Origin of the sequence: Streptomyces sp. NPDC003300 (assembly GCF_040610915.1) — a bacterium.
GTDB lineage: Bacteria > Actinomycetota > Actinomycetes > Streptomycetales > Streptomycetaceae > Actinacidiphila.
Map to the genome: position 1 here is coordinate 214754 of NZ_JBEXNE010000001.1, position 56587 is coordinate 271340.

The following is a 56587-nucleotide window of genomic DNA, read 5'->3' on the forward strand; positions in this document are numbered from 1 at the left end:
GGACGGCGGTACGGCGGACGGCGGTACGGCGGACGGCGGTACGGCGGACGGCGGTACGGCGGACGGCGGTACGGCGGACGGCGGTACGGCGGACGGCGGTACGGCGGACGGCCGCGCGCGGGCGCTGGCGGTCGTCCTGGACGCGGCCGTCGGCGAACAGGCGGTGGACCCCTACCGGCTGGACGGCGCGCTCGCGGACCTCGGCGTGACCGGCGGCGCCGCGGCGGGCGCCGCGGAGCGGCTGTACCGGCTGCGGCGCGACCAACTGCGGCTGCGCCGCCGTGAGCACGAGCTGACCGCCCTGTTCTCCAGCGCCCGGGAGCTGGCCGAGGAGCGGGACGCCGACGCGCTGCTGGCCCGGCTGGTGGAGCGCGCGCACGACATGATGGACTCCGACGTCACGTATCTGTCGGAGTTCGACGCCGCCAGCCTGACGCTGCGGGTCCGCAAGACGGCGGGCTCGGTCAGCCCGCGCTTCCAGCGCCTGGTGGTGCCGCCCGGCCGCGGACTGGCCAGCCTCGTGGTCGAGACCCGCGCCGCGCAGTGGGTGACGCGCTACGAGGACGACTCCGCCGGGTGGCACGAGGACTCGCTGTCCGAGGCGGTCGCCGCCGAGGGCCTGGTCTCGCTCCTCGGCGTGCCGCTGCTCTCCGACGAGGACGTCCTGGGGGTGCTGTTCGTCGGGACCCGCGACGAGCACGCCTTCACCCCCGAGCAGGTCGCGCTGCTCTCGGCGCTCGCCAACCACGCCTCGGTGGTGCTCCAGACCGCGCAGCGGCTCCAGCGCCTCCAGCGCTCGCAGGAGGAGGCGCGCGACGCCCTGGAGCGGTTGAGGGAGCACCTGGTCGAGCGGGACCGCGCCAACGCGGTGCATCAGCAGCTCATCCGGTCCGTGCTGGAGGACAGCGACTTCTCGCCGATCGCCGAGAAGCTCGCCGAGGCCCTGGACCGCGCGGTGGCCGTCGTGGACGAGTACGGCGAGGTGATCGTGACGGCCGGGCGCGCCCTGTCCGCCGACGAACTGCGCCGCGCACCCGTCGCCGAGGCCGTCCGGGCCAGCCATGACTCGGGCCGCTGCGTCCTGGTCGAGGACGGCGGGGACATCGGGGCGGTCGCCGCCCTGACGACCGGCTCGTACTACTTCGGCGCCGTGCTGCTCGGTACGGGCGGTTTCCCGCTCAGCTCCGTCGACCTGCGGACCATCGAGCGGGGGGCGCAGGTCGGCACGCTCCTGGCCATGCAGCGGCAGGCCGTGTCCGACGCGGAGCACCGCAGGCAGGGCGAGTTGCTGGCCGATCTGCTGGACGGCTCGCCCGACCGCCGTCGCGACGCGGTGCGCCGGGCCAAGCGGTTGCGCGTCCCGGTCCAGGACCTCGACACCCTCGTGCTCTTCGCCGTGCCGGGCGAGCACCGGCCGCAGGCGACCCGTACGCTGCTCGGTCCGCTGCACAGCCGGGCGCTGGTGGGCGAGTACGGCGGCCATGTCGCCGTCGCCCTGTCGTCCCGGCAGCCCGGCGTCACGGTCCAGCGGCTCCACGACCAGCTGCGCGCGGCGCTGTCGGTCCCGGTCCTGTCGGTGAGCGCCGCCGCGTCCGGCGACCTGCCCACGGCGGTGGTGACAGCGCAGCGCACCGTCCGGCTGCTCCAGGCGCTGGGGGCGGGCGACCTCGCGGCGCGGGCCGAGGACTACCACCCCTACGCGGCCGTCTTCGAGCCCGACCCCGCCGCCCTGACCGCGTATCTCGACACGATGGTGGGGCCGGTACGGCGCTACGACGCCGAGCACGGTACGGATCTGCTCGCCACCCTGCGCGCCTTCGTGCGCAATCAGTCGAGCCCGACCAGGACCGGCCGGGAGCTGGGCTTCCACACCAACACGATCCTCCAGCGGATCGAACGGCTGACCCGGCTCCTGGGCGAGGGCTGGCGCGACGACGAGCTGTTCTTCCGACTGTCGCTCGCCGTCCGGCTCGACGAGATCGCCGAGCGGCTGCGCCGCCTCTAGGGCGTGTCCGTACGCACCCGGCCCCGGGCGAGTACGCGATGGTCGGCGTCCAGGGCGCGGACCCGTACGCCGTCGGCGTCCTCGCGTCCGACCAGGATCACCGGCCGGTCGACGAACGCGGGCGAGACCGAGCGCACCGAGAACTCGCGGACCGTGCGGCCGGGCAGTGAAAGCGTCGCGAAGTCGAGCAGGAGCATGCGCATCAGGGGGCCGTGCACCAGCAGGTCGGGCAGGCCCTCGACGTCCTGCGCCCAGGTCCGGTCGTAGTGCACCCGGTGGGTGTTGAAGGTCAGCGCCGAGTACCGGAAGAGCTGCCGGCTGTCCAGGGTCGCCCGCCGCGACCAGTCCCACTGCTCGGCCTCGCCCGCGGGTACGTCGGCGGGCGCGGCGGCGGGGTCGCTCGCGGGCAGGAACACGTCGTGCCAGGTGCTCGTGACCGCGACGACGCCGTCCACCAGGTAGCTCCGCTCGATGTCGGCGAAGACCAGCTCCCCCGCCCGGCCGCGCTTGCGGGTCACGGCGCCGAGCGCGGTGCGCTGCTCGACCGTGTCGCCGTAGCACAGGGGCCGCAGGAAGCGGGTGTCCTCACCGGCGTACATGCGCCGGGGCAGGCCGGGGTCGGGCACCGTGCCGTCGGCGCCGGGCGAGCCGTCGGGGCGCAGGTCGGCGAAGGCCGCGTCGAAGGGGAAGTAGATCCCCTCCCAGCCCGGGGGCAGCGGCTCGCCGGGGACCGGCTCAGGGGCGCAGGGCGCGAAGGTGGAGCGATACGCGGCGGCGGGCCCGGTCAGCAACGGCTCGCGGCGGACGGTCTCCTGACCCATCGTCAGATCACCTTCGCCGCGCGCAGCTCTTCGATCCGCGCCCGGTCGTAGCCCGCGAAGCGGCGCAGCACCTCGTCGGTGTGCTCCCCCACCTTGTTGGCCGGTCGCCCCGGCACGGCGGGGGTGGCGCTGAGCTTGATGGGCGAGCCGAACATCCGCAGCGCGCCCAGCGGGCCGTAGTCGGCCTCGACGATCATGTCCCGCTCGGCGGTGCCCGGGTCCTCGACGACCTCCCCGATGTCGCGGACGGCCGTCAGCGGGATGACGTCGCCCGCGAGGTCTTCGAGTTCCTGCCGGGTCCGCCCGGCGAACCAGCCGGTGACCAGCGGCTTCACCCGGCGGTCGTACGTCTCCTTGTCGAAGCGTTTGCGCATCGTGTCGATCTCGGGGTCCGTGGCCGCCTCCGGTGCGCCGAACAGCGCGCAACTGGCCGCCCAGAGCCTGTCGGTGTAGCCGCCGAAGAACACCTGCCCGTCGGCGCACGGGAACAGCTCGTACGGCCTGACCCAGGCGTGCTCGTTCCCGGCCGGTGCCGCGACCTTCCGGTCGACGGTGTAGTCGACGACGGCCGTCTCGGTCATGGCGACGACGCTGTCGACCTGGGCGACGTCGACCAGTTGGCCGACGCCGGTGCTCTCGGCGTGCCGCAGGGCGGCCAGGGTGCCGATGACGGCGAACATCGTGGCCGACAGGTCCCCGATGGTGACGCCCACCCGCACCGGCGGGGTGTCGGGGTAGCCGTTCATCGACCACAGGCCGCCCGCGGCCTGCGCGGTGCTGTCGAAGGCCGGACGGCGGCGACGGCTGCCCGTCTGGCCGTAGCCGGAGATGGCCGTGTACACCAGGCGGGGGTTGATCCCGGCCAGCACCTCGTAGCCCAGGCCGAGCTTGTCCATGGTGCCGGGCCGGAAGTTCTCGACGAGGACGTCGGCGTGGGCGACCAGGTCCTTGAGGGCCTGCTTGCCTTCGTCACGGGCCAGGTCGAGGCAGACACCGAGCTTGCCGCGGTTGTACTGGCCGTAGTACCCGCTGAACTCCTCGTCGCCCGAGCGCAGGTACGGCGGGAAGCCGCGCGAGACATCGGGATTCGCGGGGTTCTCGACCTTGATGACGGTCGCGCCGAGGTCGGCCAGCGTCTGCGCGGCGTACGGTCCCGCCAGGACGTGGGACAGGTCGACGACGACCACTCCGGTCAGTGCGGCCCTGCCGTCGGCGCCGGTCTCCGGCTGGTCCCTGTCCATCGCGCACCCCTGCCTCTTCGTTCTCGTCGGCTCCGCCGCGTGGACACGGCCCGCGTGCCGTATGTCTGTTTCCGCCTCTGCGCCGCACGATAGCCGTGGCGCCGACCGGCGGCGATGGGCCCACCGTCCATCACCACCGCCGGATCCTGGGCCCTCGTCACTGCCGTCCCGCGGACGGCGGAACCCGCTTACGCCAGCGCCCGCAGGACGTCGGCGAGCTGGGCGACGCCCCAGGACAGCTCGCTCGGCTCGATCACCAGGGGAGGCGAGAGCCGCACGGTGGAGCCGTGGGTGTCCTTCGCGAGGACACCGCGCCGGGCCAGCTCCTCGCAGACGGTACGGCCGGTGGCGAGCGCGGGGTCGACGTCGATCCCCGCCCACAGCCCGATGGTCCGGACCGAGACCAGCCCCTGGCCGACCAACGGCGTCAGCTCGTCGCGCAGTCGCGCCCCCAGGGTCCGGGCGCGCTCCTGGTACTCCCCGGTCCTCAGCAGGCCGACGACGGCGGTCCCGATCCGGCAGGCCAGCGGGTTGCCGCCGAAGGTCGAGCCGTGCTGCCCCGGGCGCAGGACACCGAGGATGCCGCTGTCGGCGACCACCGCGGACGCGGGGACGATGCCGCCGCCGAGCGCCTTGCCCAGGATGTAGACGTCGGGCGTCACTCCGACGTGGTCGCAGGCGAAGGTCTCCCCCGTGCGCCCCAGGCCCGACTGGATCTCGTCGGCGAGGAACAGGACGCCCCGCTCGTCACAGATCCGGCGCACCGCGGGCAGATAGCCCGCGTCGGGGATGATCACACCGGCCTCGCCCTGCACCGGCTCCAGCAGCACGGCGGCGGTGTCGGGGGTGATCGCCGCCTCCAGGGCCGCGGCGTCGTTGTAGGGCACCGTCACGAAGCCCGGGGTGAACGGTCCGAATCCGTTCCTGGCGTCGGGGTCGTCGGAGAAGCCGACGACGGTGGTCGTCCGGCCGTGGAAGTTGCCGGAGGCCACGATGATCTCGGCCCGGTTCTCGCGGACGCCCTTGACCTCGTAGGCCCACTTCCTGGCGACCTTGATGGCGGTCTCGACGGCCTCCCCGCCGGTGTTCATCGGCACCATCATGTCCTTGCCGGCCAGGTCGCAGAGGGCCGCGGCGTACCGCTCCATCTCGGTGTGGTCGTAGGCGCGGCTGATCAGGGTCATGGCCGCGAGCTGGTCGTGGGCCGCCGCGAGCAGGGTGGGGTTGCCGTGGCCGAAGTTCATCGCGGAGTAGGCGCTGAGCATGTCGAGGAAGCGGCTGCCCGAGGCGTCCGTGACCCAGACGCCCCGCGCGGACTCGGCCCGCACCGGAAGGGGCGCGTAGTTGTTGGCGAGACGGCTCACCCGGCGCTGCGGAACGGTGGTTTCTGCGTGCACAATGTCCTCCTTGAACGTTTGTTTCGAACGTGTCGGGGTGTGGAACGTGTCGGGGGACGCGGACGCCCTGGTCCGTGTCCTGGCGGGCTCCATCGCGGAGTCGGAGGACACCATCGAGCAGATCCGCCGCACCGACCGGCTCTACCGGACCCGGAGCGCGATCGTCCTCTCGCGCCTGTTCGAGCGCGCGCTCGGCTGAGCGGTCACCGCGGGCGCGGCGCCCCTCGGCCCGCGAGGCGGCGCCATGCCAGTTCCGCCAGGAGCGCCGCGTGTTCGTCGAGGCGGGAGTCGTCGAAGTCCGCCCGATCGGAGTGCATCGGACCGCTCGTACCGTCCTCGGGCCGTACGCCGAGGAAGACCAGCGTGCCGGGCACCTTTTCGAGCACGTAGGCGAAGTCCTCCGAGGCCATGCCGGGGAACGGCAGGCGCACCACCCGGTCGCCGTAGCGCTCGTCGAGCACCGCGAGCACCCGCTCGGTCTCTGCCGGGTCGTTGACCGTCACCGGGTACGACTCGACGTACTCGGTGTCGACCGCACAGCCGTGCGCCTCGCCGAGCGCGACGGCCAGCGCCGGGAGTTCGTCACGTACCAGCGCGAGCGTCGCGGGTGACAGGGCGCGGATGTTCGCCTCCAGGCTGACGGAGGCGGCGAGGACGTTGCCCGCGGCGGAGTCGGAGGAGACACGGGTCACCGAGACCACGGCCGGGTCGGCGACCGGTATCCGGCGCGCCACGAAGGACTGCGTCGCGAGGATGATCTCGGCCGCCACCGGGACCGGGTCGAACCCGTGGTGGGGGTAGGCGGCGTGGCCCCCGGTCCCGGTCACCCGGATGTGCAGCGCGCTGACGCTCGACATCATCGGACCCGGCCGGGTGACCGCCCGGCCCTTCGGCGTCACGCAGTCGACATGGACGGCGTACGCGGCGACCGGGCGCTCGCCCGCCGCGTCCAGGACGCCTTCCTCGATCATCAGCCGACCGCCCGCGTATCCCTCCTCGCCGGGCTGGAACATGAACACGACGGTGCCGGGCAGCTGCGCGCGGCGGGCCGCGAGGAGCCGGGCGGCGCCGACCAGGCCCGCCATGTGCAGGTCGTGGCCGCAGGCGTGCATGGCGCCGTTGGCCGCCGCGAACGGCAGGCCGGTGGCCTCCAGGACCGGCAGGGCGTCCATGTCGGAGCGCAGCAGGACGACGGGGCCCGGCCGGCCGCCGCGCAGCACGGCCGTCACCGACGTCAGACCGTCCCCGGTGGTGATCTCCAGGCCGAGGCCGTCCAGCGCGGTGAGGACCGCCGCCTGCGTCCGGGGCAGGTCGAGGCCGACCTCGGGGTGGGCGTGCAGTGCGCGGCGCAGCGCCACAAGGTCGGCGAGCGCCGCGTCACCCGTGGTGAACCCCGTCACCGCGCCGCGGCCCGTTCGCCGAGCCGCGCCAGCGGTCCCGCGGCCTTGACCGACACTTCCACGGTCGGCCGGTCGCTGTAGGGGACGGGGGTCTCCAGCACGTCGACGACCGCCACTTCCAGCGGGTCGGCGCCCGCCTGGATCGCCTTGGCGATCGCCGCCTCCGACGCCTGGGCGATGGCCGCCTCCCGGTCCTCCAGCGGGCTGATCTGGTCGGCGCGGCCTCCGGCGAGCGAGATCGCGGCGCCCACCGCGTTCGCCACGTCGCCGTGGTCGGGCCGCACGATGGGACCGGCGCCCGGCAGGTCGTCGGGTACGAGGAAGCCGCCGCCGCCGACCACCACGAGCGGCAGGTCGGCGCGGCCGAGGGAGAGCCGTTCCACGGCTTCCTCGATCAGCACGTGCGCGCGCTCCAGGGCGGCGCGCAGCGCCTGCTCGTTGGCTGCCGTCTGGGCGGGGAGGGTCCGTCCGGCGATCGAGGCCCCCGCGAGGGCCGCCGCGTCGGTCAGGGTCGGCGTCCGGCCGCCGAAGAGCAGGCCCTCCGTCGCGATCCGGTAGCCCACCGAGCCCGGTCCGACGGCGCCGGTCACCGGGTCGATGGTCGTACCGCCGCCCACGCCGAGGCTGAGGATGTCGGGCATCCGGAAGTTGGTCCGTACGCCGCCGATCTCGCGGGGCAGCGTGGACTCGCGGGGGAATCCGTTCACCACGACGCCCAGGTCCGAGGTGGTGCCGCCGACGTCGATGACGATCGCGTTGGTGGCGCCGGAGAGGTAGGCCGCGCCGCGGATGGAGTTCGCGGGGCCGGAGCCGATGGTGAGCACCGGGTACTGGGCCGCGTAGTCCAGCGACATCAGCGTGCCGTCGTTCTGCGCGAAGAAGGTGACGGCGTCGAGCCCTTCCTCGTCGACGACCGTCACCAGGGCCTCGGTGACCGAGCGGGCCACGCTGTGCAGCGCCGCGTTGAGGACGGTGGCGTTCTCCCGCTCCAGCAGACCGGTGGGACCGATGTCGTGACTGAGGAAGACGCGCGCGTCGGGGCCGAGGTGGGCGCGGAGCAGTTCGGCGACCTCGAGTTCCTGGTCCGGCATCGAGGGGCTGAAGATGCCGGTCACGGCGACGGCGTCGAAGTGGTCGAGGCCGTCGAGGAAGCACAGGATGGCGTCCCGGTCCAGCGGCGCGATCGGCGTGCCGTCGACCATGTGGCCGCCGCCGACCATCGCGGACCCGGCCAGGATGAGCCCGGCGAGATCGCCCGGCCAGCCGAGCAGCGGCGGGTACTCGGTCGCCGCCGGGGCGCCGAGCCGGATGGTCGCCACCCGGTCGAGCTGCCGCCGGGCGACGATCGCGTTGGTGGCGTGCGTGGTGCCGAGCATGACCCGTGAGACCCGTGACCGGTCCTCGCCGAGCGCTGTGAGCACATGGGCGATTCCGGCCCTGATGCCGCCGGTGACGTCGTCGGTCGTCGCCTGCTTGGTGTGGGCGAGCACGGTGCCGGTGCTGTCGATGGCGACGGCGTCGGTGTTGGTGCCGCCGACGTCGACGCCGATGGAGAGATCGCGCGTGGCCGTCATCGGGTGCTTCCTTCGAAGGGGGTGTAGGTCAGCTCGTATCCGAACGCCCGCGGTCCGGCCAGTTCCAGGCCGCGCGGTGTCCGCCAGATCGGGTCGCAGGCCCAGGCGAGTACGGAGACGCGCTGGCCGTACCGCAGCATCTCGGTGGTGATCGCGTGACCGGTCTCGGCGTCGATGATGGTGACGTTGTCGGGGACGCTCACGAGCACTTCGCCGTCCTCCAGGACGACCAGGTTCTCGTTCTGGATCTCCAGGCGCTGGAGCCTGCCGCGGTCGGTGCCCGTACCGGCGATCGTCACGGAGCCGCGGGAGAAACCGCCGACGGTGCGGCGGTCGAGGTCGGTGATCTTGCCGGTGAGCAGGATCGAGCCGCCGAGCTCCGCGGCCACGGCGGCGACCGGCTCGGGTGAGGAGAGCAGGGCGTGGCCGACGCGGATGGCGGCGCTGACCGTGCCCTCGACGACGGCGCCCTTGGCCGTCTCGGCCGTGAGGGGGTAGTGCACGCCGAGGCAGATGGAGCCGCTGGCGACGGTGAGGGCGCGCGCGTGCCGCTCCAGCCAGTGCAGGTCGACGGTCTTGAGCACCGAGACGTTGCCGACCACGTCGCTCAGGACGGAGAAGTCGCATGGGACACCGGCGACGTTCATGGCGACCATCGCCGCGTCGGGGAAGGCCCGGCCCATGCCGTCGGCGTCGAGCAGCTTCAGCCCGAGGCGGGAGGCCCAGCCCACCGGCCCGACGCCGTTGCTGCCGCCGATCTCCGCGGCCATGAGGGCGGTGATGGGGCGGCCGGCGACGGCCTCTGCCTCGCGGACGAGGAGGTCGACCTGGCGGTTGGAGGAGAGCATCTCGATGCCCACGGTGGGGGCGCCGATGCCCGACATGAGGATCACCAGGTCGTCGGAGCCGAGATCGTCGACGGTGACCAGCGGCACCGGGCCGTTCGCGCGGAGCGCTTCCTCGGCGACGATCTGCGAGGTGTAGACCGCCCCGCCGCCCCCGGTGCCGAAGATCGCTGTGCCCGCGGCCAGCGCCGCGACGTCTGAGGCCGCGACGGCGGAGGCCCTGTGAGGGGCGGGCGCGTCGAGGGGTGTGTGAACCATGGGCCTCACGATATGGCGACGCCCTGACCGCACCTATGGCCCGAGAGTCCAGAGAATCGCGTCATACTGTGCTGATGGCACAACTGACCGTCTCCGACCTCGCCGCCCAGGGCGACCGCCTCGGCATCCGGCACCGCGCCGGGCCCGCGGACGGGCGCGCCGTCGTACGGGTGGACGTCTCGCCGCTCGACCTGCTGGGCACCGTGCCCGCCGGAACCCTCGTCATCGTTCCCGGCACCGAGCACCCGCCGCCGTACCGGCTGGACGTGGCGCTGCGTCAGGCGAGCGCGCGCGAGGTCGCGGGGCTCGTGTTCACGACCGAGCTGACCCTGCCCGACACCGCCAGGGTGCTCGCCGACCGCGGCGGTGTGCCGGTCTTCGCCGCTCCCGGCGCGCGGTCGGCCGATCTGGCCCTCGTGGTCGACCGGCTGCTGTCGGGCGGCGCGTCCGAGGCGATCATGCGGGCGACGCACGCCATCGAGAAGGCCACCGAGGCCGCGGCGGGACCGGACGGGACGCCCGAGCACATCCTCGCCGAGGCCAACCGCATGCTCGGCTCGGAGCTCGCCGTGGTGGAGGACGCCACCGTGACCTGGTCGGCGGCCGACGCGGTCTGCGTCGGCGAGGTGCCGATCGGGCGGCTCGTCGGGAACCGGTCGGACCCGGCGATGGCCATCGCCCTGCCCGTCGTCGCCTCGCTGCTGTCGCGGGCCGCCCAGCGCCAGATCAGCGACCGTTTCGCGCCCACCCAGTCGCGGTCGGACCTCATCGTCGAGCTGGTGCTCGCCGAGTCCCACCGGGTCGAGGGCTTCGTCGGCCAGGCCGCGATGCTCGGGCTCCCCCTCCAGCTCTCGCACGTCGCGGCCTGGCTGATCCCGACCGGCCTCGACAACCCCGAGGCGCGGGCTCCGCGCAGCGTGCAGCCCGCGCTTGAGCTGTTCGCGCTCCAACTGGTCGACGGCCGGGACGAGATGTGGCACGTCGCGTTCGTCCAGGACGACCTGCTCCTGGTCAGCACCGAGGAGCACGGCGCGGGCGACCACCAGCGGCGGCTGCGGGAGGTGGCCGTCCGGCTCCAGGAGTACGCGCGCGGCCTGACCGGGCACGGGTGGGAGTACACGCTCGGCCTCGGCACCCCGCAGACGGGCGCGGCGGGGCTGCGTTCGTCCGCCGCGGAGGCGCGGATCGCCGCCGGTTCCGCGATCGCGGCCGGGCGCCTCGGCAGCGTCGAGCTGACGGACGTGACGGGCCTGCGCCGGGTGCTGCTCGACGTGTACGCCTCCCCGACCAGCCGCAGCCTGCTGGCGGACATCCTGCTGCCGCTGGACGCGCTCGGACCCGAGCGGGCGCACATCTCGGTGCAGACGCTGCTCGCCTACCTGTCGCACCGCAACTCCCTGGCCCACGCGGGCCGCGAGCTGAATCTGCACCCCAACGCCGTCGGCTACCGGCTCAAACGGGTCCGCGACACGCTCCAGCTCGACCTCGACGACCCGGACACGCGCTTCGCGGTCGAACTCGCCTGCCGGGTGCGGCTGCTCGGCGCCAGCCGCCGCTGAGCGACGGCGCCGGGCACGGCGCGGTCAGTCGCGCACGGCGCGCATCCGCGCGGCAAGGCCGGGGTTCGCGTACGGGCCGTCCCCGTCGAGGGCCGCGAGGATGCGCGCGACGACCGGTTCTGGCTTGTCCTGGCTCATCTTCTCCTTGGTGACCGCGCGGGTGACCCGCATGCGGAAGCCGACCGTGCCGTGCACGATGCGCTGCGCGTAGGCGGCGTTCTCCGCCGTGCCGCGCATCAGGAACGGGTTGGGCACGGGCGCCTCGAAGTGGGCCACGAGCCGGTCGAGGACGGCCAGATTCTCCTCGTCCGGGAGGATGTCGGGCACGCCGTACAGGTGGGCGGTGGCGAAGTTCCAGGTGGGTACGGCGGTGGGCAGGTCGTACCAGCTCGGCGAGATGTAGCCGCTGGGGCCGTAGACGACCACGCACAGCTCCTGGGTGCCGAGCCGGTGCAGCGCCTCGTCGGGGCGGCCGACATGGCTGACCAGCACCAGTTCGCCGGGGGCCGTGGAGTCTTCTGGGGCCCCGGACTCCTCGGGCTCCTCGATCAGGAACGGGTAGTGCGAGACGACGGGCCCCGCGCCGTCGGCGCCGTTGGACACCATGGTCGCCCAGGGGTGTCCGCGCAGCAGGTCCGCGGCCCAGGCGAGGCCGCCGCCGGTGTACTCGGGGGTCTCACGCATGGTCGCTCCGCTCCGCTCGCGCCGCCGTGCGCGCGAACGCGCGGACGAAGTCGGGCCACAGCTCGCGCGGGATGTCGTGGCCCATCTCCTCGTAGAGGTGCACCTCGGCCCGCGGCATGATCTCCGCGAAGGCCAGCGCGGCCCGCCAGTGCAGGGACTGGTCGCCGCGCCCGTGGATGACCAGCGTCGGCACCGTGACCTCGCGCAGGTCGTCGCGGCGCTCCAACGGGCCGCGCAGCATGGCGTTCCACTGCCGCACCAGGCCGTCGGGCCGGTAGACCCGGTCGTAGTAGCGGGCGCCGAGGGCGGCCGACTCCTCGGCGTCGAAGGGGAAGCCCGGCGACTGGTAGTTCCGCTGGCCGCCGACGAACATCTCGATGTAGGCCGCGCGGTCCAGCCGTTCGGGCGCCCGCGACACCGGCTGACCGTCCCCGTGCGTCCCGACCAGGAACTCCGGCTCGCTCGACGGCGAGGTCGACATCAGGCCCAGGCTCGCGACCCGTCCGGGGTGCTCGATCGCGACCAACTGCGCGATGTAGCCGCCCATCGACATACCGGCCAGGTGCGCGCGGCCGATGCCGAGGTGGTCGAGGAGCGCGACGACGTCGTCGGCCATGTCGGAGAGGTCGTACGTGGCGGCGAACTCGTCGGGTCCGCCGGTCTGCTGGGAGAGCCCGACGTCACGGTTGTCCGGGCGTACGACGTAGAAGCCCGCGTCGGCCAACATCGCCACGAATGCGTCGTGCCAGCCGATGAGTTGGGCGCCGCCGCCGTGCACGAGCACCAGCGGACGCCCGGCCGGGTCGCCGTCGGTCTCGTAATGGACCTCGATGCCGGCGGGGGTGATGAGGGTGGGCATCGGATCTCCTACAGGTTCGTCCAGGTGGGCCGGCCGCCCAGCACGGTGGCGGCGACCGGCAGGGTGCGCAGCGCTTCGGCGTCCAGCTCCAGCGGGTCCTCGTCGAGGACGACGAGGTCGGCCGGGTCACCGGCCGTCACGTCCATCCGGCCGCGGGCGCTCGCGGACAGGGCCGCCTCGCGGGTGATCCGCTCGTCCGGGTGCCAGGGCTCGCGGCCGTCGCGGCTGCGCGAGACGGCGGCGCTGATCGCCACCCACGGGTCGAGCGGCGAGACGGGCGCGTCGGAGCCGAGCGCGAGGGTCGCCCCCGCGTCCAGCAGCGAGCGGAACGCGAACGCCCGGTCGCTGCGGCCCGCCCAGTGCGTGTCGGCGACGTCGCGGTCGTCCATGGCGTGCTCGGGCTGCACGCTCGCGACCAGGCCGAGCCGGCCGAAGCGGGCGAAGTCGGCGGCGGACACGAGCTGGGCGTGCTCGACGGTGCCCGGTATGCCCAGGCGCTCGAAGGCGTCGATCACCTGGGTGTTGGCGCGGTCGCCGATGGCGTGGACGGCCGCCGCGATGCCCGCCGCGTCCGCGCGGGCGAGCAGTTCCCCGACGCGCTCGGGTGCGACGGACTGCACTCCGCACGGGTGCGGGTGGTCGGCGGGCAGCCCCGGATAGGGGTCCCAGCACAGCGCCGTACGGGTGTTGAGGGAGCCGTCGACCACGATCTTGAGCCGCCCCATGGTGATGAGCCCGCTCGGTTCGAGGAGGTCGCCGGTCCGCAGGCCGCGGCCGATCGCGTCGTCGAGCCGGTCGGGCCACACCGACGCCTCCACGCGCAGGGCGGTCACTCCGGCGGCGACCCGCTCGGGCCAGAAGCGGGTGATGTCGGCGTTCTCGAAGTCCACGATCCCGACGACGCCCCTGGCCGCGGCGGCCTGGGCCGCGGCCCGGTGGTCGGCGGCCTCGGGCCGGTGGTCGCGGTCGAGGACGTCGAGCGTTCCGATCCACTCGGTCTCGCGCAGCACGCCGTCCTCGGGCGGGCGCACGCCGAGGCGGCGCGCGGCGGCGGAGTTGAGCCAGCCGCAGTGCAGGTCGCCGGAGACGAGCACCAGGCCGCGGTCGGCCGATATCGCGTCGAGGGCGGCCAGGCTCGGGGCGTCGGGCCACAGCGCGTCCCGGAAGCCGTAGCCGACCAGGAGGTCGGACGCGGTGGCGGCCAGCGCGTCGCGCATGATCGTGGCAGCGTGCGCGGCGGACGTGGCGGGGGCGAGGTCGACCCGGCGGCTGCGGATGACCCACTGGTCGAAGTGGGTGTGGGCGTCCCACAGGCCGGGGCGCACGAAGCGCCCGTCGAGGTCGAGGGCCGCCGCCGGGAGGTCGCCGCCGGTCGGCGCGACGCTCTCGATCAGGCCGTCGCGCAGCACGAGGTCCCACTGCCCCGGGGTGCGCGGGATGCGCGCGCGGCGCAGGACGAGGTCGGGCACGGGGCTCATGGGCGACCGCATCTCAGGTGTTCCTCCGGATCTCAGGGGTCTTCAGGGTCGAGGGGTGCCGTCGAGGTCGAGGCTGGTGTCGAGGTCGGGAGCAGCGTCGAGGTCGGCAGCGTCGTCGAGGTCGGCGGTGTCGTCGAGGGAAGCGTCGTCGAGGTCGTCGAGGTCGAGCGGCCTTCCCATCACGGGGATCGACCGCAGCAGTTCACGGGTGTAGGGATCGGCGGGGTCGGCGAGCACGGCGTCGGTGGGCCCGTGCTCGACGACGCGGCCGGCCCGCATGACGGTGACCTCGTCGCTCACGTAGCGCACCACGGCGAGGTTGTGCGAGATGAACAGCATGGTCAGGTGGAGTTCGCTCTGGAGCTCGCGCAGCAGATTGAGGACCACGCCCTGGACGCTGACGTCGAGCGCCGAGGTGATCTCGTCGGCGACGAGTACGGCGGGTTCGGCCGCCAGCGCCCGCGCGATGGTGATCCGTTGCCGCTGGCCGCCGGAGAAGCGGGCCGGTCGGTCGCCCGCCCGGGACGGGTCGATGTGGACGAGGTCGAGCAGTTCGCGGACCCGTGTCTCCCGGTCGGTCCGGTTGAGCCGCCGCCCGGTGGCGAGCAGGCCCTCCGCGACGGAGACGCCCACGGGCATTCGCGGGTCGAGCGCCGCGAGCGGGTCCTGGAAGACCATCTGCACCCGGCGGCGGGCCAGTCTGGCCTCACGCGAGCGGGCGGTGAGGTCGACGCCGTCGAGGCGTACGGTGCCCGCGTCGGCGCGCGCCAGTCCCACCGCGACCCGCGCCATGGTCGACTTGCCCGACCCCGACTCGCCGACGAGCCCGAGCGTCCGGCCGGAGCGGACGACGAGCGAGGCGTCGTCGACGGCCGTCTGGGCGGCCCGGCCGTGGCCGAAGCGCACCGTGACGTGGTCGAATTCGAGCGTGCTCACGCGGTCGCCTCCTCCTGTGTGGCGAAGCCGACCACCGGCAGCGCGCGGGTCCTGTCGGTCGTCATGTCGGGCACGCAGGCGATCAGACCGCGCGTGTACGGGTGCCGCGCCTCGTCCAGCCGTCGCGCGTCCAGCCATTCGACCACCACGCCGTCCCGCATGACGGCGATGCGGTCGCAGAAGCCGCTCACCAGGGCGATGTCGTGGGAGATCAGCAGGATCGCGGCGCCGGTCCGCTCACGGGCGTCGCGCAGCGCGCGCATCACCTGCCGCTGCACCGTCACGTCCAGGGCGGTCGTGGGCTCGTCGGCGATGATCAGCCGGGGCGTCCCCATCAGGCCCATCGCGATCATGGCGCGCTGCCGCATGCCGCCGGAGAACTCGTGGGGCAGCTGCCGGATCCGCCGTTCCGGGTCGGGGATGCGCACCAGGGCGAGGGCGTCCAGGGCCCGCTTCGTCGCGGCGCCGCGCGCCACACCCGCGTGGATCTCGCTGGCCTCGGTGAGCTGCCGGCCGACGGTGAGGGCCGGGTTCAGCGAGGACAGCGGGTCCTGGAAGATCATCGCCTGTTCCAGGCCGAGCCTGCGGCGCTCGGCGGCCCTGGGCCGCCGTTCCATGTCGATGCCGCGGAAGACCAGGCGTTCGCTCTCCACCAGCGCCTCGGGGCCGAGCAGTCCGGCCAGGGCCATGGCGGTGACCGACTTGCCGGAGCCCGACTCGCCGACGATGCCGACGACCTCCCCCGGTCCGATCGTCAGGTCCACGCCGTGCACCCGCTGGACCAGGGAGCCGTCGTCGGCGCGGAAGGAGACCCGCAGGTTCTTCACCTCGGCGACGGCCTCGCCCTCGGCCGGGGTGACGCCCGCGCCGTCCGACCGGGGGCGTACGGCGTGCACGGTCCGGGCGCGGGACTGGCTGAGCACCTCGCCCAGCAGCGAGAACAGCACACCGGTGAGCACGATCGCGATGCCCGGCCCGATCGCCGCCATGGGCGCCGAGTAGATGCGTTTGGAGCCCTCGTTGAGCAGCCGTCCCCAGTCGTACTGCGTGGGTTGCACGCCCAGGCCGAGGAAGGACAGCGCGGCGAAGGAGAGCAGCGTGGCCGACGCGTGCGCGGCGATGTTGACGACCAGCGGCGGCAGGATGTTCGGCAGGACGTGCCGCCGCGCGGTGCGCAGCGGCGGGCTGCCGACCAGCCGCGCGGCGTGCACGTAGTCGGTGTTGGCGACCGACGAGGCGAGGGTGGAGACCAGGCGCGCGAAGACCGGGACGCCCGCGAAGCCGATCGCGAACATCGCGCCGCGCGCCGTCGCGCCCCAGATGACGGAGAAGAACAGCGCGAGCAGCAGCCACGGGAACGACAGCAGGATGTCGATGAAGGCGGTGACCAGGCGGCGCGGCGCGCGCGGCAGCACCGCGGCGACGATGCCGAGCACGACGCCGCCCGCGACGGAGATGCCCGCGGCGCCCAGGGTCAGCAGCACCGACAGGCGGGTGGCGACGACGGTGCGGGCGAACAGGTCGCGGCCGAGTTCGTCGGTGCCGAAGGGGTGGGAGAGGCTGACCGGTGCCTGGCGGCCCGCGATGTTCCGGGTGGTGGCCGCGTGGTCGAACACGAAGGGGCCGACGACCGCGGCGAGCACGACGAGCGTGAGACCGGCGAGTACGGCGATGCCCTGCGGGGTGAGGAGGGTACGGCGCAGCATGGTCATGCCTCCGCGATCGTCGAGCGCGGGTCCAGGACCGCGATGGCGAGGTCCACGACGAGGTTCGCCCCGAGGACGAGCAGCGCGTACACGAGCACGATCCCCTGGATCAGCGGGTAGTCCTTGGCCGTGATCGAGGAGACGATCGTGGACCCGATGCCGGGCACGGTGAACACCGTCTCCACGAGCACGGTGCCCGCGACGAGTCCGACCAGCACCACGCCGCCCGCGGTGAGGGTGGCGGTGACGATGTTGGGCAGCGCGTGCCGCAGGTACAGCAGCCGGCCGGGCAGCCGCTTGCTGCGCGCGGTGGTCAGGTACGGGGCGTCCAGCACGCGCAGCATCTCGATGTGCACGATCCGGGCCAGGTAGGCCAGCGGCCCGATGGCCAGCGCGAGCACGGGCAGCACCGCCTGGCCGGGCGTGCCCCATCCCGCGGGCGGGAAGAGCGGCAGGCCGACGCCGAGGGTCGCGATGAGCAGCACCGCGAGCAGGAAGTTCGGGATCGCGATGAGGATGCCGAGCAGTCCCGACACCCCGAGGTCGAGGAAGCGGCGGCGACCGCTCCGGGCCGAGACCGCCGTGGCGACGCCGATCGGGAACGCGCCGACGACGGCGACGAGGAAGGAGATCACGGCCAGCAGCAGCGTGGTGGGCAGCCGCTCGCCGAGGATCTGGGAGACCGGTCGCTGCGAGGTGATCGACGTACCGAGGTCGCCGTGCAGCAGCGCGGTGACGTAGTGGGTGAACTGGGCCCACAGCGACTGGTCGAGGCCGAGCTGCTGGCGCAGCGCGTTCACCGTCGACAGCGGGGCGGTGGGCCCCAGGGCCGCTCGTACCGGGTCGCCCGGCACGAGCTGGACCATGAAGAACGACGCCACCAGCACGACGGCGAACGAGATCGCCGCGCGACGCAGTCGTTGCAGGACGAATTCGAGCCTCGGCGATCCGGCCAGGAGCCGGGGGCGCCCGGCCCGAGCGGCGGCCGGTTCGGCCTGCTCGGGGGGCGCGGCGGTGGTGACCGCGTTCGAAGGGATCGTCATGCCGTCAGCCCAGCATGCGGATGGTCGTCGGCGCGATGCCCCAGGGCACGTCGGCGGTGGCCTTGTTGAAGAAGGTCGGCGCCGCGGTCTGCGCGAGGGGGTAGGCGTCGGCCCGGTCGATCAGTTCCTTCTCCGCGCTCTGCCACAGGTCGCACGCCGCCGTGGTGTCCTTGGCGGTCATCGCCTGCTTGGCCAGGTCGTCGTACGCGGGGTTGCGCACGTCCATGAAGTTGTAGCCGCCCTTCTCGCTGGTGGCGCCGAGGAAGAACAGGCTGAGCGTGGAGGGCTTGTTGGGGGCGAGCTGGATGAAGCCGGTGTCCCAGTCGTAGGACTGGTAGAGGTCGGTGGACCAGCCGGTCGGGTCCTCGGCGACGAGCTTGGTGTCGACGCCGATCTCCTTCCACTCGGCCTGGATCTCCTCGGCGGCGGCGGAGTGGCTGGGCGTGCCCGCGTCGTACAGGAAGCGGATGGTCAGCGGCTTGCCGTCCTTGGAGCGCTTGCCGCCGGAGCCTGCCGGGTACCCGGCCTCGTCCAGCAGCGCGCCGGCCTTCGCCTTGTCGGTGGCGGGCAGCTTCCACTTCGGGCCGCCCTTGACGCACAGGAACGGCGCCTGGACGACCAGCGACTTCATCTCCTCGGAGTGGCCGTTGGTGACGAGGTCGCCGACCGAGGAGCGGTCGAGGGCGAGTGTGAGCGCCTTGCGCACGCGCTCGTCGGAGGTCGGCCGGCTGGAGCGCTCGTTGAAGAGCATCTCGCCGATCGGGTTCGGCACGCCCTTGGACGCCAGCTTGGCGGCCTGGAGGCGGTCGCGGTCGGTGCCCGCCACGCCTGCCGCGTTGAGTCCGCCGGACAGCAGCAGGTTCGCCGCCGTGGACTCGTCGGTCACGACCTTTCCGACGACCTTGTCGGGCAGCCCCTTGGTGCTGCTGGTGACGCCCTGGGGTCCCCAGGTGTAGTCGGTGCGCTTGGTGTAGACGTACTCGTTGCCCGCCTTGGCGGTGGTCAGGTGGAACAGTGCCGTGCCGTTGGTCGCGTTCTTCAGCGAGTCGGGCTTGTCGAGGCCGCCCTGGCAGACCATCTCGACCTCGCCCGTCATGCTGAGCAGGAACGGGTTGCTGGTCTTCGAGGTGATCGTGAGCTTGTTGCCCTCGGCCGTGGCCTTCATGTCGGCGGTGACGTCGGAGCCGTGCCAGAAGGTGCCGTGCTTGGCGTCCGCCTGGTAGGTGATGTTGTTCGCGGCCGTCGCGGCCGTGAACGTGCTGCCGTCGGAACAGGTGACGCCGTCCTTGAGGGTGTACGTCACGGAGGTGGGGGTCTGCGTCCAGCTCTGCGCGAGCCACGGCAGGGACTGGCCGTCCCCCGAGGTGTAGACGAGCGATTCGTAGGCGTACGGCACGAGCTGGCGCTGCACGAGCGAGACCCCGGTGAGCGGCGAGAGGCTGCCCGGGTCGTCGTTGAGCCCGACGTTGAACGTGCCGCCGGAGACGTACGAGGTCGGGCCTGCGCTCGCCTTGGCGCCGGAGCCTGAGCCGGAACCGCAGGCGGCGAGCGTTACGGCCGCGACCGCACATGCCGCGACCGCGACGGACGGCTTGAGGTGCTTCCTGGTCATTGCTGTCGTCCTTTGGTTCGACGCGGTGCGGGACGGGAGCCTGGTCGATGGGGCCGGGCGGCCCCGGGTACTCCGAGGCCCTGGGTCCGAGGCTAGAAAGCCCGGATACACCCGACAATGTGCCGACGACGCAGAGAATCGTGGCGCACTGTGCTGTGAACACAGTGGCCGGCACCACATCGGCTCGTGACCGCGAGCCGTCCGGGTACCGGTGTCCCCGCACCCGCGCCGGGTACGGGCCGCTCGAAAGCCGCCCCGGCGCGGTGATCTCCCTGGAGACGATGCAGGAGCGGGCTCCGTACTTCAAGCCCCGACGGCATCGACATGTGCCGCGACCAGCGGTTCAGCCGCCGCCGCTGTGCTCCTCGTAGGCGGCGACGACCTCTTCGGTCGGGCCGTCCATCACCAGCTCGCCCTTCTCCAGCCAGATCACGCGGTCGCAGGTGTCGCGGATGGAGCTGTTGTTGTGACTGACGAGGAAGACGGTGCCCGCCTCCTTGCGCAGCTCCCTGATCCGGTCCTCCGAGCGCTTCTGGAAGGCGCGGTCACCGGTGGCCAGCGCCTCGTCGATCATCAGCACGTCGTGGTTCTTGGCCGCCGCGATCGAGAACCGCAGCCGGGCGGCCATGCCGGAGGAGTACGTCCGCATCGGCAGCGAGATGAAGTCGTCCTTCTCGTTGATCCCGGAGAACTCGACGATGCCGTCGTACCGCTCGCGCACCTCCTCCTGGGACATGCCCATGGCCAGGCCGCCGAGGATGACGTTGCGCTCGCCGGTCAGGTCGTTGAGCAGGGCGGCGTTGACGCCGAGCAGGGACGGCTGGCCGTCGGTGTAGACCCGGCCGCGGTCGGCGGGGAGCAGGCCCGCGATGGCCTTGAGCAGGGTGGACTTGCCCGAGCCGTTGGAGCCGATGATGCCGATCGCCTCACCGCGGTAGGCCGTGAAGGTGACGCCCCTGACCGCGTGCACGGTGTGGACGTTCGGCGAGGCCCTGCGGGAGACCAGCCGGTGCAGGGCGGAGGTCGCGTTGCCCCGGCCGGTGCCCGCGCCGTAGATCCGGTAGACGACGTGCAGCCCGTCGACGATGACGGTGGGCACCAGGGGCCGGACCAGGCGCGGGGCGACCTCCGGGGCGATCTTCGGGTCCAGGGCGGCAGCCAGCTCGGGGGCCAGGCCCCTGGCGCTGTTCGGGACGGCGTTCAGCGCGGTCTCCTGCGTTGCCTCGTCCGTTGGTTCAGCCACGGCCGTACTCCTCCTCCGACGACCAGAAGAACGCGTACCCTGCGCAGGCGGCCACGGCCGCCCAGCCGACCGCGAGCGGCCAGATGTGCGGCGGGAGCTGTTCGCGGGTGACGCTGTCGATCAGCGCGAAACGCATCAGACCGACATATACCAGGGCGGGGTTGACGTTGAGCATCACCGCGACGGCGTGCGGCGCGCCGACGGTGAACCGGGAGAGGTCGTAGAAGACCCCGGAGACGTACATCCAGGTCCGCAGCACGAAGGGCAGCACCTGGGCGAAGTCGGTGGTCCTGGCGCCGACGCGGGCCAGGCCCAGTGCCAGCCCCGCGTTGAAGAGCGACTGGAGGGCCAGCGCGGGGACGGCGAGCAGCCAGCGGGTGGTGACCGGGATGCCCTCGGCGACCACGATGACCGAGAGCACGCCGAGCGAGAGCAGGAGCTGCCGGAGCTGGAGCAGGGTGGCGGCGATCGGCAGGCAGGCGCGCGGGAAGTGCAGGGCGCGGACGAGTCCGATGTTGTCGGTCAGCGAGCGGGCGCCGCCGAGGACGGCCGACTGGGTGAAGGTGAAGACGAAGACCCCGGTGCACAGGAACGGGATGTAGTCCGTGACGCCGCGGCCCGCGCCGAGCAGCAGTCCGAAGATCAGGAAGTAGACGGCCGCGTTGAGCAGCGGGGTGAGCACCTGCCAGAGCTGGCCGAGGCGCGCGTCGCTGTAGAGGGCGGCCTGCCGGGCACCGGCGAAGGTGGTGACGAAGTGGCGGCGGGCCCAGAGCCGCCGGGTGTACTCCACGATTCCGGGGCGGGCGCCGCTGACGGTCAGGCCGTGGGCGGCGGCGAGCGCGGCGGGAGCGAGGTCCGCGGGGCCCGGCCGAGCGGGTGCGCGCGGGGCGGTGATCACGGCGGGAGAGGCGACGGGCATGGGCGGCTGCCTTCGGGTGACGGGCATGGGGAGACACCTGCGCAACGACGGAACGGGCCCGTATCGTCGTCACGGTCGACGGTAGAGCAGTCGCGGGATGGAACGCAACCGTTCCGTCGTCACGTCGGGTTAGGATCGCTCGCATGACCGACTCCGCCGAGGCCGCTTCTCCGTCCACGACGACCGGCGGTCCGCGCCGCGCCCCGGCGGGCGCCGCCGTGCTGCGCGAGGACGTCACCGAGGCGATCCGGGCGGCCGTCTTCGCCGAGCTGGCCGCCGTCGGCTACGGGCGCATGTCGATGGAGGGCATCGCCCGGCGCGCGGGGGTCGGCAAGGCCGCCGTGTACCGCCGGTGGCGCTCGAAGCTGCCGCTGGTCCTCGACATGGTGTCCGACTTCGCCGCGCAGGGCCTTCCCGTGCCCGACACCGGCACGCTGTACGGGGACGTCCGCGCCCTGCTCGACGTCAGCGCGCGGGCCCTGCGGCATCCGGTCGCGGCGCAGATCATCCCCGATCTGCTGGCCGAGGCCGCTCGCAGTCCCGAGCTGGCCGACACGCTGCGCACCGCGCTGCGCGAGGCCCAGGGCGGGATCACCGTCGCCGTCATACGCCAGGCCGCCGCGCGCGGCGAGCTGTCCCCCAGCGCCGATCCCGAACTCGCCCTCGACCTCATCGCCGGCCCGCTCTACTGGCGTCTGGCCGTCATGCGCGCCGCCTACTCCCGAGCGCAGCTCGACGCCCTCACCTCAGCCGTCGTCGCTGCGCTCCAGGCTTCCACGTAGCGCGTACGTCCGCCCCCACCCCGCCGCCGCGCTCCCGGCTCCCGCGTAACCACCGGGCCTCCGGCCCGGACCCCCACAGGACCTGCCCCGCTGAGACCGGTCCGCACAGCGCACCACCGCCGCGGCCGGCCGCGCAGTTCCCCGCGCCCCTAAAAACCCGCCGCACCCAGCCGAACACCCACGCCCCCGAAGGGCCGCGACCACCGGGCCTCCGGCCCGGACCCCCACAGGACCTGCCCCGCTGAGGCCGGTCCGCACAGCGCACCACCGCCGCGGCCGGCCGCGCAGTTCCCCGCGCCCCTAAAAACCCGCCGCACCCCGCCGAGCACCCTCGCCCCCGAAGGGGCGCGGGGAACTGCGCGAGCAACCACAACGCACCGGAAGTCGGCGAACACCCGGCCAGACCCACAGCGCGCGCCCGAAGGGGCGCGGGGAACTGCGCGGGGAAGCCATCACCGGCGGGTGGTCGGAGGGATGCGGCAACCGCCCCACCGGGTCCGGTGGTGACCGGCAGGTCAAAGGGCGTCCACGTGCCGGTGCTGACCGGCAGGTCAAACGGCTTCCCCGTGCGGGAGCACCACGGTGCGGTGGGCGTGGTCGCCCGCCGCGTCCGCCGTGGGGGCGGCGGCGATCACGAGGATGCCCGCGGCGGCGACCCCGCGGAGGCGGGCCCAGATCCGGCCCTCGGCCGGAACGGCGAGGTCGGCGGGGTCGACCAGGAGGACGTCCGGGGCCGGGATGAGGGCCAGGGCGACGGCCAGGAGAAGCTGGTCGCAGACCCCCAGGTGTTCGAAGCGGGCGCGGCGGGGGATGACGCCCGGCCGCACCGGGTCCGGGTGGTCGGCCAGGGTGAGCCCGGCGGCGGCCAGGGCTTCGTGGATGCGCCGGGCACCGACACGCAGGCCCGCGTGGACGGCCGCCAGGTCGAGGAGTTCACCGACGCGGTCGTACGGGTCGGGGGACCCGGGGCCGTACACCCGCGCCACGCCGGTCCTGCGCCCGCCGGGCCGCAGCCCGCGCCCGAGCGCGACCAGCATCGCGGTGCGTTCGGGACCCGCGGGGCCGATGACGGCCAGGAGTTCCGCGGCCGATACGGCGGCGGGCGCGACGCCGTGTGCGGGGGCGCTGTGCCCGGTCACTGTCACCACGCCGTCCCCTTCCTTCGTAGAGGCGAGCAATCCGCCCATATCTACCAAGGAAGGGGGCGTTCAGCGGCGCGGCACTCCGGAGAGCGCCGCCGTACGCGGCCGGGCCGCCGGACGTACACCGTCCCGGACGAGTACCAGCAGGGCCACGTCGTCGGCGGGGCGGTCGGCGGCGTGCCGCAGGACGGCGGCGCGCAGGTCCGCGGCGACGGCGCGGCCGGACAGCGGGGTGCCGGGGCGTACGTCGGCCGCGTCGGCCAGGGCGTCGGCCAGCGGGAAGAAGACGCCCTCGGCGTCCCGCGCGTCCTGCATGCCGTCGGTGCAGAGCAACAGCCCGTCGCCGGGCGGCACATGGCCGGTGGCGGCCGGTGCGGCCGTCCGCGCCGGGTCGAACAGGCCCAGCGGCGGCAGGGGTTCGCCGATCGGCAGCGGACCGGGCGCGGCGTCGAGCAGATACGGCTGCGGGTGGCCGCAGTTGACGATCCGGTAGGCGCCGTCGTCGGCGAGCTCGACGAGTTGGAGGGTGGCGAATTCCTCGGCGACCGGATCCTGTGGCGGGACACCGGCCGCCGCCGGGTGCTCACCGCGGGTCCGCTCCCGCAGATGGCGTCGCAGGGCCCCGTCCAACCGCCGCAGCACGCCCGCCAGTTCGGGTTCCTGATGGGCGGCCTCGCGGAAGCTGCCGAGCAGCGCGGCGACCATGCCGATCGCGGGCAGGCCGTGGCCGCGCGCGTCCCCGATGAGCGCCCGCACCCCGAACGGCGTGGCCAGCACCTCGTAGAAGTCGCCGCCGACGTGAGCGCCCCGGCTGGCCGACACGTACTCCCCCGCCACCGTCCAGCCGCCCGCTCTGCGCGGCAGCGGCCGCAGCAGCACCTGCTGGGCGGCGACGGCGATCTCCCGCGTACGGTCCAGCTCGTCGCAGAGCAGCGACCGGCGGCGGGCGGTCCACATCGCCGCGGCTATCACCGCGACCGCGGTGGCCGCGGCGCCGAGCACCGGGCCGAAGCCGTCGAAGGAGTCGTCGGCCAGTTCCGCGCCCAGCACGCCGAGCGCCAGCAGCCCGCTGCCGAACACCCAGAGCCGCCGGGCGCCCGCCGCGCAGGCCACCGCGGGAGTCACGGCGAGGGCGGGCAGCACGTCCGCGCCTTCGGACAACTGCCAGGTGAGCACGCCCATCACCGCCACCCACACGGCGGGTACCAGCGCCCACGGCACCCTTCGCAGCGCACGGACTGCCCGGTTTCGGATCATCCGCCCGGCTCCCCCCAGAAGCCGCGGTCGCGGCAGCGTCGGAGCCGCGGCCCGCATGCCCGGCTCCCGCATCCCGACCGATTCTGGCCATTCCCCGCGCACAAGTGGCCCGCCGAACGGGGTAATCACTCGAATGAGCGACGAAACCCTTGAGCGCTCCCCGAAAGACGAAGGGGGCCGCCCCGGTGCGTCCGGGACGGCCCCCCTTCTCGGGTCCTGCGCGCCGTCAGGCGCCGCGCAGCACCGCCCCGGTGAGGGCGTGGGCGCTGGCGACCGCCGCGTCACGCGCCGCCGTGGTCTCCTCGGCCGTCAGCGTGCGGTCGGGGGCCCGGAAGCGCAGCGCGTAGGCGAGGGACTTGCGGCCCTCACCGATCTGCTCGCCGGTGAAGATGTCGAACAGCCGGAGCGATTCGAGGAGTTCACCGGCGCCGTCGCGCAGCGCGCGCTCGACGTCGGCGGCCGGGACCGAGGAGTCGACGACGAGCGCCACGTCCTGGGTCGCCACCGGGAAGGTGGACACCCGCGGCCCGGTGGGCCGGTCGCCGCCCGCGCGCTCGACCTGGTCCATGTCCAGTTCCATCGCGCAGGTCCGCTCGGGCAGGCCGAGCGCCTTGGTGACCCTCGGGTGCAGCTCCCCCGCGTTGCCCACCAGCGTCTCCTGGCCGTCGACCACCGCGTACAGCGCGGCGCAGCGGCCCGGGTGGTAGGGGGCGTGCTGGTCCTGGCGGACGCTCAGCTCGACCCCGGCCTCGCGGGCCACGGTACGGGCCGCCTCGACCGCGTCGGCCCAGGTCGCCGGGTGTCCGGCGCCCCACCAGCCATTACGGTCGCGGGCGCCGCAGAGCACGACGGCGACCCGGCGGGGCTGGTCCGGCAGCGCCTCCTGGAGCCGCGCGATCTCCGCGTCCGTCGGACGGCGGTCGACCGCGAGACGCGGCGGCGTCTTCTCCGCGCCGGTCGGCAGGAAGACCAGACCGGTCTCGAAGAGCGCCAGGTCGTGCGTGCCGCGGCCCAGATTGCGGCGCAGCGTGGCCAGCAGACCGGGCAGCAGCGTCGTGCGCAGACCGGGCTCGGTGTCCGAGAGCGGGTTGGCGACGGTCACCGTGCGGCGGCGCGGGTCGTCCGCGTCCAGCCCGAGCTGGTCGAAGACCTCGGCGCTGACGAAGGGGTAGCTCGGCGCCTCCACGTATCCGGCGCCGGCCAGGGCCCGGCCGACCCGGCGGCGCAGGAGCTGCGACTCGGTCAGCCCGCGTCCGGCGGGCGGCTTGGGCAGCGTCGACGGCAGATTCTCGTAGCCTTCGAGCCGGATGACCTCTTCGGCGAGGTCGTTGGGGAAGGCCAGGTCGGGGCGCCAGCTCGGCACGGTGACGATCAGCTCGTCGCTGCCGTAGACGTCGCAGCCGATCTCCTGGAGGCGGCGGACGACGGTCTCACGGCCGTACTCGGTGCCCGCGACGCGGTCCGGGTGGTCGGCGGCCATCGCGACGGTGCGCGGGGCCGACGGTGAGACGACCTCAGTGACGCCGGGGTCCGCGGTGCCGCCCGCCAGGCCCGTCAGCAGGTCGACCGCGCGCTGGGCCGCGGCCGAGGTGGCCTGCGGGTCGCTGCCGCGCTCGAACCGCTTGGACGCCTCGGAGCCGAGCTTGTGGCGGCGCGCGGTGCGGGCGATGGTGACCGGCGCGAAGTGCGCGGCCTCGATGACGATCTCGGTGGTGCCGGTGACGACGCCGGTCTCCGGGTCGGTGGCGGGCGCGGCGATCTCGGTGTTCGCGCCGCCCATCACGCCCGCGAGGCCGATCGCCCCGGAGTCGTCCGTGATGACCAGGTCCTCGGGGTCCAGCGTGCGCTCGACGTCGTCCAGCGTCGTCAGCTTCTCGCCGGGCAGCGCGCGGCGCACCCCGATCGGCCCTTCGATCCGCGAGCGGTCGTAGGCGTGCAGCGGCTGGCCCAGCTCGAACATCACGTAGTTGGTGATGTCCACGGCCAGCGAGATCGGCCGCATGCCGACCTTCTGGAGCCTGCGCTGGAGCCAGATCGGCGACCGCGCCTCGGGGTCGAGACCGGTGACCGTACGGGCGGTGAAGCGGTCGCAGCCGACCGGGTCGGCGACCTTGACCGGGTAGCCGAACGCGTTGGGCGCGGGCACGTCGATCAGCGCCGGGTCGCGCAGCGAGACGCCGTACGCGATGGCCGCCTCGCGGGCGACGCCGCGCATCGACAGCGCGTAGCCGCGGTCCGGCGTGACGGCGATGTCCAGGACCTCGTCGACCAGTTCGAGCAGCTCGACGGCATCGGTGCCCACCTCGTGCTCGGGCGGCAGCACGATGATGCCCTCGTGGTCGTCGCCCATGCCCAGCTCCTGCGCGGAGCAGATCATGCCGTGCGAGACATGGCCGTACGTCTTGCGCGCGGCGATCGCGAAGTCGCCGGGCAGCACGGCGCCTGGCAGCACCACGACGACCTTGTCGCCGACCGCGAAGTTGCGGGCGCCGCACACGATCTCCTGCGGCTCGCCGGTTCCGTTGGCGTCGCCGACGTCGACCGTGCAGAAGCGGATCGGCTTCTTGAAGCCCTCCAGCTCCTCGATGGTCAGCACCTTGCCGACGACCAGCGGGCCCTTGAGCCCGGCGCCGAGCTGTTCGACGGTCTCGACTTCGAGACCGGCGGAAATGAGCTTGGCCTGGACGTCGCGGCCGGTCTCACCGGCGGGCAGTTCGACGTACTCCCGCAGCCAAGAAAGCGGGACCCGCATCAGATCTCCATCCCGAACGGAAGGGTGAAGCGCACATCACCCTCGACGATGTCTCGCATGTCCTCGACGCTGTGGCGGAACATCAGCATCCGCTCGATGCCGAAGCCGAACGCGAAACCGCTGTACTTCTCCGAGTCGACGCCGCAGGCGGTGAGCACCCTGGGGTTGACGACGCCGCAGCCGCCCAGCTCGATCCAGCCCTCGGAGGAGCAGGTGCGGCAGGGGCGGTCGGGGTTCCCGACCGAGTCGCCGCGGCAGACGTAGCAGAGCATGTCCATCTCGGCGGACGGCTCGGTGAACGGGAAGTGGTTGGGCCGCAGCCGCGTCGTCATGCCCTCGCCGAACAGCGAGACCACCATGTGGTCGAGGGTGCCCTTGAGGTCGGCCATGGTCAGGCCCTCGTCCACGGCGAGCAGTTCGACCTGCGCGAAGACCGGGGTGTGGGTGGCGTCCAGCTCGTCGGAGCGGTAGACGCGGCCCGGCGCGATCACGTAGACGGGCAGCTCGCGCTCCAGCAGGGCGCGGATCTGCACCGGGGAGGTGTGGGTGCGCAGCACCACGCCGGACTCGCCGCTGCCGCCGGGGCCTTCGGGGCCCTCGACGAAGAAGGTGTCCTGGGTCTCGCGGGCGGGGTGGTCGGGCGGGAAGTTGAGGGCGTCGAAGTTGAACCACTCGCTCTCGACCTCGGGACCCTCGGCGACCTCGTAGCCCATGGCCACGAAGATGTCCTCGATGCGCTCGGAGAGCGTGGTGAGCGGGTGCCGCGCGCCGACCGGGCGCCGGTCGTAGGGCAGCGTGACGTCCACGGCCTCCTCGACCAGCACGCGGGCGTCGCGCTCCGCCTCCAGCTCGGCCTGCCGGGCGGCCAGCGCCTTGTTGACCGCGCCGCGCGCCTGGCCGACGCGCTTGCCCGCCTCCGCCTTGGCCTGCGGCGGCAGCGCGCCGATCTCGCGGTTGGCGAGCGCCAGCGGCGAGGCGCCGCCGGTGTGCGCGGTCTTCGCGTGCGCGAGCGCGTCGAGGTCGGTGGCGGCGGCGACGGCGGCCAGCGCCGCGTCGCGCATCCGCTCGATCTCCTCCGGCTTCAACGCCTCGACCTCCACAGGGTCGTACGACTTGTTCGGTGCCGACATCTTTTCCCGTTCCGCAGTGGATGGTGGTGGGGGCGCCTCCCAGGACGGAGTCTCCGAGTGGAGGCTCTGCCCGACCGGACACATACCGAAGCCCGATTCTACCGGCGCCGCGTGGACCGCCTGATCACGCCCGTCGGGGGTCCGCCGGGACGACATCCCCGGCGAACGCTCTGCCCGCGCGGCCGGTCAGGCCATGAAAGCGGGTGCCCCGACGGGCAGAATAAATCGGAACTGGGCGCCGCCGCCGGGGGCCCTGCCGACGGAGATGGTGCCGCCGTGCGCCTCGACGATGCCCTTGACGATGTACAGCCCGAGGCCGGTGCCGCCGCGCTTGCTGCCCCGCCAGAAGCGGGTGAAGACGCGGCCCATCGACTCCTCCGGAATGCCGGGGCCCTCGTCGCTCACGGTCACCGCTGTGCCGGTGCAGCTCCGCTCCTGCGCGGAGAACGAGGGCTCTACGTCGATGGTGACAGTCCCCTCGCCGTGCCGCACCGCGTTTTCCAGCAGATTGCCGAGGACCTGGTCGACCTTGTCGGGGTCGGCCCACAGCGCGGGCAGCGGCTGGGTGACCCGCACCCGGAAGCGGTCGGCCCGCTGGCCCGCGGCGACATGGCCGTCCACGTGCCGCTGCACGGCCGCCGCCATGTCCACCGGCTGGCGGCGCACTTCCAGGCGGCCGGAGTCGATCCGGGAGATGTCGAGGAGTTCCGCGATCAGCCGGGTGACCCGGTTGGCGTCGGCGTCGACGGTCTCCAGCATGAGCTTCTTCTGGTCGTCGGTGAAGCGTTCCCACTTGGCGAGCAGGGTGGCGGTGAAGCCCTTGACCGAGGTGAGCGGCGAGCGCAGTTCGTGCGCGACGGTGGCGATCAGCTCGGCGTGGCTGCGTTCGGTACGGCGGCGGGCCTCGGTGCCGCGCAGCGAGACCACCAGACGGCGCACCGGTCCCGTGGGGTATTCGCGCACGTAGCGGGCGGCGACCAGCACTTCGCGACCGCCGGGCAGCAGCAGATTGCGTTCCGGCTGGCCGACCCTGATGGCCAGGCCGCCGTACGGGTCGGTGAGCGCCCACCAGCGGCGGCCTTCGAGGTCTTCCAGCGGCAGCGCGCGCTCCACGGATCTGCCGAGCACGTCGCGCGGGTGCAGGGCGGTGATCCGGGCGGCGGCGGCGTTGAAGGCGATCACCCGGCCGCGCTCGTCGGCGACCACCAGGCCGTCGGGGAGGTCGTCCGGGTCCAGGCCCAGGGAGTCGACGCCGAACGGTTCCGCGCCGAGGGGGCGGGCGGCGCGTGCCGCGGTGTCCCGCGATTCCGCTTCGTGGCCGGCAGGCCCCGGTGTCCGCGGTCCCGCGGAGCGCGCGGTCCGGCCCAGGACGGCGCTGCGCGCCTCGTCCTCTGGCACCGTCACATCCATCCCCGCCACTCCCCTTTCAGGGCCCCCGGGCCGCCACCCTACTAGGTGGATGTGACGCTGCGGCACCCTCCGGGCGCGCGCTGCGCCCGCGCGGAGGCGTAGAGGCAGACGGCGGCGGCCGTCGCGAGGTTGAGGCTTTCGGCGCGGCCGTGGATCGGGACGCGGACGACCTCGTCGGCCAGCGCGCGGGTCTCCTCGGGCAGGCCCCACGCCTCGTTGCCGAAGATCCAGGCGGTGGGGCCGTTCATGGTGCCCTCGTCCAGCTCGGCGTCCAGGTCCCGCCCGCCCGCGCCGTCCGCGGCCACCACCCGTACCCCGGCGGCCCGCAGTCCTGCCACGGCGGTGTCGACGGGCACGCCGACGGCGACCGGCAGGTGGAACAGGCTGCCCGCGGAGGCGCGTACGGCCTTGGGGTTGTACGGGTCCACGGACGCGTCGGTGAGCACCACCGCGTCGGCGCCCGCGGCGTCGGCGCAGCGCAGCACCGTACCGGCGTTGCCGGGGTCGCGGACGTTGGCGAGCACGGCGACCAGCCGGGGCCCGGCGCGCAGGATCTCCTCGAACGGCGAGTCGAGGAAGCGGCACACACCGACCAGACCCTGCGGGGTGACGGTGTCGGAGATCTCCGCCATCACCTCGGGGGTCGCGGTCAGTACGGGCGCGCCGACGGTACGGGCGGCGGCCACGATGTCGGCGTGCCGCTCGGCGGCCTCCGGTGTGGCGTACAGCTCGACCAGGGTCCTGCCGCCCTCGGTGCCGGGGTGCGCGATGGCCTCCCGTACGGCCTGCGGTCCCTCGGCGAGGAAGCGGCGCTCCTTGCCGCGGAAGCTGCGCTTGGCCAGCCGGTGCGCGGCGGTGACGCGCGTCGAACGCAACGAGGTCAGCTCGGGGGCTGGCATGGGTGACTCGCCTTCCGGATACGGGTGAAGCGGGCATGGCACAGGCCCGCAGGGGACAACCACCCGCGGGCCCGGAACCGTACCGTGAACAGGGCGCGTGTCGGCGTCAGGCCGCCTTGGGCGCGTTCACGTCGGAAGGCAGTGCCTTCTGGGCGACCTCGACCAGCGCCGCGAAGGCGTTCGCGTCGTTGACGGCCAGCTCGGCGAGGATCTTGCGGTCCACCTCGACGTTGGCGGCCTTCAGGCCCTGGATGAAGCGGTTGTAGGTGATGCCGTTGGCGCGGGCAGCGGCGTTGATCCGCTGGATCCAGAGCTGACGGAAGTCGCCCTTGCGCTTCTTGCGGTCGTTGTAGTTGTAGACCAGGGAGTGGGTGACCTGCTCCTTGGCCTTGCGGTACAGGCGCGAACGCTGACCGCGGTAACCGCTGGCCTGCTCGAGGATTGCCCGGCGCTTCTTCTGGGCGTTGACTGCCCGCTTGACGCGTGCCACTTGATAACTCCTTCTAGGGGACCGCGGTGATGCTCACACGGTCCGAAAGCGAATGAGGTCCCGGATCGGAACGGCGTGCCCCCGTCGGGGCACCGCCGTCACTTGCCGAGAAGCTTCTTGATCTTCTTGGCGTCCGACTTGGCGACCTCGACGGTGCCGGTGAGGGCGCGCGTCTTGCTGGACGGCTTGTGCTCAAGCAGGTGGCGCTTGCCGGCGCGCTCGCGCAGCACCTTGCCGGAGCCGGTGATCTTGAAGCGCTTGCTCGCACCGCTGTGCGTCTTGTTCTTCGGCATGGCGCCGTAGTCTCCTCGTCGCTGGCCCTCCCGTCCGCCGGTGGGCGCACGGAGAGCGTCAGTCCTGCATTACGGCCCGGAGCCGGAGGCTCCGGGGTGTTCGTCTCGTCTCAGGCGTCGGCCTGGGCCTCGTCCGGCACCTCGACGTCGTCGTGGGACACGGCCTCGTCGTGGGAGACGTCGTCGTCGTCGGCCGGGGCCTCACCCAGGCGGCTGGCCTTGCGGGCGGCCTGCGCCTCGCGGGCCTCGGCCATTGCCTCGGTCTTCTTCTTGTGCGGACCGAGGACCATGATCATGTTCCGGCCGTCCTGCTTCGGGTTCGACTCGATGAAGCCGAGGTCCTGGACGTCCTCCGCGAGCCGCTGCAGGAGCCGGTAACCCAGCTCCGGCCGGGACTGCTCGCGACCACGGAACATGATCGTGATCTTGACCTTGTCACCCTGCTTGAGGAACCGGACGACGTGACCCTTTTTGGTGTCGTAGTCGTGCGGGTCGATCTTCGGCCGGAGCTTCATCTCCTTGATGACCGTGTGCGCCTGGTTTTTGCGCGCCTCACGGGCCTTCATGGCCGACTCGTACTTGAACTTCCCGTAGTCCATGAGCTTGCACACGGGCGGACGGGCGGTCGCCGCGACCTCGACCAGGTCGAGGTCGTACTCCTGCGCAAGCTCCAGGGCCTTCGCAAGCGGCACGATGCCGACCTGCTCGCCGCTGGGACCGACAAGTCGAACCTCGGGAACGCGAATCCGGTCGTTGATGCGGGGCTCGGCGCTGATGGGGCCTCCTCGGTTGCACCACGCGGCTGACTGGCCGACAGCCGCGCATGAGTCTGTCTGGTTCTTCCGACCCCGTACCCAAGGCGCAAAAAACGCCCCGTACGGTACACAGGCGGGGCTCCTCACAACCGGGGAGCACCGCCGCGTTATTCCGCGGGGCGCATCGGACGGTGCCCGGTGGTGTCATGCTGACCGGAAACCGTCTGACCGGGGACCCGTCGGCCGAAAGGCCAACCAGGTGGGAGATCGGAGCCTCCACTTGATGGCCGGGACACACGGGTGCCCGGCCGGTCGTTCTCCCACCATACCAAAGGCTGACCGAAGCCCGTAATCCGCCGGACGGGGCATATCGTGTGCGGCATGAGCGACGAACAACAGACCCCGGACTTCGACAGCCTCACCCGCGACATCGCGGATGTGCCCGCCGTCGAGGTGATCACCACGGTCGCGGTGCACCTGATGAGCGCCGCCGCGGTGAATCTGGGGCTGGCCGAGGAGGGCCCGCAGCACAAGGACCTGGACGAGGCCCGCAAGCTCATCCAGGCGCTGGCCGGTCTGGTGACGGCGAGCGCCACCGAGATCAGCTCCTTCCACGCGGCCCCGCTGCGCGACGGGCTCAAGTCGCTCCAGCTCGCCTTCCGCGAGGCGTCGCTGGTGCCGGACGAGCCGGGCCAGGGGCCCGGCGAGAAGTACACCGGGCCCGTCTACGTCTGACCTCTGCCGCCGAGGGGGTCCGGGACCGGCGCGGCCGGTGCCGGGCGGCGCGGCCCGCGGGACCTCATGACGCCTCGGTCGCGCCGTCCCCCTTGTCGGCCAGCGCCTCGTCGACGGCGGCGGCCCGCGCGGCCTTGGCGGCGACCAGCGCCGGGTGGGTGACCTGGTGGACCAGGGCGGCGAGCGCGCCGCCGATCAGCGGGGCCACGATGAAAAGCCAGAGCTGCGAGAGCGCCGGGCTGCCCGCGAAGAGCGCGGGGCCCAGGCTCCGCGCCGGGTTCACCGACGTGCCGGTCAGCGGGATGCCGACCAGGTGGATGACGGCGAGCGCCATACCGATGGGCAGACCGTCGAAGCCGACCACCGCGACCCGGTGGGTCACCGCGAGCACCACGAAGACCAGCAGGAAGGTCAGCACTACCTCGGCGATGAAGGCACCCGCGGTGTTGATGCCGACCGCGGACCGGTAGCCGTAGCCGTTGGTGCCGAAGGCGCCGTGCGTCTTGAGACCCGGCACCTGCTTGGCGACCAGCAGGAGCAGCGCGGCGCCCGCGATGGCGCCGAGGAACTGCGCGATCCAGTACTCGACGGCGGTGCGCACCGTGATCCGCCGGGCGACCAGCATGCCCAGCGTGACGGCCGGGTTGACGTGGCAGCCGGATATGGGGCCGAAGGTGTAGGCCAGCGCGAGCAGGACGAAGCCGAAGGCCAGCGCGATACCGAGGGTGCCGATGTACTCGCCGGACAGCACGGCGGCCCCCACGGCGAAGAAGACCAGCAGGAGCGTGCCGAGGAATTCACAGGTCACTGTTCGCTTGTCCATCGGACCTCCTTGTGACGAGCACAGCCTGCTCACGCCATTCTCGGCCTTGCTGATGAAATCCACATCTCGGGTCATTTAGGGCAAATTAACCGGTCCGGACGGCGTTCCGGAGCGCTGCCACCCACCCGAAGGCTTTCGGCTCGACGCACGAGGTCCAGCGCACGAGGTCCAGCGCACGGGTCTCAGCTCACGGGTCTCAGCGCGCGAGGCTCAGCTCATGGGTCTCAGCGCGCGAACAGCGGCTCGCCCGGCAGTACGGCGCCCGGCGGCAGCAGTGCCAGGTCGAGGCCGCGCACCAGGCCAGCCCGCAGCACCTCGTCGGCGGCCAGCGCGGCGGCGATCCTGCGCCCGGTCTCCTGGACGTCGGCGTCCGGCGCCAGCACCAGGCCGAGCGTGCCGTCGCCGTCGGTCCCCGGCGTCAGGTGCGCCCGTACGACACCGGGCTCGGCGGCCACCGCGGCCCGCAGCGCCTCCCGTACGGCGGGGTCGGCGGTCGGGTCCGCGCGGCCGGGCCCGAGGGCGGCGGCGCGCAGGGCGGGTCCGGTCAGTTCGTACGTGACCGGCCCCGCGAGGTCGATCAGCAGCGTGTCGGCCCCCTCGTGCGCGAGCGCCTGGAGGGCCTGCGCCAGCGGTACGGCGACCGGCCGCGCCTCCGGCCGCCAGCGGGCCAGCGCCGCCACGGAGGTGAAGGCGGGCAGCGCCCGCCGCCCGTCCGGCGCCTGGATCGTCGGCACCGCCATGTCGCTGCTCTTCTCGCGGCGCAGCCCGTCCTCGCCGGTCTCGGCCTCGCCGAGCACCGCGACCACCGGCACCAGCAGCCGGGCCCCGTGCAGCGCGGCGACCACGGCCGCCTCCGTCCCGGGGTCCCGCGCGTAGCCGGTCAACGCGTCGGCCAGTGCCGCGTCGGCCGAGCCGTCGTCGTCGGAGAAACCGGGGTCGGGGATGTTCTTCAGCGCCACCCCGGAACCCTATCCGCCGTCCGCCGACAGACCGTGGGCGGGCCGTCCCGCGCGGCGGGGGCGGAACCACAGCAGCGCGGCGACCACGACCAGGGCGGCTCCGGCCACGGCGAAGACGGTCGCGACACCGTCGCCGAGGAAGCGGGCGGGCTCGGGCGCGCGGACCGGCGGCGCGGGGCCGGGGCTGAAGTACGTCCGCGGATAGCCGACTGCGGCCGGTACGGGGGGCGCGGGCCTCAGCTTCGCGGCGGCCTTCAGCGCGGCGGCCGGGTCGATCAGACCGGTGCCCATCTCGTCGCTGCGCCCGTCCTTGGGCCGGTCCCGCGTCGTGTCCTCCAGCACCCGCTTGACCTGGGCCGGGCTCAGCCTCGGGTCGGCGGACCTGATGAGGGCGGCGGCGCCGGAGACGTACGCGGAGGCGGCGCTGGTGCCCCAGCCCTCGTAATAGGTGCGGTCCGGGTCGGCGATCACGACGTCGACGCCGGGCGCGGAGACGGACGCGTACCAGCGGCGCGTGGAGAAGGCGGCGTGCTGCCCGTTCCTGTCGACGGCCGCGACCGCGATCACTCCGGGGTACGCGGCCGGGTAGGAGGAACGGTCCGCCTCCTCGCCGCCGTTGCCCGCGGACGCGACGACCACGACGCCCTTGCCGAGCGCGTACCGGATCGCCTCGTCCTCGGCGGCGACGGGCGCGGCGGTGGCGCTGTCGTCGCCGAGCGAGAGATTGATGACGTCCGCGCCGTGGTCGACCGCCCACCGGATGCCGTCGGGCAGCGCGTTGCCCTTGCTCGTACGCGCCTTGGACCGCTGCGGGTCCTTGTCCTCCAGGATCACCCGCACCGGCAGGATCTTCGCCTTGGGCGCGATGCCCATGACGCCCGAGTCGTGGCCGGGACCGTGGCCGTGCCCCGCGATGATGGCGGCCATCCCCGTGCCGTGCCGGGCCCAGGAGCGGTCGCCGCGGCCGGCGCCGAAGCCGACCATGTCCTTGCCCGTCAGCACCTGCCCGGTCAGGTCGGGGTGCGTCGCGTCCACCCCGGTGTCGAGCACCGCGACCGTGACGCCCGCGCCCTGGCTCGTACGCCACGCGCTCTCGGCGTGCAGGGCGCTCAGCGCCCAGTCGGCGTTGCGCACGGCGTCGGCGGCGGCGGGCTGGGCGGCCAGGGCGAGGGCCGCGGCGCCCGCGGCGAGCGAGGTCAGGGCGCCGAGCAGGCGGCGGGCCGGGGGACGGGAGGGGCGGCTCATCGGGACTTCTCCGTACCGGTGGCGCCGGGACCGCCGGGACCGCTGGACGGCCTGAGCAACGCGGTCACCGCGCTGTGCAGGCGGTCGTCGACGGCCGAGGCCAGGCCGGTCGCGTCGTAGCCGAGGCCGGCCTGGGCGGCCACGCTGGTGGCGCCGGACTTGGTGGCCTTGTCGGCGGACTGCGGGGTGAGGGTGCGCCCGTCGGCGAAGCCGGTGACCGCGTACACGACGAAGGGCAGGTCGGCGGAGACCTGCACGTCCCAGCTGCCCCGCTGCTTCACGCCGAAGGAGTCGGCGGCCGTGCCGGGAAAGGCCACCGGACGCGGGATCAGGTCCGCGCGGTCGCCGAGGTGCTGCGAGGCCCAGCGTCCGCTGAACCCGCGCATGGTGGCCGACTCGGCGGTGGTGACCAGCAGGCCCACCGTGGTGACCGAGGTCGACGTGCTGTCCACGTAGGTCGCGCGCAGCAGGCGCGCGCAGCCGACCGGGGCGAGTACCTGCTGGAGCAGCGGGTCGAAGGCGGCGGCGCAGCCGCCGGGCGCGGCGACGCCGATCCTGGTCCACGCGCGGTCGGCCCCGCCGGGACCCGCGCCTTTCGCGGACACCGTGCGCGGGAACAGCGCGTCGACCGGCGTGCTGCGCCACACCTCCCGTACGGCGGCGAACGCCTTGACGCTCCCGTCCACCAACGGCGGCTCCGCCCGCGGCTTGTGGTTGATCGCGCTCCCGGCGACCGCCCCGCCGATCAGGCCGAGCCCGAGCACCAGGCAGAGCGCCGCCCAGATCCGGGCCGAAGCCCCGCGGGCGGCGGGGGCGACGGCCTGCGCGGGCCCATGGTCGTATCCGGCGGGCGCGTATCCGCCGGGACCGTACGCCGTGAACCGCGGCGCGGCGGCGGGCGGTGGGGTGTAGGGCGGTGCGGGGGGCCGCGCCGGAGGCGGGGGGACGGCCGGGGGCGGTTCGGTGGCGGGCGGCGGAGGTCCCTCGGGGTGCGGGGGGACCGTCGGCGGAGTCTGCGGGCTCTGTTCCCGGCGAGGTTGGAGCGGGGGGAACGACGGGGACGTGGAGCCTCCTCCGTTGTCCACTCCAGTGCTCACCGGCGCCCCCTCGTGACATGTCCTCACGGCTTGCGCGTCACTCTACGGGGTCGACCGGACGTCGTGGTCCAGCAGGCCGTCCGGCATCCGTCCGCGTGACACGGCGGCGGACGTGCCCCGTACGCCCCTACCGCCCGGTAGCCCCTGTCTGGCAAGCTTCACGACATGTCAGAACGCGCTGCCGACCGCACCCGGTACGACCGGGCCACCGCCCATCTCGACGCCCCCGTGGCGATCGTCGACCTGGAGGCGTTCGACGCCAACGCCGACGACCTGGTGCGCCGCGCGGGCGGCAAACCGATCCGGGTGGCGTCCAAGTCGGTGCGGTGCAGGGCGTTGCTGGAGCGGGCGCTGGCCCGCGACGGCTTCGCGGGCATCATGTCGTTCACCCTGGCCGAGTCGCTGTGGCTGGCGCGCGCGGGCTTCACCGACATCCTGCTGGCGTATCCGTCGGCGGACCGGGACGGCTTCGCGGAGTTGGCCGCCGATCCCAAGCTGGCCGCCGCCGTCACGGTGATGGTGGACGACGTCTCGCACCTCGACCTGATCGACGCGGCCCGCGGCGGCGGCGACGAGACCGTCCGGGTCTGTCTCGAAATGGACACCAGCCTGCGGAAGTTGGGCGGTCGGCTGCGGATCGGCGCGCTGCGCTCGCCGCTGCACGACCCGGAGCGGATGGCGGCGCTGGCCCGTACCGTCACCGCGCGGCCCGGCTTCCGGCTGGCCGGGATCATGGCGTACGAGGGGCATGTCGCGGGGGTCGGCGACGCGGTCGCGGGCCGTCCGTTGCGGTCGCGGGCCATACGGCTGATGCAGTCGGCGGCCCGCAAGGAGCTGGCGGCGCGGCGCGCGGAGGCGGTCCGCGCGGTGCGGGCGGTCGCGCCGGAGCTGGAATTCGTCAACGGCGGCGGCACCGGCAGCGTGCAGACCACCGCGGCCGAGGACGCGGTGACCGAGATCGCGGCGGGCTCCGGGCTCTATGTGCCGCGGCTGTTCGACAACTACACGTCCTTCCGGGGCCGTCCGGCCGCGCTCTTCGCGCAGCCGGTGGTGCGCAGGCCCGGCGTCGGCGTGGTGACCGTGCTCGGCGGCGGCTACCCGGCGTCCGGCGCGGCCGGGCCCGACCGGCTGCCGGTGCCGTATCTGCCGGAGGGGCTGCGCTACGACCCGCAGGAGGGTCCCGGCGAGGTGCAGACCCCGCTGCTGGGGTCGCCCGCGGACGACCTGCTGATCGGCGACAAGGTCTGGTTCCGGCACGCGAAGGCCGGTGAACTGTGCGAGCGCTTCGCCGAGTTGCACCTGGTCGAGGGCGACCGGGTGACGGCGACGGTGCCGACGTACCGCGGTGAGGGCAAGACGTTCCTGTAGCCGCTGAAGGCGACAGGGGGCGGCGCCCGGGGTCCGGGCGCCGCCCCCTGCCGCGTACGGCCTCGCGCGGGCCGCGGGTCAGACGCCGGTGCCGCCCGTGCCGCCGGTGCCGCCGCTGCTGTCGGCCTTGATGCCCTGGGTGATCTGGTCCATGACGGCCAGGCTCGGGGCTTTGGAGCCGATGTCGAAGCCGAAGCGGACGACCGCGATGTTCTTCGGGTCGCGGGGCGAGGGGAAGGCGAGGGATTCCACGTACCCGCTGGTGCCGGACTTCGTGACGATCTTCCAGCGGACGAAGTACCCCTTCTGTCCGGCGACCGTGACCGGCTGCGACGCGATCTGCTGGTGCGAGGTCGTGGCGCCGTAGATGTCGGTGCTGTACGCGTCGGCCGCGTTCTGCGCGATGTCCGCCTTGGCGGCGGCCTCCGCTCCGGTCGCGGTGAGCTTGAGCGCCTCGGCGGGCTGGGCGAAGACGCCGCCGCGCACGCAGTCCTTGGTGGCGTCGCCGGGGCACGGGTAGCCGCCGGTGACCACGCTGGCGCCGATGCCGTTGGCGCCCGAGGTGCCGGTCCAGCCGTTGAGCACGGGGAGCCTGATGCCGTCGTAGCCGTCCACGGCCTTGCCGTCGCTGCCGCCGTCGGGACCCTGCGAGCCGTCCGGGGAGTCGGGGTCGGGCGACCCGCCGCCCGGCGACCGCGGTGTCCGGGACTCGCCTCGGTGCGGCGCCGAGGCGCTGGGCGTCGGCGAGGCGTTCTTGTCGCTCTTGTCGTCCTTGCCCAGGACCAGGATTCCGGCGACCACGCCACCGATCAGGACGAGCGCGGCCACGATCGCGATGACCACCGCACCGGTACGGCGACCGCCGCCGCCGGGGCCGCCGGCCACGACGTCGCCCGGATAGCCCGGCGTGCCGGGGTAGCCCGCGTAGGGCTGCTGGACCGCGTCCACCGGGACGGGCGCGGTCCTGGTGTACTCCGTCCACGTACTCCCGTCCCACCAGCGTTCCATGGCCGGGCCGTTGCCTGTGTGCCCGGGTTCTGGATACCAGCCGGGCGGGGTCGTCGTCGTCACGGCCGTCACCCTATGGCCCCTGCATGAGAATCCCGTAAGGGCGTCGGTCACAGCCCGGTTACACCCGTTCTGTCACCGCGATTTCCGGCCGCACGGCCGCCCGTCCCCCGTGCTGCCCGTCCCTCTCGCCCCTCGCAGCTCTTACCGCTTGCCGCTCTTGCCTCGGGTCAGCGTCAGCAGGTCGCGCGCCGGGCCCGCCGGGCGGTGGCCCGCCGTCCACACCGCGCGCAGCGACCGGCCGAGGTCGAGACCGGCGACGGGGACGCGGACGAGGCGGCGGGCGGCCAGCTCCTCCACGACGGCGAGTTCGCTGAGCACCGCGGGCCCCGCGCCGCTGACGGTGGCGGCCTTCACGGCGGTGGTCGAGGCGAGTTCGAGCAGCGGTACGGCCGGGCCGCCGTGTCCCGCCAGGCCCGCGTCGAGCACCTGCCGGGTGCCGGAGCCCTCCTCGCGCAGGACGAGCGCGGTCGCGGCGAGTTCGGCCGCGGTCAGCGCCTTGCGGCGGCGGGCCCAGGGGTGGGCGGGCGCGACCACGACCAGCAGCAGGTCCTGCGCGATCACGACGGCGTCCAGGCCCGCGGGGACGTCCACGCCCTCGACGAAGCCGAGGTCGGCGGTGCCCGCGAGCACCTGCCGGGCGACGGCCGCGGAGTTGCCCGCGGCGAGCGAGACGGCCGTGTCCGGGTGGCTGCCGTGCAGGGCGATCAGCCAGCCGGGCAGCAGGTATTCGGCGACGGTCATGCTGGCCGCGACCCGGAGCCGGGAGTCGCGCCTGCCGCGCAGCGCCCGCGCGCCCGCGTCGAACGCCTCGGCGGCCTCCAGCACCTTGCGCGCCCACTCGCTGACCAGCGCCCCCTCGTCGGTGAGGCGCGAGCCGCCGGGCGAGCGGCGGACCAGCGCCACGCCGAGCTGCCGCTCCAGGCCGCGCAGCCGCCCGCTGGCCGCGGGCTGGCTGATGCCCAGCTCCCGCGCGGCCCGCCCGAGGCTGCCGAGCCGCGCGACGGCCAGCAGCAGCTCCATGGCGGCGAGGTCGGGGACCCGGCGGGCGAGCGGAGTGCCTGATGGGGGCGGCGCGGTGGACGGCTGAGCCATAAGCCCACGTTATGCCCTCATAGCCTCGCGGGCTCTACCGGGGCGGCCCGCGGGAGGGGAGGGTCGGAGCATGGCCACTGTTCACGCCGCGCAGCCGTTCGCCCAGGTCCGTACCCGTGTCCCCGCGGTACGGCACGTCGGTCCCAACTGGTACGCCACCGTCATGGGGACGGCGATCGTGGCGAACGCCGGGGTGGCGCTGCCGGGCGGGCAGCGCTGGCTGCGGGACGTGTGCACCGGGGTGTGGGCGCTGTCCGCGGTCCTGCTCGTCGCGGTCCTCGCGGCCCGCTGCGCGCACTGGGCCTGGCACACCGACCAGGCGCGGCGCCATCTGCGCGACCCGGCCGTGGCGCCGTTCTACGGCTGTCTGCCGATGGCGCTGCTGGCCGTCGGCGCGGGCACGCTGCTGCTCGGGCCGCCGGTGCTCGGGGAGCGTACGGCGGTCACGGTCGACGCGGCGCTGTGGGCGGTCGGGACGGCGTCGTCGCTGCTGGTCGCGGCGGCCGTGCCGTATCTGATGGTGGCCAGACACCGGATCGGCCTCGACGACGCGTCGCCCGTGTGGCTGCTGCCGGTGGTGGCGCCGATGGTCGCGGCGGCCACCGGGCCCGCGCTGATCCCGCGTCTGCCCGCCGACGCCGTGCAGGCCAGGGAGGCGCTGCTGCTGGGCTGTTACGCGATGTTCGGGCTGAGCCTGCTGGCGACGCTGACGATGCTGCCGCTGGTGTGGTCGCGCCTGGTGCGCCGCGGGCCGCTGCCGCTCGCCCTGACCCCGACGCTCTTCCTGGTGCTCGGTCCGCTCGGGCAGTCCACGACGGCGGTCGGCCAGGGCGCCGACGTGGCCTCCGGCGCCGTCCCCGCCCCGTACGCGACGGCGCTGCGCGGCTTCGCGGTGCTGTACGGCGTCCCGGTGATGGGCTTCGCGCTGCTGTGGCTCGCGGTGGCGGCGGCCCTGGTGGTACGGGCGGCCCGGCGCGGGATGCCGTTCGCGATGACCTGGTGGGCCTTCACCTTCCCGGTCGGCACCTGCGTGACCGGCGCGGCGAGCCTGGCCCGGCACACCGGTCTGCACGCGCTGGGCTGGCTGGCGGTCGGGCTGTACGCGGCGCTGGTCGTGGCCTGGCTGGCGGCGGGCGCGGGCACGCTGCGGGGGACGGTGAGCGGCCGGCTGCTGGCGGCGCCCACGGGGTGACGGGCTTGACCGGTCTCAGTACGTGCGCGCCGCCCTCAGCGCGGCCCCCACGACGGCGGGCGCTCGCACCAACGAGGGCCCGTACCAGGTGAGATGGCGACCGCTGACCAGGGCGGCGGGCAGGCCGGGGAAGGACTCGGGGCCGTCGTCGGCGGTGAAGCGGTACGGCTCGTCGGGGAGGACGACGAGGTCGGCGCCCACGGCCCGCAGCTCCTCGACCGGGACCGCCGGGTAGCGCTCGGCGTGTCCGGCGTAGGCGTTGCGCACGCCGAGCCTGGCCAGCAGGTCACCGGCGAAGGTGTCGCGGCCGAGCACTATCCACGGCCGCCGCCAGATCGGCACGACCGCCGTCGCCGTGACCGCGGGCGCCGCCGCAATCCCCCGCCAGGCCGCCTCCGCCTCGTCCAGCCACCGCGGGCGCGGCACCCCGCAGCCGTCGACCAGCATCCGGTGCAGCTCGCCGAACGCCTGGGGCAGCGTCCGTACGTCGGTGACCAGGACGCGCACTCCCGCGGCCCGCAGCGCGGCCAGGTCGGGGGCGCGGTTCTCCTCCTCGTTGGCGACCACGAGGTCGGGGGCGAGGGCGGCGACGGCGGGCACGTCGGGGTTCTTGGTGCCGCCGATCCGCACCACGTCGAGGTCCGCCGGATGGGTGCACCAGTCGGTCGCGCCGACCAGCAGTTCCGGCGCGGTGGCGGCGACCGCCTCGGTCAGCGACGGCACCAGCGAGACCACCCGGCGTACGGCGTAACGGCCCTGATTCACCCGCCCACCGTACGACGGACTGTCCGACCCCCGTGCGATGCTGGCGCCGTGACTGACGACACGCCCGGCGGCAAACTGCTCCTGCTCGACACGGCGAGCCTGTACTTCCGCGCCTACTTCGGGGTGCCCGAATCGGTGAAGGCACCGGACGGCACACCGGTGAACGCGGTGCGCGGGCTGCTGGACTTCATCGCCAGGCTGGTCGCCGACCACTCCCCCACCGCGCTGGTCGCCTGCATGGACGCGGACTGGCGCCCGCAGTGGCGGGTGGACCTGATCCCGTCGTACAAAGCGCACCGCGTGGTCGAGGACACCGAGGGCGTCGAGGAGGTGCCCGACACGCTGTCCCCGCAGGTGCCGGTGATCGAGGCGGTGCTCGACGCGATCGGCGTCACCCGGGTCGGCGTCGCCGGTTACGAGGCGGACGACGTCATCGGCACCCTCGCCACCGCCTCCCGCACGCCGGTCGCGATCGTCACCGGGGACCGCGACCTGTTCCAGCTCGTGGACGACGCGCGGGGCGTGCGCGTGCTCTACCCCCGCAAGGGCGTCGGCGACTGCGACGTCATCGACGAGGCGGCCATCCAGGACCGGTACGGGGTGCGCGCCGGGCAGTACGCGGACTTCGCGGCGCTGCGCGGCGACCCGAGCGACGGGCTGCCCGGTGTGAAGGGCATCGGTGAGAAGACGGCGGCCCAACTCGTCACCGAGTACGGGGACCTGGCCGGTGTGCGGGCCGCCGCGACCGACCCGATGTCCAAGCTGACTCCGGCCAGGCGGCGCAACATCGTGGAGGCCGCCGCCTATCTCGACGTGGCGCCCAAGGTCGTGGCCGTCGCCGCCGACGTACCGCTGCCGGACTTCGATCCGACGCTGCCGGGCGAGGCCGCCGACCCCGAGGTGCTGGAGTCGCTCGCGGAGCGCTGGGGGCTCGGCGGCTCGCTGACCCGGCTGCTGGACACGCTCGCCGCCAAGGGCGCGCGCTGATCCTCCTCACGTGCGGCCTTGACGTGCTGCCCTTACGTGCTGGGGGCCTTCGCGTGCGGCCGTACGGCAAGCGGCGTCAGCCGTGCAGATGGACCGGGATTCGCTGCCAGCCGTAGGCGATGAAGGACGGCACCTGCTTCAACTCGTCCTGCGGGACGGCGAGTCGGAGGTCGGGGAAGCGCTCGAAGAGGGCCGGGAGGGCGGTGCGCGCCTCCATCCGGGCCAGCGGGGCGCCGATGCAGCGGTGCACGCCGATGCCGAAGGCGAGATGGTCGTCGGCGGCCCGCGTCGCGTCGAACTCGGCGGCCGTGGGCCCGTAGTGCGCCGGGTCGTGGCCGGCGGCGGCGTACGTGGTGACGATGGCGTCGCCCGCCGGGATGGTGACCCCGTCCACCGTGATGTCGCTGACCGCGAAGCGCAGCGGCAGCGCCGCGATCGACGGGTGGACGCGCAGCACCTCGTCGATGACCGCGTCCCAGCCGATCTCCCCCGCCCGTACGGCGGCGAGTTGGCCGGGGTGTGTGAGCAGCGCGACCACCGCGTTGCCGATGAGGTTGACCGTGGTCTCGAACCCGGCGCCGATCACCAGCAGCAGGGTGTAGAGCAACTCCTCGTCGCTGAGCCGGTCGCCGTCCTCGGCGCGCATCCGGATCAGCTCGGTGGTCATGTCGTCGCCGGGGTGCTCGGTCCTGTGGCCGATCAGCGCGGGCAGCACGACACCGATCTGCTCCTGGACGAACCGTCCGTGCTCCGGGGTCGGGTCGGAGGTGTCCATGATGGCGGCGATCAGCGTGCCCGTCGCCTCCGTCAAGTGGTCCGGGACGCCGAAGAGTTCGCAGATCATCCGCATCGGCAGCGGGTGCGCGTACGCGGCGCGCAGGTCGACCGGCCGGCCGTCGGCCGCCGCCAACTCCGGTGCGCTCAGCAGCTCCTGAGTGATCGTCTCGACGCGGACCCGCATCGCCTCGGTGCGCCGGGCGGTGAAGCTGGGCGCGACGAGCTTGCGCAGCCGGGCGTGGTCGGAGCCGTACGTGGAGAGCATGTTGACCACGCCGACCCAGCCGAGGACCCAGCCCCAGGCGGGGTGGTCGCCGACCTCGGACCACAGCGCCCAGTGCTGCCGCGGGTCGCGGCTGACCCGCGGGTCGAGGATCAGCGACTTGAGCGTGTCGTAGCCGGTGGGCGCCCAGGCCGGGATGCCGCCCGGCAGTTCGACCGGCACCACCGGGCCCAGCGCCCGTAACTCGGCGCTCTCCAGGGGGATGTCGGTGCCGAACGGGTCGATGGCCACACGGGCGGCGGGCGCGGTCATGCGCGGTCTCCGGTCTGGTCGGGGGTGCGCGGGGTGAAGCGGACGGGCAGCGCCGTCAGCGAGCGGTGGAACGGGCCCGGCCGCCAGGTGAGGCGGTCGCGGTCGGTGGTCGGTTCCAGGTCGGGCAGCCACTGGGTGAGGCGTTCGATGGCCTCGGTGGCGATGAGCAGGGTGTGCTGCTTGACCGGGCAGGAGTGCTCGCCCGCCGACCAGGACAGGTGGGAGGCGTCGCCCGGGTGGTGGGCGCCGCCCGACTCCTGCTCGGCGAAGTGGCCCAGCGCGCCGTAGGAGATGACGACGGGCACGGCCGCCCGCACCCACACGCCGTGGAAGCTCAGCGGCTCGCGCGCGAAGTGGATGCCGTAGTTGGACAGCGGCGTCTCGTACCGCAGGACCTCGACGACGGCGTCCATGACCGGGCGGGAGCCGCTGGTCAGCGTGGTGTAGAAGTCGGGGTTGCCGAGGATGCGCGACAGCGCGTTGGAGACCAGATTCGCGGTCGGCTCGTGGCCCGCGCCGAGGGTGAGGAAGACCTGCCAGGTCACCTCTTCGGCCGTCAGGTCCTCCGGGTGGTCCAGCAGCCAGCTCGTCAGGTCGGGGCCGCGGGTCTCGCTCTTGGCGGCGATCAGTCCGAGCACGTACGCCCCGAACTCGGCCTCGCCCTCGGCCGCTTGGACGCCGCCCTCCATCATCTTGCCGAGCGCGACCTCCAGTCGGCCGCTCTCGCTGTCCGGCAGCCCGAAGAGGTTGTTGAAGATCAGCGACATCAGCGGGCGGGCGAAGTCGGCGACGAGGTCGGCGTGGCCGACGGGTCCGAAGCGGCCGATCAGGATGTCCACCGCGCGGTGCACCCGCTCGCGCAGATCGGCGGGTTCCACCAGGTCGACCGCGTCGGCGAAGGCGCGGCGGTAGCGGACGTGCACGTCGCCGTCGGAGAACAGGGTGTTGGGCCGCCAGCGCATCATGCCGAGGATCGGCGCGTCCTCGGCGACCGTGGACTCCCACGGGCGCGGGTCGTGCGACCAGGTCTCCGCGTCACGCAGCAGGTCGAGCGCGGCGCGCCGGTCGGTGACGACGTACGCCGGTACGCCCGGCGCGAGTTCGGCCCAGCCGAGCGGGCCCTGCGCCTTGAGCGCCGCGTAGTAGCGGTGCGGGTCGGCGGCGAAGCCGTCCTCCCAGAGCCGGACCGGCGCCGACCGGGCGAAGGTGTCGGCGGGAGTGGCGGGCGCGGAGGAGGACGATGGGGAGGAAGACGGCGCGGCGGGCGCGGGAGAGGGCGCTGCGGGAGGGTGATTCATCAGAGGGCTCCGGGCGTTGGGTCGGCGTCCTTGCGGTCGATCAGGTGCTGCACCAGCGCGAGCAGCGCGTCGACGGAGGAGTTGGTGTCGCGCGCGTCGCACGCCACCATCGGCGTGCCGGGCTCCAGGTCGAGCGCCTGCCGCAACTGGGCCTCGGTGTACGTCCGCGCGTCGGGGAAGGTGTTGAGCGCGACGGCGTACGGCAGGCCGGTCTCCTCCACCAGGCCGAGGACGTCGAAGGAGTCGTTGATCCTGCGGGTGTCGACCAGCACCAGCGCGCCCAGCGCCCCGTACGCGATGTCGGCCCACAGCGAGCGGAACCGTTCCTGCCCCGGGGTGCCGAACAGGTACAGGACGACGCCGCCCGCCATGCTGATCCGGCCGAAGTCGATGGCGACGGTGGTGGTGGTCTTGTCACGGACGCCGTCGAGGTCGTCGACGGCGGCGGACGCCTCGCTGAGGTGTTCCTCGGTGTGCAGGGGGCGGATCTCGGAGACCGAGTCGATCAGCGTGGTCTTGCCCACCCCGAACGGACCCGCCACCAGGATCTTCACCAACTCGCGGGCGCTGTCCGGCAGATGTACGTCGCCTCGGTGGGGGTCAGTGCTTGAGGGCGCGGAGGCCATCGGCCACTCTCTTCAGCAGGTCGGGTTCCGGCAGGTCGGCTACGGGTACGGGCGGACGGACGCTGACCAGCCCCCGGTCGGTCAGCTCCGCGGCGAGGACCCGGACGGCGGAGACGGGCAGCCCCAGCAGGGCCGCCGTCTCCACCACGGTGAGGGATCCGCCGTCCAGCAGTTCCAGCAACGCGTGCTGGGCGGCGGGGAGTTCGGCGGGAATCGCGCCGTCGGCGTCGGTGCTGGTCAGCACCGACAGCCGCTCCAGGCTGTCCCGGCTCGGCCGCGCCACCCCGCCGGTGGACAGATAGGCGGGGACCAGCGGGCGGCCGGTCCGGCGGCCGGTCATTCCGCGGTGCCGCCATCGCCCGCGCGGGGCGCGGCGGTCATGGCCTTCTCGCCGAGCCTGGCCACCTGCGAGTGGACCCGGTGGGCGAGCAGGTCGAGGCGGACCTCGGGACCGCCGAACGCGGCCACGCACGTGCCGTGTTCGGTGGGCGCGACCAGGATGTAGCCGTGGTCGGACTCGATCACCACCTGCCGGATTCGCGCGTCGGTCCGGTCCGCGAAGGCGGCGGCGGCCGTACGGCAGGCGCCCTGGACGGTGCTGGTGATCGCTGCGGTGCGCTCGGCGGTGGCCTGGGACAGCGCCTCCGAGTACCCGGAGACGAGACCGTCCCTGGTGAGCAGGACGGCTGCGGTGACATGCGGGATCTCCAGGATCGGATCCAGCACCCACGCGGTGTCGCCGGTGTCGCGGCTGGTCATCGCGGGTCGTTCCCTTCGGTGTCGACGGCGTTTCTGGCCGCGGCGGTTCCGGCCTGGAGGGCGCCGAGGGCCGCGGCGGCCTCCTCCGGTGTGCGGGCGGGTGCCGCGGGCGCGGCGGCGGTCCCGTTCTCCGCCGCCCTCCCGTGGGCGGCGCGGGCCTTGCGTCGCCGTTGCGGCAGCACCTCCGCGGCGGTGTCGTCGGCCCCCGTACCGCTGTCGGCCCCGGGTCCGGCGTCCGGTTCGGGTCCGGCGTCCGTCTCGGCCGCCCGCTGGTGCCCGGCCGCCGTCTCGCGTACGGCCGCGGAGGCCGATACGGCTCCGGGCTCGGTGTCCGCCGGGGACCCGGCGCGGGCGTGGGCCGGGTCGGGCGCGCCGTCGTCCGCGACGGCCGGGCGGGTGGAGCGCGGCGTGCTGGCGGCGGGCGGCTGCTCGACCGGGTCGATATGGCTGAGCAGGTGCTTCCTGACCAGCAGGACGGCCCGGACGCCGCCGTAGGGCGACGGCGAGGAGAGGTCGACGGACAGGTCGAAGCGCCGGGTGAGCTGGCCGATCGCGGCCAGGCCCATGCGCGGCGGGTCGCCGAGGTCGGAGAGCAGGATCGGGTCGGTGCCCGCGACCATCTTCTGCGCGTAAGCCCGCTCGTCGGCGGCCATGCCGACGCCGGAGTCGTCCACGGTGACGGAGACACCGTGGTGGACGGCTTCGAGGTTGACCACCACGGCGGTGTCGGGCGCGGAGTGCCGCAGCGCGTTGTCCAAGAGCTCGGCCACGATGATGGCGACGGGCTCGACGGCGTGCGAGACCAGCGCCGTACCGGGTTCGAGGTGGTTGTTGACCCGGACGCGGTGGTAGCCGACGAGCCGGGACTGGCCGCCGGTCACCGCCTCGACCAGGTGCGACTCCTCGCGGGCCAGGCCGACCCAGGCCCCGCACACCACGGCCGTCACCTGGGCGCGGCGCAGCGACTGCTCGTTCTCGTGGTCGAGGGCGAACAGCGTCTGGGCCAACTCGGGCTCGTCGTAACGCTGTTGGAGTCCGCGCAGGACGTCCTGGAGGCGGTAGAGCCCGGCCTGGATGTCGCGGGTGGCGCCGCGCATGCCCGCGCGGGCGGCTGCGTCGACCCGCTCGCGCTCCCGGGCGGTCGCGGCGAGGACGGCGGTGAGGACGTCCCCCAGGGCGGCTTCGATGTCGGCGGGGGCCCGGACGCCGAGGGTTCCGGGGTGCAGCGGTCCCGGCACCCGGACGTGCGGGTGGGCGGCGCGGGTGGCCTCGGCGGGGATGCGCGCGGCGGCCAGGTGGGCGATCTCGGCGGCGACGGCCGTGGTGACCCGTTCGGTCTCCTGCCGCGCCTCGTCGAGCCGGGACCGCAGCCCGGCGATCTCCGCGCGCTGCCGGGTCCTGTGCCGTAAGGAGCGCAGCAGGCCGCCGCCGAGCACTAAGGCGGACACGGTCCCGGCGGCCAGGCCGGCGACGGCCAGGTCCGGTATCTCGATCATCGAATCGGCCTCGGAGGATCAGGGAACGGCGGGACGGCGGGCCGCCCGGGGGCGGGCCGTGCCCAGTACACACTGGAACCGATCGGTCGCGCGCTGTTTTGCACGAAGATCCTTTTCGATATGGCACGAGGGCGACCGGTTCTGCCCGAAGTGTCGACACAACGGACATTCATGCACCGGGGCACCCCTGTCCCACCTGCGGCGTGGCCGAAACACCCCGCTATACATGCCGTACATAGCGGGTGTGTAGGGTGAGTCTCCGTCCGCTCAGCAGACACAGAGCGGACATACAGACTTCGCACGGATGTCGCCCGGCGAGCCCGCGCGGCGGGCCGGGCGGAGCCCCGTGCCGAGCAGCCGTACGCAGCCGCGCGGTGCCGTTCCGAGCCACCGCGCGGCGCGCCCACGCACAGACCCGGAGGACCCGCCATGCCAGGAACGCCCTCAGCCATACGACGCCGGTGCGCCGGAGCCGCGGTGGCGGCGGTGGCGCTGGCGACGGCGCTGAGCGGGTGCACCACCTATGACACGCAGTCCCCGCGCAGCGCGCGGAACGCGGCGGCGAAGAAGGCCGGGGCCGACGCGGCGCTGCCCGCCGGGGCCGTCGACTGCCGCAAGGCCAAGTGCATCGCGCTGACCTTCGACGCGGGTCCCAGTGAGCACACCCCCGCGCTGCTGAAGGTCCTCGACGAGAAGAAGGTGCGGGTCACCTTCTTCCTGCTGGGCCACAACCACGTGGACAAGTACCCGGACCTGGTCGCGCAGATGGGGCGGAACGGGAATGTGCTGGGCAACCACACCTGGACCCACCGCAGGCTGACCGACCTCAAACCGGCCGAGATCCGCACCGAGTTGGACCGGCTCAACACGGCGGTCGAGAAACTGACCGGCAAGCGGCCGACGCTGATGCGCCCGCCGCAGGGCCGTACCAACAAGGAAGTCGCGAAGATCTCCAAGGAGTTGGGCCTGTCGCTGGTGCTGTGGAACGACACGGCGAGCGACTACGCGACCACCGACTCCGCGCTGATCCACAAGCGCATCCTCAAGGACGCGCACCGGGACGGGATCATCCTGCTGCACGACCTCTACAAGGGGACGGTGCCCGCGGTGCCCGGGATCATCGACTCGCTGCGCGCCGAGGGCTACACCTTGGTGACCGTGCCGGAGCTGATGGCCCCCGCGAAGCCGGAGCCGGGGAAGATCTACAAGCCCTGAGGCCCCTCCCGCGCACCGGGCCCGTGCGCCCCTCCCGCGCATCGAGCCCCGCTTTCGGCCGCCGTCCCGCTCGGGTCGCCGTCCCGGTGGCCCCGAGTAAACTGATCTTGGGACGACTCCTCAGAGAACCTGAGACCCGCGAGGTGAGACGCCGATGACCGTCGGATCACTGCGCCCCAGTCCGCTCGTCGAGCAGGCCGCGCAGCGCCTGCGGGACCAGATCGCCGAGGGGCGCTGGCCGGTGGGCGCCAGGCTGCCGGGCGAGACGGCGCTCGCCGCGTCGCTCGGTGTCGGCCGGTCCACGGTCCGCGAGGCGGTACGCGCCCTGGCCGGTGCCGGGCAGCTGCGGACCCGCCAGGGCGCCGGGGTGTTCGTCATCGCCACCGAACCGGTCGAGGAGTGGTCGGCCAAGCTCGGCAGGGCGGCGGCGACGGACGTCCACGAGGTGCGCGCGCTGCTGGAGACGCGGGCCGTACGGCTGGCGGCGCGGCGCCGTACCGGCGAGGACGCGGCGGCGCTCGACGCAGCGCTGACCTCGGCGCTCACGGCCACCGCACGCGCCGCCCGGCCGGAGGCCGCCGCCGATCCGGCGGCCCGCGTGGACGCCGACCTCGCGCTGCACGCGGCGCTGGTGGCCGCGGCCGGCAATCCCGTACTCACCGATCTGTTCGCCGAGTTCGCGCCCGCGCTGCGCGAGGCCCTGTTGGCCCTGGGGACCGCGGGTCCTGACGGTCACGAAGCGCTGGTCGCGGCGGTGCTCGACGGCGACGCGGACGCGGCCGAGCGCCTGGCCTCGGCCGAACTCGACGTCATCGCCCGCCTGTTGCGCGAGGCGCGGGCCAGGAGCGCGGCGTGAACGCGCTCATCCCCCGGCCGCGCTCGCGGCCCGCGCCCGGCGCCGTCCACGTGCCCGGCTGGCTCTCCCCCGAGGAACAGGCCGAGTTGGTGGCGGCGTGCCGCGCGTGGGCGCGCGGCCCGGTGCCGATGCGGCGCACCCGGCTGCCGCGCGGCGGCGTCATGTCGGTGCACACGATGTGTCTGGGCTGGCACTGGAGCCCGTACGCGTACTCGCGGATCGCGCACGACGTGAACGGCGCCCGGGTCGCCGCGTTCCCCGAGCGGCTCGGCGAGTTGGGCCGCCGCGCGGTGGCGGACGCGTACGAGGACGGGGCCGCGGGGGCGGCGTACGCGCCGGACACGGTGCTGGTGAACTTCTACGGCGAGGGCGCCACGATGGGCATGCACCAGGACAAGGACGAGAAGTCCGGTGCCCCGGTGGTGTCGTTGAGCATCGGCGACACCTGCGTCTTCCGCTTCGGCAACACCGAGACGCGCGGAAGGCCGTACACCGACGTGGAGTTGGCCTCCGGTGACCTCTTCGTCTTCGGCGGGCCGTCCCGCTACGCCTTCCACGGGGTGCCCAAAGTCCTGCCGGGAACCGGCGATCCGGCCGTCGGGCTGAGCGGCGGACGCCTCAATCTGACGCTGCGCGTCACCGGCCTCACCGACTGACGCCCCTCGCACGGCGGCGCCCCCGCCGCCGGTGGGAACCGGCGACGGGGGCACGCTGCTGCGAAGGAGTCCCGATCAGTCCTTCAGCAAGGTGAAGTTGCTGGTGACGGTCGCTCCCTTCGTGATCTTCACGGTGGCCACGGTCGGCTGCCAGCCGTCCTTGGCCACGATGAGCTGGAGCGGGTTGTTGCGGACGTCCAGCCACAGGGCGTACGTGCCATCGGGGGCGGTCTTCAGCGTGTAGTGCGTCGCCCAGGTGTTGATCTGGACGGTGGCCCCGGCCAGCGGCGATCCGCCGCCGCTGACAGTGCCGGTGATCTTGCCCCAGGTGGCTGGCGGCTTGACGGTCAGCGACACGGGGATCGGGGCGATGCTGTACGGCGTGTCACTGGCCAGGCCGATCGAGGCCGAGTACGTCCCCGGCTGGGTGATCTCGGGGACGGACGCGTCCAGGGTGACGGTCAGCGTGGTGCTGGCGCCGGGTGCGACGGTGACGGACGTGGCGCTCTCCGACAGCCAGGTGACATCGGTGACGTCGGGCTGGTCGTAGCCGGGGAGCACTTCCGCGTTCTTGGCCGGGGTCTGGCCCGCCAGGCCGCCGACCGAGTAGAAGCCGGCACCGCCGCTGCCGCGGTAGAGCGAGGCGTTGGCGTTGGGCAGCGCCGTCCAGGTGTTGTCGGTGGGCTGGTAGGCCCACGTCTGGTTGGTCAGCGCGGCGCCCGCGTTGATGGCACCGCCCTTGACCAGCAGCACGCCGTTGGCCGAGGTGTACGTGGCGCCCCACGCGTCGGTCGGCTGGTCCGCGATCGGCGACCAGGAGTCGGCGGCGGGGTCGTAGACGTACGCGTGAGTGGTGCTGCCCGCGTCCGTGGTGCCACCGGAGCAGTAGAGCTTGCCGGTGACCGCGCCGCAGGACTCCCAGGCGATGGGCTCCGGGTAGGCGGCGGCGCTGGCCCACGTGTTGGTCGCCGGGTCGTAGGAGGTGACGTCGGCGGTGCCGCACGCGTTGGCGGTGCAGCCGCCGACCGAGTACAGCTTGCCGTTGAGCACCGCGCTGCCCGCGCCCGCGTACGGCTTGGGCGAATTGGCTCCGGTGCTCCAGGTGTTGGAGGCGATGTCGTAGATTTCCAGCTTGGCGTCCGGGTTGCCGCTGGCGCCCCAGCCGCCGGCCGCGTAGAACTTGTCGCCGATCACGCCGTGGACCGGGGCCTCACGGGTGTCGGCGGCGGAGGCGAGCTTGGTCCAGGCGCCGCTGTCCGCGCTGTACGCGTACAGGTCGCTGGTGTCGGCCACGCCGGTGAAGCCGAACGCCGAGTAGACGGTCCCGTCGTGCACGGCCACCGCGTTGTCACCGGTGGGTACGGGCAGGTCGGGGATGGTCTGCCAGGCGTCGCCCGCCGCGCCCTGCGCGTTGGCGGCGGCGTCGGTGGTGGCCTTGCCGCCGGGCGACAGCGCGCCCTTCTTGGCGCTCGCGCCGTGCGTGGTGAGCGACAGCGGCGAGTAGTGGCCCTTGACGAGGTTGAGCGGGGCGCCGCCGGCCTTCTGGAGGACGACTCCGCCCGGCGTCTCGCCGAGGGTGACGGTGGCCGGGGCGTTACCGGTGTTCTTCACCGTCACGACCTGGCTCGCGCTCTTGCCCCAGGCGACGGTCTTGCTGATGCTCGCCGGGGTGACCTTGATCTGGCCCGCCTTGAGGGCGAGGTTGTGCGAACCGACGCCGTCCCTGGGGACGTTCACGGTCGCGGTCGCCGAGGTGTACTTCGACGCGGTGGCCGTGATCGGGTGCTTGCCGGTGAGGTGCGAGAACATCCAGAAGAAGCCGTCGCCCAGGTTCGGGTCGTCGGGCGTGGCGTTGGTGGTGGTGTGGTCGTCGGGCGCGTCGGTGCTGGTGACGGTGGCGCCGTTGACGCCCGCCTTGGTGTTGCCGTCGGTCACGTTGCCGACGATCAGGCCGCCGCTGACCGGGTCGTAGGTGCGCTTGCCGACGAAAACGTTGTCGAGCTGCCACCAGTAGGCCCAGTTGCCCTTGTAGTGGAAGCGCAGCCGTACGTCGCTCTTGCCCGCGTAGTCGGCCAGCGGGAGTTCGACGTGCGTGGGACCGGCCACCGAGGTGGTCGTCTTGTGCCAGACGGTGGTCCAGGTGGCGCCCGCGTCGGTCGAGACGTCCACGTCGGCGGTGGAGTTGCTGAACGCCTTGTAGTCGGTGTCGAAGCCGAGCACCGGGGCGGCGACGTCGGTGAGGTCGTAGGACGGGGACAGCAGCGAGCTGTCCTGGCTGAGACCCTGGCCGATGTTGTCACTGTCGATGTTGGCGAAACCGCCGCTGCCGCCGGTCCTGTTGCCGCGGGCGCCCGGGTCGTTGAAGACCCAACCGCCGTTGGTGCTGTCGGCGTTGGTCACCGACCAGCCCGCCGGGGGTCCGGTGGTGGAGGTGAACGCCTCGCTGCTGCCGGTCAGGTGCACCGCGTAGCCGGGCGCCTGGTCGGACGACGGGTCGACGGGCACGGGGACGTTGAGCGTCTGGTCGGCGGTGCCGATCTGGAGGCTCTTGTCGACCGTCTTGTAGCCGGGGTAGTTGGCGCTGACGTGCAGGGTGTACGCGCTGCCCTGAGGGAGCGTCAGCGAGTAGTCACCGGTGACGGGGTCGGTGTAGACCGGCGCGCCGGGGACACCGTCGACGGTGATCTTCGCGTACAGCGGCCAGCCGTGGCCCGAGCCGTCGGTGACCTTGCCCGCGACGGTCTGCTTGGCCACCGCGTCCAGGGCGAAGGAGGTGGTGACGGTGGCGCCGTCGGCCAGTTCGACGGCGGACGCGGTCTTGCTCGCGTAGCCGTAGGCGGCGGCGGTCAGGTCGTAACTGCCCGGCGGGACGTCCAGCTTGTAGCCGCCGGTCGCGTCGGAGGTGGCGCTGTAGTCGCCCGCGGTCACCTTGGCGCCCGCGATGGCCGCCCCGGTGGCGTGGTCGGTGACCTTGCCGGTGAGCACGCCGTGCGGGCCGCTGCGGAAGGCCGCCAGGCCGTTCGGGGTGCCGAGGCCGGTCGGGCCGTCGTAGCCGGGGCCCGCGGTGCACTGCTGGGTGGGCGAGCAGGTGCCGTTGTTGCCCGCGGTGACGTCGTTGAGGGCGCCGGCCTGCGCGTACGGGTAGGAGTTCGGGTACGTGCCCGTGGCCGGGGTGCCGGCCGACGCGTACACGCCCGCGATCAGCGGGGAGGAGGCGCTGGTGCCGCCGTAGACCGCCCAGCCGTTGCCGCCGTAGCCCTGGTAGACGGAGACGCCGGTGACCGGGTCGGCGACCGCGGAGACGTCGGCGACGGACCGCTTGTCACAGAAGCCGTTGGTCTGGAAGGCCGGCTTGGGCTCGTAGAGCGAGCATCCCGAACCGGGGCCGCCATAGGTGTTGTTCCACACGGACTCGGTCCAACCGCGGCTGGTGCCGGTGTCCTTGGCGAGCGCGGTGCCGCCGACGGAGGTCACGTACTGCGAGGCCGCCGGGTAGCTGACGCCGAAGCCGTCGTCGCCGGAGGAGGCGACCACCGCGACACCCGGGTGGTTGTAGTACGGGTCCATGTCCGTGGTCTCGGACGGGTCCTCGCCGCTGCCCGGCGTACTGCTGTAGCCGGTCCCGTAGGAGTTGGAGACGTACTTCGCGCCGAGCGCGACCGCCTCGTCCACCGCGGCGCCCAGGTCCGCGAAGTTCGCCGAGTCGGCCTCGACGAGCAGGATGTGGGCGTTGGGGGCGGCTGCCGAGACCATGTCGACGTCGAGCGAGATCTCGCCCGCCCAGTCGGGGTCGGGTGACGGGTAGTCGGTGCCGCCGCGCTGGCTGACCTTCTTGAAGCAGCCGTTGGCGGTGGTGCACTCGGGCAGGCCGTACTGCGCCCGGTAGATCGCCAGGTCCGCCTCGGCGGTGGGGTCGTCGTAGGCGTCGACGATGGCGATGGTCTGGCCCGCGCCGCCGTCGGCGGGCAGGTTGTACGCGTCCTGGAGATCAGTGGCACCGAAGCCGGCCGGGGTGGCGGCGAGCGGCTGGATGCCCTTGTGCGCGGCCACGTCGGTGCGGCGCAGCGCGAAGCAGCGGAATTGACCCGGCTGGGCGTCGCCGCACTGCCGTACGACGTCGGGCCGGGAGGAGGGTGCGGCGGACGCCGTTGCCGCGGCGGGCAGTTGAAGGCCGAGCAGGGCGATGGTGGCCGACGCGAGGGCGGCTACCGCGGTAGCGGCGCGCCGACCTCCGCTCCGTCTGGGAAATATGCGCAAGGCGGGACTCCGTGATGCCGGAGGGGACCGTGCCATGACGAGGTCGTGGCCGGTTGCGGTCCGATCGAACCGCTGGCGTATACCTGTGCCTCACACGCACCACTGGAACCCGAAGTGATTGTCGGATACCTGACATCACCCACACCGGAACTGCACGTCGCGTTCACGTCAACCAGACGGCACAACCTCACCGCGTCCGTATCCGTCGTCCAGCCAGCCGTGCCGGGCCGCGTGCCAGACCAGCCGTATACGGTTGTCGACTCCGGCGTCCCGCTGCATCGCCGCGAT

50 protein-coding genes (1 of these 50 only partly in view) are annotated in these 56587 nt (G+C 73.4%); 11 read left to right on the top strand and 39 right to left on the bottom strand.

The window, feature by feature from the left end; translation table 11 throughout:
* A partial coding sequence (locus tag ABZX65_RS00720) for a GAF domain-containing protein (RefSeq protein ID WP_355332809.1) occupies nucleotides 1-2005 on the top strand: 2005 nt, incomplete at its 5' end.
* On the opposite strand, the gene ABZX65_RS00725 is transcribed toward ABZX65_RS00720, so the two are convergent.
* The 3 genes from ABZX65_RS00725 to rocD form a co-directional block, all read right to left on the bottom strand.
* Nucleotides 2002-2826 (bottom strand): hypothetical protein, encoded by an 825-nt coding sequence (locus ABZX65_RS00725; protein WP_355332811.1) that lies wholly within the window; start codon nucleotides 2824-2826, stop codon nucleotides 2002-2004. The genes ABZX65_RS00720 and ABZX65_RS00725 overlap by 4 nt on opposite strands.
* A 2-nt stretch (nucleotides 2827-2828) precedes the next feature.
* Entirely contained in the window at nucleotides 2829-4067 is a 1239-nt protein-coding gene (locus ABZX65_RS00730) for a CoA transferase (protein ID WP_355332813.1), read from the bottom strand.
* Nucleotides 4068-4255: 188 nt separating this feature from the next.
* The gene (rocD, locus tag ABZX65_RS00735; RefSeq protein ID WP_355332816.1) at nucleotides 4256-5464 is read right to left on the bottom strand and encodes an ornithine--oxo-acid transaminase; all 1209 of its coding nucleotides are present in this window, start codon (nucleotides 5462-5464) and stop codon (nucleotides 4256-4258) included.
* Between the two features lie 10 nt (nucleotides 5465-5474).
* Between rocD and ABZX65_RS00740 the strand changes: the two genes are divergently transcribed.
* On the top strand, nucleotides 5475-5663 hold the full coding sequence (locus ABZX65_RS00740) for an Lrp/AsnC ligand binding domain-containing protein (protein ID WP_355332819.1): 189 nt from the start codon (nucleotides 5475-5477) through the stop codon (nucleotides 5661-5663).
* Nucleotides 5664-5667: 4 nt separating this feature from the next.
* Here the strand turns inward: ABZX65_RS00740 and ABZX65_RS00745 are convergent, their stop codons facing one another.
* The 3 genes from ABZX65_RS00745 to ABZX65_RS00755 are packed head-to-tail and all read right to left on the bottom strand — an operon-like array spanning nucleotide 5668 to nucleotide 9541.
* The gene (locus ABZX65_RS00745; protein ID WP_355332821.1) at nucleotides 5668-6864 is read right to left on the bottom strand and encodes a M20 family metallopeptidase; all 1197 of its coding nucleotides are present in this window, start codon (nucleotides 6862-6864) and stop codon (nucleotides 5668-5670) included.
* Nucleotides 6861-8438, bottom strand: a complete 1578-nt coding sequence (locus ABZX65_RS00750; RefSeq protein WP_355332823.1) for a hydantoinase/oxoprolinase family protein — start codon at nucleotides 8436-8438, stop codon at nucleotides 6861-6863. Before ABZX65_RS00750 ends, ABZX65_RS00745 begins: the two co-directional genes overlap by 4 nt.
* On the bottom strand, nucleotides 8435-9541 hold the full coding sequence (locus ABZX65_RS00755) for a DUF917 domain-containing protein (RefSeq protein WP_355332826.1): 1107 nt from the start codon (nucleotides 9539-9541) through the stop codon (nucleotides 8435-8437). Before ABZX65_RS00755 ends, ABZX65_RS00750 begins: the two co-directional genes overlap by 4 nt.
* A gap of 74 nt (nucleotides 9542-9615) precedes the next feature.
* On the opposite strand from ABZX65_RS00755, the gene ABZX65_RS00760 reads away from it, so the two are divergent.
* The gene (locus ABZX65_RS00760; protein ID WP_355332829.1) at nucleotides 9616-11100 is read left to right on the top strand and encodes a helix-turn-helix domain-containing protein; all 1485 of its coding nucleotides are present in this window, start codon (nucleotides 9616-9618) and stop codon (nucleotides 11098-11100) included.
* Nucleotides 11101-11124: 24 nt separating this feature from the next.
* Here the strand turns inward: ABZX65_RS00760 and ABZX65_RS00765 are convergent, their stop codons facing one another.
* The 9 genes from ABZX65_RS00765 to ABZX65_RS00805 form a co-directional block, all read right to left on the bottom strand.
* Nucleotides 11125-11784, bottom strand: coding sequence for an FMN-binding negative transcriptional regulator (locus ABZX65_RS00765; protein WP_355332832.1), 660 nt, complete (start codon nucleotides 11782-11784; stop codon nucleotides 11125-11127).
* On the bottom strand, nucleotides 11777-12643 hold the full coding sequence (locus tag ABZX65_RS00770; protein ID WP_355332835.1) for an alpha/beta hydrolase: 867 nt from the start codon (nucleotides 12641-12643) through the stop codon (nucleotides 11777-11779). Before ABZX65_RS00770 ends, ABZX65_RS00765 begins: the two co-directional genes overlap by 8 nt.
* Before the next feature lie 8 nt (nucleotides 12644-12651).
* Nucleotides 12652-14133 (bottom strand): amidohydrolase family protein, encoded by a 1482-nt coding sequence (locus ABZX65_RS00775; protein WP_355332838.1) that lies wholly within the window; start codon nucleotides 14131-14133, stop codon nucleotides 12652-12654.
* A gap of 30 nt (nucleotides 14134-14163) precedes the next feature.
* Nucleotides 14164-15057, bottom strand: a complete 894-nt coding sequence (locus ABZX65_RS00780) for an ABC transporter ATP-binding protein (RefSeq protein WP_355332840.1) — start codon at nucleotides 15055-15057, stop codon at nucleotides 14164-14166.
* Nucleotides 15054-16763 carry a dipeptide/oligopeptide/nickel ABC transporter permease/ATP-binding protein gene (locus ABZX65_RS00785; protein ID WP_355332843.1) on the bottom strand — a complete coding sequence of 570 codons (1710 nt, stop codon included), beginning with the start codon at nucleotides 16761-16763 and terminating at the stop codon, nucleotides 15054-15056. The genes ABZX65_RS00780 and ABZX65_RS00785 overlap by 4 nt, the downstream gene beginning before the upstream one ends.
* 2 nt (nucleotides 16764-16765) lie before the next feature.
* Nucleotides 16766-17806 carry an ABC transporter permease gene (locus ABZX65_RS00790; protein WP_355332846.1) on the bottom strand — a complete coding sequence of 347 codons (1041 nt, stop codon included), beginning with the start codon at nucleotides 17804-17806 and terminating at the stop codon, nucleotides 16766-16768.
* A 4-nt stretch (nucleotides 17807-17810) separates the two neighbouring features.
* Nucleotides 17811-19418, bottom strand: coding sequence for an ABC transporter substrate-binding protein (locus ABZX65_RS00795; RefSeq protein ID WP_355332848.1), 1608 nt, complete (start codon nucleotides 19416-19418; stop codon nucleotides 17811-17813).
* 343 nt (nucleotides 19419-19761) lie between these two features.
* Nucleotides 19762-20532 (bottom strand): ABC transporter ATP-binding protein, encoded by a 771-nt coding sequence (locus ABZX65_RS00800; protein WP_355333569.1) that lies wholly within the window; start codon nucleotides 20530-20532, stop codon nucleotides 19762-19764.
* Between the two features lie 121 nt (nucleotides 20533-20653).
* Nucleotides 20654-21580, bottom strand: a complete 927-nt coding sequence (locus ABZX65_RS00805) for an ABC transporter permease (protein WP_355333572.1) — start codon at nucleotides 21578-21580, stop codon at nucleotides 20654-20656.
* A 143-nt stretch (nucleotides 21581-21723) separates the two neighbouring features.
* Between ABZX65_RS00805 and ABZX65_RS00810 the strand changes: the two genes are divergently transcribed.
* Nucleotides 21724-22362, top strand: coding sequence for a TetR/AcrR family transcriptional regulator (locus ABZX65_RS00810; RefSeq protein ID WP_355332851.1), 639 nt, complete (start codon nucleotides 21724-21726; stop codon nucleotides 22360-22362).
* A 551-nt stretch (nucleotides 22363-22913) separates the two neighbouring features.
* Here the strand turns inward: ABZX65_RS00810 and ABZX65_RS00815 are convergent.
* From ABZX65_RS00815 to infC, 9 genes are all read right to left on the bottom strand, one after another.
* Nucleotides 22914-23510: a hypothetical protein gene (locus ABZX65_RS00815; RefSeq protein ID WP_355332854.1), complete on the bottom strand. Its 597-nt coding sequence runs from the start codon at nucleotides 23508-23510 to the stop codon at nucleotides 22914-22916.
* A gap of 60 nt (nucleotides 23511-23570) precedes the next feature.
* A complete protein-coding gene (locus tag ABZX65_RS00820; RefSeq protein WP_355332857.1) occupies nucleotides 23571-24725 on the bottom strand; it encodes a PP2C family protein-serine/threonine phosphatase in 1155 nt (384 codons plus the stop codon).
* A 262-nt stretch (nucleotides 24726-24987) separates the two neighbouring features.
* Complete coding sequence (gene pheT, locus ABZX65_RS00825) at nucleotides 24988-27513, bottom strand: phenylalanine--tRNA ligase subunit beta (RefSeq protein ID WP_355332860.1); 2526 nt, start codon at nucleotides 27511-27513, stop codon at nucleotides 24988-24990.
* The gene (gene pheS, locus ABZX65_RS00830) at nucleotides 27513-28643 is read right to left on the bottom strand and encodes a phenylalanine--tRNA ligase subunit alpha (protein ID WP_355332862.1); all 1131 of its coding nucleotides are present in this window, start codon (nucleotides 28641-28643) and stop codon (nucleotides 27513-27515) included. Before pheS ends, pheT begins: the two co-directional genes overlap by 1 nt.
* A gap of 186 nt (nucleotides 28644-28829) precedes the next feature.
* Nucleotides 28830-29885, bottom strand: a complete 1056-nt coding sequence (locus ABZX65_RS00835) for an ATP-binding protein (RefSeq protein ID WP_355333574.1) — start codon at nucleotides 29883-29885, stop codon at nucleotides 28830-28832.
* 209 nt (nucleotides 29886-30094) lie between these two features.
* Nucleotides 30095-30952 (bottom strand): RNA methyltransferase, encoded by an 858-nt coding sequence (locus tag ABZX65_RS00840; protein WP_355332865.1) that lies wholly within the window; start codon nucleotides 30950-30952, stop codon nucleotides 30095-30097.
* Between the two features lie 106 nt (nucleotides 30953-31058).
* On the bottom strand, nucleotides 31059-31442 hold the full coding sequence (gene rplT, locus ABZX65_RS00845) for a 50S ribosomal protein L20 (RefSeq protein ID WP_018564305.1): 384 nt from the start codon (nucleotides 31440-31442) through the stop codon (nucleotides 31059-31061).
* 98 nt (nucleotides 31443-31540) lie between these two features.
* Nucleotides 31541-31735, bottom strand: a complete 195-nt coding sequence (rpmI, locus tag ABZX65_RS00850; RefSeq protein WP_327291998.1) for a 50S ribosomal protein L35 — start codon at nucleotides 31733-31735, stop codon at nucleotides 31541-31543.
* Between the two features lie 110 nt (nucleotides 31736-31845).
* On the bottom strand, nucleotides 31846-32511 hold the full coding sequence (gene infC / locus ABZX65_RS00855) for a translation initiation factor IF-3 (RefSeq protein WP_355333576.1): 666 nt from the start codon (nucleotides 32509-32511) through the stop codon (nucleotides 31846-31848).
* Nucleotides 32512-32871: 360 nt separating this feature from the next.
* Between infC and ABZX65_RS00860 the strand changes: the two genes are divergently transcribed.
* Nucleotides 32872-33225, top strand: coding sequence for a DUF1844 domain-containing protein (locus ABZX65_RS00860; RefSeq protein ID WP_188281368.1), 354 nt, complete (start codon nucleotides 32872-32874; stop codon nucleotides 33223-33225).
* A gap of 64 nt (nucleotides 33226-33289) precedes the next feature.
* On the opposite strand, the gene ABZX65_RS00865 is transcribed toward ABZX65_RS00860, so the two are convergent.
* From ABZX65_RS00865 to ABZX65_RS00880, 4 genes are all read right to left on the bottom strand, one after another.
* Complete coding sequence (locus tag ABZX65_RS00865) at nucleotides 33290-34048, bottom strand: MIP family channel protein (protein ID WP_355332870.1); 759 nt, start codon at nucleotides 34046-34048, stop codon at nucleotides 33290-33292.
* 224 nt (nucleotides 34049-34272) lie between these two features.
* Nucleotides 34273-35007, bottom strand: a complete 735-nt coding sequence (locus tag ABZX65_RS00870; RefSeq protein ID WP_355332873.1) for an SseB family protein — start codon at nucleotides 35005-35007, stop codon at nucleotides 34273-34275.
* Nucleotides 35008-35016: 9 nt separating this feature from the next.
* Nucleotides 35017-36252 carry a type VII secretion-associated serine protease mycosin gene (gene mycP, locus ABZX65_RS00875; protein ID WP_355332876.1) on the bottom strand — a complete coding sequence of 412 codons (1236 nt, stop codon included), beginning with the start codon at nucleotides 36250-36252 and terminating at the stop codon, nucleotides 35017-35019.
* On the bottom strand, nucleotides 36249-37349 hold the full coding sequence (locus ABZX65_RS00880; protein ID WP_355332879.1) for a hypothetical protein: 1101 nt from the start codon (nucleotides 37347-37349) through the stop codon (nucleotides 36249-36251). Before ABZX65_RS00880 ends, mycP begins: the two co-directional genes overlap by 4 nt.
* A gap of 165 nt (nucleotides 37350-37514) precedes the next feature.
* On the opposite strand from ABZX65_RS00880, the gene ABZX65_RS00885 reads away from it, so the two are divergent.
* Nucleotides 37515-38717, top strand: a complete 1203-nt coding sequence (locus ABZX65_RS00885; RefSeq protein WP_355332882.1) for an amino acid deaminase/aldolase — start codon at nucleotides 37515-37517, stop codon at nucleotides 38715-38717.
* Between the two features lie 78 nt (nucleotides 38718-38795).
* Here the strand turns inward: ABZX65_RS00885 and ABZX65_RS00890 are convergent, their stop codons facing one another.
* Both ABZX65_RS00890 and ABZX65_RS00895 read right to left on the bottom strand, forming a co-directional pair.
* Entirely contained in the window at nucleotides 38796-39788 is a 993-nt protein-coding gene (locus ABZX65_RS00890) for a DUF2510 domain-containing protein (protein WP_355332884.1), read from the bottom strand.
* A 141-nt stretch (nucleotides 39789-39929) separates the two neighbouring features.
* Complete coding sequence (locus tag ABZX65_RS00895; protein ID WP_355332886.1) at nucleotides 39930-40880, bottom strand: LysR family transcriptional regulator; 951 nt, start codon at nucleotides 40878-40880, stop codon at nucleotides 39930-39932.
* Between the two features lie 70 nt (nucleotides 40881-40950).
* On the opposite strand from ABZX65_RS00895, the gene ABZX65_RS00900 reads away from it, so the two are divergent.
* Nucleotides 40951-42072 (top strand): TDT family transporter, encoded by a 1122-nt coding sequence (locus ABZX65_RS00900; RefSeq protein ID WP_355332889.1) that lies wholly within the window; start codon nucleotides 40951-40953, stop codon nucleotides 42070-42072.
* Between the two features lie 15 nt (nucleotides 42073-42087).
* On the opposite strand, the gene ABZX65_RS00905 is transcribed toward ABZX65_RS00900, so the two are convergent.
* Entirely contained in the window at nucleotides 42088-42837 is a 750-nt protein-coding gene (locus ABZX65_RS00905) for a helical backbone metal receptor (RefSeq protein ID WP_355332891.1), read from the bottom strand.
* A gap of 48 nt (nucleotides 42838-42885) precedes the next feature.
* Between ABZX65_RS00905 and ABZX65_RS00910 the strand changes: the two genes are divergently transcribed.
* Nucleotides 42886-43824, top strand: coding sequence for a 5'-3' exonuclease (locus tag ABZX65_RS00910; protein ID WP_355332893.1), 939 nt, complete (start codon nucleotides 42886-42888; stop codon nucleotides 43822-43824).
* Between the two features lie 76 nt (nucleotides 43825-43900).
* Here the strand turns inward: ABZX65_RS00910 and ABZX65_RS00915 are convergent, their stop codons facing one another.
* The 6 genes from ABZX65_RS00915 to ABZX65_RS00940 are packed head-to-tail and all read right to left on the bottom strand — an operon-like array spanning nucleotide 43901 to nucleotide 49315.
* The gene (locus tag ABZX65_RS00915; RefSeq protein ID WP_355332895.1) at nucleotides 43901-45136 is read right to left on the bottom strand and encodes a cytochrome P450; all 1236 of its coding nucleotides are present in this window, start codon (nucleotides 45134-45136) and stop codon (nucleotides 43901-43903) included.
* On the bottom strand, nucleotides 45133-46434 hold the full coding sequence (locus ABZX65_RS00920; protein WP_355332897.1) for a cytochrome P450: 1302 nt from the start codon (nucleotides 46432-46434) through the stop codon (nucleotides 45133-45135). Before ABZX65_RS00920 ends, ABZX65_RS00915 begins: the two co-directional genes overlap by 4 nt.
* Nucleotides 46434-47060 carry an ATP/GTP-binding protein gene (locus tag ABZX65_RS00925; protein ID WP_355332899.1) on the bottom strand — a complete coding sequence of 209 codons (627 nt, stop codon included), beginning with the start codon at nucleotides 47058-47060 and terminating at the stop codon, nucleotides 46434-46436. Before ABZX65_RS00925 ends, ABZX65_RS00920 begins: the two co-directional genes overlap by 1 nt.
* Nucleotides 47035-47400 carry a DUF742 domain-containing protein gene (locus tag ABZX65_RS00930; protein WP_355332902.1) on the bottom strand — a complete coding sequence of 122 codons (366 nt, stop codon included), beginning with the start codon at nucleotides 47398-47400 and terminating at the stop codon, nucleotides 47035-47037. Before ABZX65_RS00930 ends, ABZX65_RS00925 begins: the two co-directional genes overlap by 26 nt.
* The gene (locus ABZX65_RS00935; RefSeq protein WP_355332904.1) at nucleotides 47397-47819 is read right to left on the bottom strand and encodes a roadblock/LC7 domain-containing protein; all 423 of its coding nucleotides are present in this window, start codon (nucleotides 47817-47819) and stop codon (nucleotides 47397-47399) included. Before ABZX65_RS00935 ends, ABZX65_RS00930 begins: the two co-directional genes overlap by 4 nt.
* Nucleotides 47816-49315 carry an ATP-binding protein gene (locus ABZX65_RS00940; RefSeq protein WP_355332907.1) on the bottom strand — a complete coding sequence of 500 codons (1500 nt, stop codon included), beginning with the start codon at nucleotides 49313-49315 and terminating at the stop codon, nucleotides 47816-47818. Before ABZX65_RS00940 ends, ABZX65_RS00935 begins: the two co-directional genes overlap by 4 nt.
* A gap of 429 nt (nucleotides 49316-49744) precedes the next feature.
* On the opposite strand from ABZX65_RS00940, the gene ABZX65_RS00945 reads away from it, so the two are divergent.
* The 3 genes from ABZX65_RS00945 (at nucleotide 49745) to ABZX65_RS00955 (ending at nucleotide 52042) form a co-directional block, all read left to right on the top strand.
* Nucleotides 49745-50530, top strand: a complete 786-nt coding sequence (locus tag ABZX65_RS00945) for a polysaccharide deacetylase family protein (protein WP_355332910.1) — start codon at nucleotides 49745-49747, stop codon at nucleotides 50528-50530.
* A 154-nt stretch (nucleotides 50531-50684) separates the two neighbouring features.
* Nucleotides 50685-51386 (top strand): GntR family transcriptional regulator, encoded by a 702-nt coding sequence (locus ABZX65_RS00950; protein ID WP_355332913.1) that lies wholly within the window; start codon nucleotides 50685-50687, stop codon nucleotides 51384-51386.
* Complete coding sequence (locus tag ABZX65_RS00955) at nucleotides 51383-52042, top strand: alpha-ketoglutarate-dependent dioxygenase AlkB (RefSeq protein ID WP_355332916.1); 660 nt, start codon at nucleotides 51383-51385, stop codon at nucleotides 52040-52042. The genes ABZX65_RS00950 and ABZX65_RS00955 overlap by 4 nt, the downstream gene beginning before the upstream one ends.
* A 75-nt stretch (nucleotides 52043-52117) precedes the next feature.
* On the opposite strand, the gene ABZX65_RS00960 is transcribed toward ABZX65_RS00955, so the two are convergent.
* Together ABZX65_RS00960 and ABZX65_RS00965 are read right to left on the bottom strand one after the other, a co-directional pair.
* Complete coding sequence (locus ABZX65_RS00960) at nucleotides 52118-56299, bottom strand: carboxypeptidase regulatory-like domain-containing protein (RefSeq protein WP_355332918.1); 4182 nt, start codon at nucleotides 56297-56299, stop codon at nucleotides 52118-52120.
* A gap of 168 nt (nucleotides 56300-56467) precedes the next feature.
* Nucleotides 56468-56587, bottom strand: partial view of a hypothetical protein gene (locus ABZX65_RS00965; protein ID WP_355332920.1) — the final stretch only. It continues 927 nt past the right edge of the window; 120 of the gene's 1047 nt are visible here — the last part of the coding sequence; the start codon falls outside the window, past its right edge; its stop codon occupies nucleotides 56468-56470.

Excerpts from the sequence above, each read along its gene's own strand:
- ABZX65_RS00770 (WP_355332835.1), bottom strand. The coding sequence starts at position 12,643 with ATGCCCACCCTCATCACCCCCGCCGGCATCGAGGTCCATTACGAGACC.
- ABZX65_RS00750 (WP_355332823.1), bottom strand. The coding sequence starts at position 8,438 with ATGACGGCCACGCGCGATCTCTCCATCGGCGTCGACGTCGGCGGCACC.
- ABZX65_RS00755 (WP_355332826.1), bottom strand. The coding sequence starts at position 9,541 with ATGGTTCACACACCCCTCGACGCGCCCGCCCCTCACAGGGCCTCCGCC.
- rpmI (WP_327291998.1), bottom strand. The coding sequence starts at position 31,735 with ATGCCGAAGAACAAGACGCACAGCGGTGCGAGCAAGCGCTTCAAGATC.
- ABZX65_RS00950 (WP_355332913.1), top strand. The coding sequence starts at position 50,685 with ATGACCGTCGGATCACTGCGCCCCAGTCCGCTCGTCGAGCAGGCCGCG.
- ABZX65_RS00795 (WP_355332848.1), bottom strand. The coding sequence starts at position 19,418 with ATGACCAGGAAGCACCTCAAGCCGTCCGTCGCGGTCGCGGCATGTGCG.
- ABZX65_RS00925 (WP_355332899.1), bottom strand. The coding sequence starts at position 47,060 with ATGGCCTCCGCGCCCTCAAGCACTGACCCCCACCGAGGCGACGTACAT.
- pheS (WP_355332862.1), bottom strand. The coding sequence starts at position 28,643 with ATGTCGGCACCGAACAAGTCGTACGACCCTGTGGAGGTCGAGGCGTTG.
- ABZX65_RS00860 (WP_188281368.1), top strand. The coding sequence starts at position 32,872 with ATGAGCGACGAACAACAGACCCCGGACTTCGACAGCCTCACCCGCGAC.
- pheT (WP_355332860.1), bottom strand. The coding sequence starts at position 27,513 with ATGCGGGTCCCGCTTTCTTGGCTGCGGGAGTACGTCGAACTGCCCGCC.
- ABZX65_RS00865 (WP_355332870.1), bottom strand. The coding sequence starts at position 34,048 with ATGGACAAGCGAACAGTGACCTGTGAATTCCTCGGCACGCTCCTGCTG.
- mycP (WP_355332876.1), bottom strand. The coding sequence starts at position 36,252 with ATGAGCCGCCCCTCCCGTCCCCCGGCCCGCCGCCTGCTCGGCGCCCTG.
- ABZX65_RS00885 (WP_355332882.1), top strand. The coding sequence starts at position 37,515 with ATGTCAGAACGCGCTGCCGACCGCACCCGGTACGACCGGGCCACCGCC.
- ABZX65_RS00840 (WP_355332865.1), bottom strand. The coding sequence starts at position 30,952 with ATGCCAGCCCCCGAGCTGACCTCGTTGCGTTCGACGCGCGTCACCGCC.
- ABZX65_RS00895 (WP_355332886.1), bottom strand. The coding sequence starts at position 40,880 with ATGGCTCAGCCGTCCACCGCGCCGCCCCCATCAGGCACTCCGCTCGCC.
- ABZX65_RS00805 (WP_355333572.1), bottom strand. The coding sequence starts at position 21,580 with ATGCCCGTCGCCTCTCCCGCCGTGATCACCGCCCCGCGCGCACCCGCT.
- ABZX65_RS00945 (WP_355332910.1), top strand. The coding sequence starts at position 49,745 with ATGCCAGGAACGCCCTCAGCCATACGACGCCGGTGCGCCGGAGCCGCG.
- ABZX65_RS00730 (WP_355332813.1), bottom strand. The coding sequence starts at position 4,067 with ATGGACAGGGACCAGCCGGAGACCGGCGCCGACGGCAGGGCCGCACTG.
- ABZX65_RS00810 (WP_355332851.1), top strand. The coding sequence starts at position 21,724 with ATGACCGACTCCGCCGAGGCCGCTTCTCCGTCCACGACGACCGGCGGT.
- ABZX65_RS00930 (WP_355332902.1), bottom strand. The coding sequence starts at position 47,400 with ATGACCGGCCGCCGGACCGGCCGCCCGCTGGTCCCCGCCTATCTGTCC.
- ABZX65_RS00900 (WP_355332889.1), top strand. The coding sequence starts at position 40,951 with ATGGCCACTGTTCACGCCGCGCAGCCGTTCGCCCAGGTCCGTACCCGT.
- ABZX65_RS00775 (WP_355332838.1), bottom strand. The coding sequence starts at position 14,133 with ATGCGGTCGCCCATGAGCCCCGTGCCCGACCTCGTCCTGCGCCGCGCG.
- ABZX65_RS00940 (WP_355332907.1), bottom strand. The coding sequence starts at position 49,315 with ATGATCGAGATACCGGACCTGGCCGTCGCCGGCCTGGCCGCCGGGACC.
- ABZX65_RS00790 (WP_355332846.1), bottom strand. The coding sequence starts at position 17,806 with ATGACGATCCCTTCGAACGCGGTCACCACCGCCGCGCCCCCCGAGCAG.
- ABZX65_RS00760 (WP_355332829.1), top strand. The coding sequence starts at position 9,616 with ATGGCACAACTGACCGTCTCCGACCTCGCCGCCCAGGGCGACCGCCTC.
- ABZX65_RS00725 (WP_355332811.1), bottom strand. The coding sequence starts at position 2,826 with ATGGGTCAGGAGACCGTCCGCCGCGAGCCGTTGCTGACCGGGCCCGCC.
- ABZX65_RS00920 (WP_355332897.1), bottom strand. The coding sequence starts at position 46,434 with ATGAATCACCCTCCCGCAGCGCCCTCTCCCGCGCCCGCCGCGCCGTCT.
- ABZX65_RS00935 (WP_355332904.1), bottom strand. The coding sequence starts at position 47,819 with ATGACCAGCCGCGACACCGGCGACACCGCGTGGGTGCTGGATCCGATC.
- ABZX65_RS00765 (WP_355332832.1), bottom strand. The coding sequence starts at position 11,784 with ATGCGTGAGACCCCCGAGTACACCGGCGGCGGCCTCGCCTGGGCCGCG.
- ABZX65_RS00915 (WP_355332895.1), bottom strand. The coding sequence starts at position 45,136 with ATGACCGCGCCCGCCGCCCGTGTGGCCATCGACCCGTTCGGCACCGAC.
- ABZX65_RS00785 (WP_355332843.1), bottom strand. The coding sequence starts at position 16,763 with ATGCTGCGCCGTACCCTCCTCACCCCGCAGGGCATCGCCGTACTCGCC.